Genomic DNA, 57,671 nt, shown 5'->3' with positions numbered 1-57,671 from the left:
TTTATTATTCATGCTATACCCCGTGTGCATCTATCCCCTGATGATATACATCCAGTTACATTGCTATCCTGTTTTTTCAGGGAGATTTATCATATTTATTGAACATTAATTATTTAGGTGTATTCACAAAAAATTAACAAAAGCATCGGTAAAAATATTAATAAGTTAATAGTTGTGTATCAAATCGCTGACAGTGAATTTCATCTCAAGGTGTATATGAATCACATGTACTTAAAATGCTCAAATTGTTTGTTGTTTTCATGTTAATCAAATCACAATTATTAAAATATTCATTAAAAAATGAGGGATTTTATGTTTTCATTTTGTGATAAATGGAAGAGGAATTTTTTTAATACTGAATTATTCTAAAAAAGATATTTGCATGTGTGCCTAATAAGTTTCGAGTTGTAACCAAAACAGCCGCCTGAAAGATGAAAGGCATAATCACTAAAAGGAACCAAAATGCTACCCAAGAAAATTATCCTTGATTGCGATCCCGGGCATGATGACGCTATTGCTCTCTTGCTTGCTCACGGAAATCCAAACATTGAACTATTGGCTGTAACGACCGTGGTTGGCAACCAGACTCTGAATAAAGTAACCCATAATGCGCTGTGCGTTGCCCGAATTGCCAATATTCGCAATATTCCTTTCGCAGCAGGATGCCACCGACCACTCGTCCGGGAGATCAAAACAGCACCGGATATTCATGGCGAGACAGGTCTGGATGGCCCTATTCTGCCTGAACCAGCAATGAGGTTGGATTCCCGTCATGCAGTAGATTTAATCATTGATGTGATTATGGAAAATCCGCCTAAAAGCGTCACTCTGGTTCCTACTGCCGGTCTGACGAATATCGCCATGGCTGCACGCAAAGCCCCGCAGATTGTCGAACGTGTAAAGGAAGTGGTATTGATGGGAGGTGGTTACCACAAAGGTAACAGAAGCGCTGTTGCTGAATTTAATATTTTGATCGATCCGGAAGCTGCACACATTGTTTTTAATGAAAAATGGCCCCTGACAATGGTGGGTTTAGATCTCACTCATCAGGCTCAAGCGACGCCTGAAGTGATTGAGAAGATTGCCCAGATTAAAACGCATTCTGCTCAATTCGTTTTGGATGCACTCCAATTTTATGGGGACAGGTATCGTGAGAGCCAAGGATTTGGCTATCCTCCGGTACACGATCCTTGTGCGGTAGCCTATGTGATCGACCCTACTGTCATAACAACCCAAAAAGTCCCCGTTAATATTGAGCTAACCGGAGCTTTAACAACAGGCATGACAGTCGCAGATTTCCGTTTTCCACCGCCTGAAGATTGTCATACACAAGTTGCCGTCAAATTGGATCAAGATAAATTTTGGCAATTAGTGATCGATGCGTTGAAAAACATTGGCGAAACAACCTATTGAACTTAAAAGTCATAAGTTTGTTCGGGAAGGGCCAGCTTAATAATCATGCGAATATATCCTTTGACCATTGAGGTGGTCCCTTGATTCAGTGGTTAAAGGAAATTCTATTCAACAAGTCTTATCCCCATCAGCACAGCACTGCATAAGATCAAAAACAGGGTGGCATATTGAAATACCTTGTCAGGCATCTGTTTCATCAGATATTTAGCTAAAGGGATAGACAACAGGGAACCAACAAATAACACCAGTGCCAGTTTCCAGTTTGTATGATCGCCATATGCGAAAGCAAAAGCAGATGAACCAGATAATATCATTGTGACGAAAAGGGAGACACCAATTGCTTATTTTATATTCACCCGCCCGTAACGCAGCAACAATGGCAGCACGACAACTCCACCACCAACGCCAGTAGTGCTGATAACCAAACCAACAGCCGCTCCGATTGCAAGTTCAGGGATCAATGACATTATCTCGTTTCCAATAGGAATTTAATTAAAATTCATTCATCAAATGTTACCAAACGCTCCCTGCATAATATGACAAAAACACATATCATATTCAAAAAAAGAATATAAGTAACAAACAAACGATCATGATTAAAATTGAGGATCGCCTTCATCATTCAGGTCGTAGTCAATAAATTAAATGATGAAGGAGAAGAAAGAATGACGTTTTTTATTGCAGAGAAGTGATATTGGTAATTAGCCCTAATGAGGCGGAAACATTGTTTTAAAATCAAACAGATCAGTCAGTTCAATTTGTAATCCATTGGCAATCACATAAATAATTTCTAAGGTAGGATTTCTGACGCCGCGTTCAATGCCGCTGACATAAGTTCGATCCAATCCACATTTATCGGCAAAAGCCTCCTGCGACATCCCTGCTTCTTTTCTGAGATATCTAATTCTTTGCCCAAAAAGGGATCTGATGTTGTTCGATGTTTTCATCCGATAAGTATCGATTCGTGTTACTTATCCGACCACGGACTATGAGTCACTATTCAATTTGAGTTATGCTATGATGTGTGACTTATAGTCTACTGTTTAATAACTTACTTTTTAATTGAAAAAACGATAGCTAACTGGAGATCTTAAGGATGGAAAAAAAAGACTGGCATTCCGCTGATATCATTGCTGAATTGAAAAAACGCGGGACAACATTATCAGAAGTATCACGAGAGGCAGGGCTTGCATCATCAACCCTTGCCAACGCCCTACAACGACATTGGCCGAAAGGCGAACGTCTTATCGCGACAGCATTGGAGCGCACGCCAGAAGAAATATGGCCTTCGCGCTATGAAAGAAAATAATCAAAAATAGAACCCAGCGCAGTGCTGGGTTCATTTATAAGCCGATCCATTTACAAATCGATCTATTTATAAAACATCAACTCGCTAGCTTTAAACCGACAATACCCACAACGATCAAGCCAAGGCTCAAAATTCTGGCAAAATTCGCTGATTCTCCCAGTATCATAATGCCAAAAATTGCCGTTCCCACTGCACCAATGCCTGTCCATACTGCATATGCGGTTCCTGCTGGCAGATTTTTCATGGCATAGGCCAGTAGCCCCATACTAACAATCATCGCACTGATCGTAATTAGGCTCGGAATCAAACGTGAAAAACCATGCGTATATTTCAGGCCTACCGCCCACACCACTTCTAACAAACCCGCAATAAGAAGGATCAACCAAGACATGTTTTTCCCTTTTTATATGATGACAAGTGGGGTCGTCCCCAATGAGATGACGTTTATCCGAGTCGTCCCGAATAACGATAAGAAATGAAGCTGAATTATAGCTACCCGATCTGACTGCTGCAATAATAGCGACGAACGGCTGATAACAAAAAACCGCAACCTCTGGACGAAGAGGTTGCGGTTTTTTTAGAATAACGGACTCGATTATTTAACGCGAGAAACGTATTCGTTAGAACGGGTATCAACTTTAATGACTTCACCGATCTGCACAAACAGAGGCACTTTTACCACAGCACCCGTGCTCAGGGTTGCTGGTTTACCACCAGTACCAGCGGTATCGCCTTTCAGACCTGGATCGGTTTCCACCACTTCCAGTTCAACGAAGTTTGGTGGAGTTACAGCGATAGGACGGCCATTCCACAGAGTCAGAATACATTCTGCCTGATCGATCAGCCATTTTGCATTGTCACCAACAGCTTTCTCATCCGCAGCTAATTGCTCGAAAGTCTCGTTGTTCATGAAATGCCAGAATTCACCGTCGTTGTACAAATAAGTCAGGTTGGCATCCATGACATCTGCGCTTTCAACAGAATCTGTTGATTTAAAAGTTTTTTCCAGCAGTTTACCAGAAATCAATTTACGAAGACGGACACGGGCAAATGCCTGTCCTTTACCTGGTTTAACAAATTCGCTGTCAAGAATAGCGCACGGCTCGCCATCTAACATGATTTTAAGACCTGAACGGAATTCATTGGTACTATAAGTAGCCATGGAGATCCTCTAATTTTTAACAAAATGGCTTAGCCAAAAAATGGCACACATTATAACCCATATTCACCCTGTCAGAGAAGTCTGGCTAAAACAACTTGCGGATGTTATTACTGATCCGAATGAATTGTTGCAACTATTGTCTTTAAACACGCATGCCATATTGAAAGAAGGTAATGAGGCGAAGCGTTTATTTCCCCTGCGTGTGCCAAGAGCGTTTGTAGCACGAATGAAAAAGGGCGATCCCCGCGATCCTCTGTTATTGCAAGTCCTGACTTCCCGGGAAGAGTTTGCTACGCCTTCTGGTTTCTCCACCGATCCATTAGATGAACAATGCAGTGTTGTACCCGGCTTATTGCATAAGTACCACAATCGCGCCTTATTATTGGTCAAAGGGGGATGTGCGGTAAATTGTCGTTATTGCTTCCGCCGCCATTTCCCTTATGAAGATAACAAGGGCAATAAAAACAATTGGCAACTTGCTCTGGATTATATCGCTCAACACCCTGAGCTTGATGAAATTATCTTTTCCGGTGGTGATCCTCTGATGGCAAAAGATCATGAGCTGGATTGGTTAATCAGTCACATCGAATCTATCCCACATATTAAGCGGCTGCGGATCCACACGCGCTTGCCAGTTGTTATCCCTGACAGAATCACGCTTTCACTGTGTAATCGCTTAGCACAGGCCCATTTGCAAGTGATCATGGTCACCCATATCAACCATGCCAATGAAATTGATGATGCCTTCCGGGAAAGTATGATGAGGCTAAAACAAGCTGGTGTGACTCTGTTAAATCAAAGTGTGATGCTGCGTGATGTCAATGATAACGCAGATACTCTGGCTGATTTAAGTAATGCGTTATTTGATGCAGGTATTTTGCCTTACTACATCCACGTTCTGGATAAAGTTCAAGGCGCTGCCCATTTTCTTGTGAGTGATGGAGAAGCGAAAGCCATCATGCGGGAATTATTGTCAAAGGTATCCGGTTATTTAGTGCCTTGTCTGACAAGGGAAATTGGGGGAGAACCAAGCAAGACACCACTGGATTTAGAGTTAAAACAAAATTAATTTTTTCCAGAATGGGCAGCGCCAGAAACCAAACGTATATGTCATTCTCGCTATTCCGAAACGTTTTTTCTGAGCATTGCCCAAACTTATTTCTCACTAACCCCATCGATTTTTACATCCACATCGGATAGACAACACCACCTCATCTACGGGGCTATCTGTTTTATTTTTCTGCCATTAATACCTAAGGGCACTTATAGACCTGACCAACCATTTTGCTATCAAGGGGTACAAAGCTACCCAGCAAATTCTCTGATGGACTGTTTACGCCATAGATGACGTTTCCACCAATTTCAGCCGCTTTATTGCGTAAATCATTGGCTGCACTGCGCATAGAGCTGCTCTCGCCGCTAACACCATTGAGCCAGTTGCTTTGTGTACCGGTAATTTCGCCTAACCGCTGGCATTCACTGCCCGGTTGAATCTCCACAAATTGCACATTAGCACCAGCGGAGGTTAACTGATGATTCGTTGTACATCCTGCCAATAATAACACTGACGCACCAAGCAAAATTTTAATTCGCATAACTTCCCTCATTGGTTATAGGAATTTCTACCATGATGATAAATATACCCTTTTGTTTTCAATTAAGACAAAAAAATAAAAAGGCGAGCAAGTTTTTCCTGCTCGCCTTCAAAGTTTTGTCCTAACGGATGGGCAATTCCATCATCAGGATGAACAGCATTACATCATGCCGCCCATTCCACCCATGCCACCCATGCCGCCGGCTGCACCTAAGTCAGCTTTGTCATCTTTAGGCAGTTCAGTCACCATCGCTTCGGTGGTGATCATCAGGCCAGCGATAGAAGCTGCGAATTGCAGTGCAGAACGGGTTACTTTAGTTGGATCCAAGATACCCATTTCGATCATGTCGCCGTACTGTTCAGTTGCAGCGTTATAACCGTAGTTGTCTTTACCTGCTTTCACGTTGTTCACAACAACAGAAGGTTCTTCACCTGCGTTGTCTACGATCTGACGCATTGGCGCTTCCATGGCACGCATTGCAACACGGATACCCACGTTCTGATCTTCGTTGTCACCAGTCAGACCAGCGATAGCGCCAGCAACACGAACCAGAGCAACACCACCACCAGCAACAACACCTTCTTCTACAGCCGCGCGAGTTGCGTGCAGAGCATCGTCAACGCGAGCGCGTTTTTCTTTCATTTCAACTTCAGTCGCTGCACCCACTTTGATGACAGCAACACCGCCTGCCAGTTTAGCTACGCGCTCTTGCAGTTTTTCACGGTCATAGTCAGAAGTGGATTCTTCGATTTGCTGGCGGATTTGAGTAACACGTGCAGCAATTGCACCTTCCTCACCTACGCCATCAATGATAGTAGTAGTGTCTTTGTTGATAACAATACGTTTTGCCTGACCCAGATCTTCCAGAGTCGCTTTTTCCAGCTCCAGACCGATCTCTTCAGAGATAACAGTACCGTTAGTCAGAGTTGCGATATCTTGCAGCATCGCTTTACGGCGATCACCGAAGCCTGGTGCTTTAACCGCAGCAACTTTCACAATACCACGCATGTTGTTAACAACCAGCGTTGCCAACGCTTCACCTTCAACATCTTCAGCGATGATAACCAGAGGCTTGCTTGCCTTGGCTACGCCTTCCAGAACTGGCAACAGTTCACGGATGTTGGAGATTTTTTTGTCAACCAACAGGATGTATGGGTTTTCCAGTTCAACAGCACCTGATTCTGGTTTGTTGATGAAATAAGGAGACAGGTAACCGCGGTCGAACTGCATACCTTCAACAACATCCAGTTCGTCTTCCAGACCAGTACCTTCTTCAACGGTGATTACACCTTCTTTACCGACTTTGTCCATCGCTTCAGCGATCAGTTTACCTACAGTTTCGTCGGAGTTTGCAGAGATTGTACCAACCTGAGCAATAGCAGTGGAATCAGAGCAAGGTACGGACAGTTTTTTCAGCTCCTCAACGGCAGAAATAACTGCTTTGTCGATACCACGTTTCAGATCCATTGGGTTCATGCCAGCAGCAACAGCTTTCAGACCTTCGGTGACAATAGCTTGAGCCAGTACTGTTGCAGTAGTAGTACCATCGCCTGCCGCATCATTGGCTTTAGAAGCAACTTCTTTAACCATCTGCGCACCCATGTTCTCGAATTTGTCTTCCAATTCGATTTCACGTGCTACAGATACACCGTCTTTAGTGATAACCGGTGCACCGAAAGATTTATCCAAAACTACGTTACGGCCTTTAGGACCCAGAGTAACTTTAACTGCGTCAGCCAGTACATTCACACCGCGTAACATTTTGCTACGAGCATCATTACCAAATTTTACGTCTTTAGCTGCCATTGTGTCTTTCCTTTAAATTCGTTCAATTAAGAAGATCTAAGCGCAAGAGATTAAATTACGCTTCAACAATTGCCAGAATGTCGCTTTCAGACATGATCAATACTTCTTCATTATCGATCTTCTCTGTTTTAACGCCGTAACCTTCATTAAAAATGACGGTATCACCCACTTTTACATCCAGCGCTTTCACTTCCCCGTTTTCAAGGATGCGACCATTGCCAACTGCCAAAATTTCTCCACGGGTGGATTTGCCCGCAGCAGAACCAGTCAGAACAATCCCGCCAGCGGATTTTGATTCAACTTCTGTACGCTTGACGATAACGCGGTCGTGTAATGGACGAATTTTCATTGATAGATCTCCTATAAATAAAGTCCATATCAGGTAAGAGGATTGATACCAGAACCCAACAGAACCAGTACCATGAAGCTACAAGTTGGGGCTTAAGATCGGTACTTCAAGGGTGTCGCCAAAAAATATTTTACTTTTTTATTACCCATTGAAATTTCAATCTAAGCAGACACCATTATTTTTTATTATGTTCACTGCCAGATTCATCATGATTTTTTTGATCATCTGGTTTCTGATCGCCCAATGTGTAGGAAGCGTCATCTTGCCTACGCTCATACTCTCCCTCAAAGGTCTGCCCGTTCTGGTGGCTCGAGCTATGATTATTCGAACCATAAAAGGCATTGGGGCGGTAAAAATTGATATGGGGCAATAGCTTTGCCGTCAGAAGTTTCTGTACAGGAGGCAGCAGCAACAGCAACCCGAGAAAATCAGTGAAAAAACCGGGCACAATCAGTAAAAAGCCCGCAATGACCAAAGAAACACTTTTGATGGCTTCTTCGGCAGGGCTTTCACCCGCCGCAATTTTTTGCTGCATGGACATGAAATTCTTAATGCCCTGATTACGTACAAGAGATACACCAAGACAAGAAGTAAGAATAACCAGCAGCAGAGTCAGCAAAACCCCGACTTCAGAGGCAATCCGGACAAACAGGACAGACTCGATGTAAACCAGCAGGCATATAAGAATAAGTGGGAGCCAGCGCACGTGGTTCTCCTTTCATTATTTATTTGTCGTTCACATTATTTATTGTTCATCGCAGTAAATATCGCTCATCGCAATATTTATCATTCATATTGCGCCAAATACACACAATATGGCGTTAGATCACATAATGTGGGGATGATAGTAACAGTTTTCAATACTTCAGGGAGTTGACTTTCCATCTCTGTAATCGTGACTTCAATCACACATATGTGATTTCATTAATAAAATAGCACTATAAAGTGATCCAGGTTCAAGGCATTTATAATAAATCCACATATGATCGCGCACACAATTCCATGATAAGTGATTAATATCAAGGCAATTGTCGCCGGCAACATTATTCTAAACAAACACGTAATAGAACAGTAAAAAAACGTATCCAATTTTAAGAAGGTTCTCATGTCAAACAACATTCGTATCGAAGAAGACCTGTTAGGTAAACGAGAAGTCCCTGCTGATGCCTATTATGGTATTCACACTCTGCGTGCGATTGAAAACTTTTATATCAGTGACCGTACTATCAACGATGTCCCAGAGTTCATTCGTGGCATGGTCATGGTGAAAAAAGCTGCGGCACTGGCAAACAAAGAACTCCATACTATTTCAGGAAAAGTTGCAGATATTATTGTCAAAGCTTGTGATGAAGTCCTCAATACTGGCAAATGTATGGACCAATTCCCTGTTGATGTCTTCCAAGGCGGCGCAGGTACTTCTCTGAACATGAATACCAATGAGGTACTGGCGAATATCGGTCTGGAATTGATGGGACATAAAAAAGGCGAATATGAGTACCTGAATCCGAATGATCACCTGAACAGAAGCCAGTCAACCAATGATGCTTACCCTACTGGTTTCCGTATTGCTGTCTATAACTCATTGATGCAACTAATTGAATCCATTGAGTTGCTGAAAGCAGGATTCGACAGAAAAGGCGCTGAATTCGACGATATCCTGAAGATGGGCCGTACCCAGTTGCAAGACGCTGTTCCAATGACACTGGGCCAAGAATTCCGTGCTTTCTCTATTTTGTTGAAAGAAGAAATCAAAAACATCGCCCGCACGGCAGAACTGCTGCTGGAAGTGAATCTCGGCGCGACTGCGATCGGTACTGGCTTGAACACTGCGCCAGGTTACCAACAGTTGGTCATTGAAAAATTGGCCGAAGTCACAGGATTACCTTGCCAACCAGCAGAAGATTTGATCGAAGCGACTTCCGACTGCGGTGCTTACGTGATGGTTCACAGCGCGTTGAAACGTTTGGCTGTTAAGATGTCCAAGATTTGTAATGACTTGCGCCTGCTCTCTTCCGGCCCTCGCGCTGGCCTGAACGAAATAAATCTGCCAGAATTGCAGGCAGGTTCTTCAATCATGCCAGCTAAAGTTAACCCGGTTGTGCCAGAAGTTGTTAACCAGGTTTGCTTTAAAGTCATTGGTAACGATACCTGTATCACTATGGCAGCAGAAGCCGGTCAGTTGCAGCTTAACGTCATGGAACCCGCGATTGGTCAGGCCATGTTTGAATCTATGTCTATCCTGAGCAGCGCTTGCCGTAATCTGGTTGAAAAGTGTATCGACGGTATTACAGCCAATAAAGAAGTGTGCGAAAGCTTCGTATTCAACTCTATTGGTATCGTCACTTATCTGAACCCATTCATTGGTCACCACAATGGCGATATCGTGGGCAAGATCTGTGCTGAAACCGGTAAGAGCGTTCGTGAAGTTGTGCTGGAGCGCGGCTTGCTGACCGAAGCTCAGTTAGATGATATTTTCTCCGTTGAGAACCTAAAACATCCAACTTATAAAGCAAAACGTTTTGATGACTGATTAAATGTTTATAATAACGAGTTCGTCTTAATTATTAAGGCACGCCATTCCAACCGGAAGCGTGCCTTTTTAATTGTCTGCAAACACAAAGTATTAACCATAAGTTTTCATAAGATCAAATAAATTAAGGAGTACGTAACATGTTAGCCGTAGAATTGGTTATTGTTCTGCTGGCCATTTTACTGGGGGCACGATTAGGGGGAATAGGTATTGGTTTTGCAGGAGGTATTGGTGTATTAATCCTTGCAGCCATTGGTGTTAAACCTGGCCATATTCCATTTGATGTTATCTCAATTATCATGGCTGTTATCGCAGCAATATCTGCCATGCAAGTGGCGGGAGGGCTGGACTATTTAGTTCAGCAGACTGAAAAATTACTGCGAAGGAATCCGAAATACATCACCATCCTGGCACCTATCGTCACTTATTTTCTGACTTTATTTGCCGGCACGGGGAACATTTCATTGGCAACGTTGCCCGTTATTGCAGAAGTCGCCAAAGAGCAGGGTATCAAGCCTTGCCGGCCACTTTCCACCGCTGTTGTCTCTGCTCAAATCGGGATCACGGCTTCCCCTATTTCTGCGGCAGTCGTTTACATGGCATCAGTTATGGAAGAGCAAGGCATCAGTTATATTCACTTGCTGATGGTGTTACTACCCGCAACGTTTTGTGCCATCATTCTGATGTCATTCATTATTTCATGGCTTTTTGATTCCAGGCTGTCTAATGATCCAATTTATCAAAAGCGCCTTGCGGATAATCTGATAGAAATGCGCGGTGCCAGCCAAATTCAAATCAAGCCCAAAGCAAAATTGTCTGTTTTCCTGTTCTTGCTGGGAGTCATTAGTGTTGTCATCTATGCCATTATCAACAGCCCGAGCGTTGGTCTGGTTGAAAAACCGCTGATGAACACCACCAATGCCATTCTCATCATCATGCTCAGTGTTGCCACCCTCACCACCGTCATTTGCTCAGTTGATACCGATGCCATCCTGAACTCAAGTACCTTTAAAGCGGGCATGAGTGCATGTATCTGTATCTTGGGTGTTGCATGGTTGGGAGATACTTTTGTACAGGCTAATATTGACTGGATCAAAGAGACGGCGGGCAGCCTGATTCACGCCCAACCGTGGCTGCTGGCAGTCATTTTCTTCTTCTGTTCAGCGTTGCTCTATTCACAAGCAGCCACAGCGAAGGCTCTGATGCCAATGGCACTGGCGCTGCATGTTACGCCATTAACCGCGATTGCTTCTTTCTCTGCGGTTTCCGGTCTCTTTATCCTGCCAACATATCCGACATTAGTTGCGGCGGTGCAGATGGATGATACAGGAACCACGCGTATTGGGCGTTTTGTCTTCAATCACCCATTCTTTATTCCGGGAACCATTGCCGTTGTCTTGGCTGTCGCATTCGGCTTTCTGTTTGGCGGCATGATCTTGTAGTTTTATTAATCGAACATTGGAAAATATTATTTCAGGGGCAAGTAACGCCCCTGAAATATCTCCATCGTAAAAATCTTTTTTCTCCCCCCAGAACAGCATTGTATTAATATTAATCAAGTGGCTTTCTGCTATGAGCGTCATCGGTTATAGTGCTGACTAAATAAATTTAACGATACAGGCAGGCCAAAGATTACTTATGATGAAACGTATTCTCATGTTATTTCTGCTGTTCAGCGGTATCGCTTTTTCTCCTCTCAAAGCCAACGCACTGTTTGAACAACCGGGGCAAAGTCTCTACCTCCCCGCTGATCAGGCATTCATGTTTGATTTTCAGCAACAAGGAAATAAACTCACTCTGAACTGGGATATCAAACCCGGTTACTACCTCTATCGAAAACAATTCAGGATTATTCCCAAGCAAGCTTCATTGGGTGAAATGGTTTATGCCAAGGGAATAGATCATGAGGATGAGTTTTTTGGGAAGAGTGAAGTTTATTTCCAATCAGCGCGCATTGATGTTCCTATTTTATCCGCCACCAATGACGCTTCTCTTGAGATAATTTATCAGGGATGTGCAGAGGCGGGTTATTGTTATCCTCCTGAAACATTAAGCGTACCATTACAAGCGGTGGTTGCTTCAGACCAATCAAATAATGAAACCGCAGTATTGCAACAGGAAAGTCCCCCAACCAAAGAACATAATGTTCCATTTTCCCCATTATGGGCGTTGTTGATTGGCATTGGCATCGCTTTTACGCCTTGTGTATTACCCATGTATCCGCTGATTTCCGGCATTATCTTAGGACAGAAACGCCCCGAAAGCCTGAAACGAATATTTTGGCTCGCCATGAGCTACGTTCAGGGAATGGCGCTTACTTATACCTTGCTTGGACTAATCGTCGCGGCTGCGGGTCTGCAATTTCAGATTGCCCTGCAAAGCCCTTACATTTTGATCGGACTGTCAGTGCTATTTATTTTGCTCGCCCTATCAATGTTCGGGCTATATAACCTGCAACTTCCTTCTTCTATCCAAACTCGTTTGGTGGATTGGAGCAACAAACAGCAAAGTGGCTCTTATATTGGCGTATTTAGTATGGGTGCCTTAGCCGGGTTGATTGCCTCTCCCTGCACTACTGCACCACTCAGCGCCATTTTGCTCTATATCGCCCAAAGCGGTAATACGCTGGTTGGCGGCCTGACTCTTTATCTTTACGCACTGGGTATGGGGTTACCGCTTATCGCTGTCACATTATTCGGCCACAAACTCCTGCCTCGCAGCGGCCCGTGGATGCAATACGTTAAAGAAGCCTTCGGGTTCATTATTCTGGCTCTGCCAGTATTCTTACTGGAGCGCGTTCTTGGTGACACATGGGGCATCAGATTGTGGAGTATGCTGGCGGTTGCGTTCTTAGGATGGGCTTTCGCATTAACATTAAACAGCAAAAACGGCTGGCTGCGTGTTTTACAAATTCTCTTGCTGGCTCTGGCACTTATCGCTTCACGCCCCTTGCAAGATTGGATGTGGGGAATGCCTACGGCAGAACAGCAAAAGACAGCAATAAAATTCCAACAAATTAGTGACTGGCAAGAATTAAGCCAAATTTTAGCCGCAAATCGCCATCAGCCGATTATGTTGGATTTGTATGCTGACTGGTGTGTGGCCTGCAAGGAGTTCGAAAAATATACTTTCCGTGATCCACAAGTACAGGCACAATTGAGTCAATTCCTCCTGTTACAGGCAGATGTCACAGATAACGGGCCAAAACAGAAAGAATTACTACACAAATTGCAGGTAAGAGGACTGCCCACTATCTTGTTCTTTGATATTCAAGGAAAAGAGTTAATCGATTCACGAATCAATGGATTTATGAATGCAGAACGTTTTAACCAGCATGTGCAGCAACTACAACACTTACAACAAAAATAATCTGGAAGGAGAGCCACCGTGCAACGTGAATATGTGCTTAGCCATGCCCTGAACTTATTGGAGCAACATGGCCTGTCAGCAACACTGGAGACACTTTTAACTCCCCTGAATATTGATATTGACCATATAAAACATTTTTGGCCTGATCGTGAAGCCCTGCTCTACGACTGCTTACGCTACCACAGCCAACAGATTGAAATCTGGCAACGCCAAATCCTGCTGGATGAAGATTTGAACCCTGAACAAAAGTTATTGGCACGTTTTGATGCTCTCAAGGAAAAAGTACAGGAACAGCGTTATCCGGGTTGCCTGTTCATCGCGGCTTGCAGCACTTTCCCTAATGCAGACCATCCGATCCATCAATTGGCAGAATTGCAAAAACAAAACTCCTTTCATTACTCAACGGAGTTATTGCAGCAACTCGATATTGAAGATGTTCAACAAGTCGCCAAACAGATGGAGCTTATCCTTGAAGGATGTCTAAGTAAGCTACTCGTGAAAAGAGATCTTGAAGATGTCCTGACGGCAAAACTGCTGGCTGAAGATATTCTAACCATCGCAAAATGCCGAAAAAATGGGGCGTTAAGTTAATAAAAAGCGGCCCAAGCTGAATAACCACACTAAGTTGGTATAAAAATACAGCGAACAATCAATTTTAATGATTTTTTCGCAGAAAGTGTTTGACGGATTGGGCTGAATACGGTTTAATGCGCCCCGTTAGCCCGGATAGCTCAGTCGGTAGAGCAGGGGATTGAAAATCCCCGTGTCGGTGGTTCGATTCCGCCTCCGGGCACCACTTCAACTTCCAGTGAAGTCCAGCCCAGTCAAACAATTTCTCTCAAACCCAGCAAAATCAACACCCTTTCTTATTTTTAGGTCTAGTTTCGTCTGTTGCAATCAAGATGCAGCGAAGGGCATAATTCGGGGCACTTACCGTTCGATTACAAGGATGCCCTTAATAATGAAACTAAACGCACGACAAATCGAAACTGCAAACCCATTGTTATACCAGTGAGGACGAAGCTGGCTGTAATAACCTGTTATGTATTGGATAATAGAATGGTAAGCTTCTCTAAAATTTGCATATCCCGCCAAAGGAACCCATTCGCTTTTTAAGCTCCGGAAAAAACGTTCCATCGGGCTGTTATCCCAGCAATTTCCACGCCGGCTCAGGCTTTGTTTAATACCATAACACTGCAATAATCGTCTGAACGCTTTGCTGGTATAGTGGCTAACCCGAATATCATGCCCAAGCTAAGCAACAAAGCTAATTTTTTTGTTTCTCATTATGAAATATCCTTGCCATTATTATCAAAAATAGTCCTACGCCAATCGCTATTAGGACGATTCGCATAAGCAATTTCCGCCGGAAAAATATCCCCTTGCATGTTATTATCTTTTGTTTTCGTGTTGTTCCAATTTGCTGAAAAATGAGTATATTTAGACCATATCAATAAAAAATTAGGGGGAAATGAGAATTGAACGATGCAAAGCGGGTGATTTCATGTCTAAATACCCCGCTGCTTGCGGCGGGGGTGTTTATTTAAATGGCGATTACACAAATTTAGAAACAGCGTCCACAAAATACTAAACAAGGTTTGTCTTTATTTCCAAATGCAATCTTTTTTTTCTGCGTCATAAGCCTCCAAATTCTCCTCAAAATCCACTTGTTTCCCTTTTTTATTTATATATGTGAAACCATAGATTCTTGCTCCCTGTGAAGTAATAGTATAGGTTCCATTTACTTTACCTTGAATCATTTCATTCCATACCGTTGTGTTCATATATGGTCGATCCTTACTTAATATTTCAGACTCTTCTTTAACGAGAAGAATCGGTATAGAAACATTCGACTTCTCATACTTAACATAGCTAAGGCTGGCATTATCTTTCTTTGAATAAACATTAACCAATTTTATATTGGTTGGTTTTTTATTATCGGAAGTCAAACATCTAAATTCACTAGACAATTCAGAAGAAAACGCATTAAAAGATAATAGTGTTAAAATAGAAAAAATAACTTTTTTATTCATTTTAATTTCCTCTTCCTTCTCTTCCTCCTCTTTCTCTTCCTCCTCTTTCTCCTCTTTCTCCTCTTTCTCTTCCTCCTCCTTCTCCTCTTTCTCCTCTTTCTCTTCCTCCTCCTTCTCTTCCTTCTCCTCTTAAGGCTGCAATTCTCCTGTTTATATAATCGGGGATTTCACGTCTTGCTATTCTATATGTTTCGCCACCTAACTCACGAGCTGTGAAAGGGTTTGCAGTGAGCAATTCTCGTGCTCTTTCATATCCATTCAAAGCCTTATCCCTGTCCTTCGCCGGTCCTCGTTGTCTTGTATCAGGATCATGCCAAAGTCCCCATGCAAAAGAATAAATCTTTTGATTGTAGATAGAACTACGAGTAAATTCGAATTCATTGTTATTTAACAATTGATTCAGATGGCCTGCTCTCAATACCCTAATTGCATTTTTAAAATGATTCAATCTATCGTCATAACCATTGAATCCCCCATTGATAACAGCAGTCACATTATTAAAATCATCAGCTTGAGAAGAGTTAAAGACATTGTTCCTCCATATTTTATAGTACCAAAATGCGGATAGCACGCTATGTGGTGAAGACAGTAATTTATCCCGGTTTTCATCAGAAGAAGTTACATCTTCGTTAATATATTCACCATAACGAGTATATTTCACTCTGTGTGTTAGTTGAATTAAACCCCGCCCATACCAAGGATTATATGATGCATTTTCTCCTCCGATTTCTTTCGTGTATCGTAATTGACCACTTTCATGGAATACTTGTGCTAAAAAGTGGGCTTTTTCTCGGCATGTAGTAAAACCAAATTGATTAAACCCATCATTAAATGCAGCCAAATTGTTTTGAAGTCTTACCCTTGGTACACGAGGTAATATGTTTTGCAGTTCAGCTAGAGTAATATCTCTATCACATGCACATCCGTGAATTACCCGCACTTCCAGCACATGTCGTCGCTTAAGTTGATGGATTGACAATCCCTGTAAGGTAGAACCACGGAAATGTTCTGAATTTTGTAATTCCTGCGCTTCCCACCCTTGAATTGTAGGATACCCATCACTAAGCATACCCAATGTGATGTATTGGTACTCATGCCTGTCCAATATAGCAGTTGACTTAACATGGGAATTGGCTTCTCCAGTTTCCTGACGAGGAGTTCGTTTGACGATTTCATCCGCTAATGGTTGTGCTGATATGGATAAGATGACTGGCATTGGTGGAAGGTCTGTTTCTCGTAACAAACCAGTTCCATCCGTAATCCCCGTTCGTTCAAGACTTGGATTCCCCCGGCTTTTCAATTTATAAGGCACACCTGTTAATGGTTCACCCTCTTCATCTACAAGCTGCAATTCAATCCATTGCTTCAATATACTTAGGCAGTTAATGCAATCCGATTGTTCTAACTGACTCATTTTTTCTTCCTCAATGATAAATAATGGCGAGCTAGCCTTAAATTTCTTTTCTAAGCGCAGCCTGTGGGTTATCGGTAATAAAGTGTTCAACGGTGAGTTTGTTCAGGTTCTGTTTTTCACCTCTCACCTGTTTTAACCACTCCACAAGACTTTTTTGCAATTGCCCTTCTGGTTCATCCAGTTGCAATGCCAATTCAGGGTTTTCTTCCCAAAGCTGGCAACTTAACGTGTAAGCCAGATTCTTGAGCGTTGTATCGGTTGAGTAACGTGCTTCAATCAGATGATCGCCCAGCACAAATAAATTCTTATTCAGTTCCTGAGGGCAATTTTCTGGGCGGTAGTAGCAAACTGGAACGGGCGTATCGATCATCAGCTCATTCACCGGTGTTAACAGTTCACGCCAATCCCTCGGTTTCAAAGCAGGCAGCAATGGGGTGAAAATACGGTTATCCATCAACCGCAACACTACAACCTGACCACGCAGCAACACCTGCTGATGCAACCGCCAGTGTTCTAACTGAAATGACCACGGTAGCGTGCTGCGATATCCCCAGCCCCAACTGGCATCACTGAATGCGTGTTTATCCAGCAATTGCGCCAGTTCCGGCAGGCACTTGGCTTTGGGTTGAATCAGCCACGGACTTTGCTCCAGCATGGCATTCATCGGTGTACCGCTGTAGAGCGGAAATGCCTGCTCTGTCCAGTCATTGAGGTAAAAGAGCTGGACGGGATTCGGTTTCGCCAGACTGTTGACCAGAAAATAACACTCGCCTCTGTCCTGCTGTGATAACCAGCTTTTCCAATTAGTCGATTCCATCATGCTTCCTCTGCTCCGGTGATAACCCAGTTTTCCTCTTGCTGTGCGAGAATGGCGCAGGGAGGCTTAGCCGGAAACTCGGTTATCGGGAGTGCTTCCGCCATCGGGAGCTGCCCCACTTGTGCCAGTGGTGCCACGCCTTCCGGTAATTGCAGTGAAACCCCGCGACCGCTGCCGCCTGAACCTTGCCCGACATTAATCATTGAAGACAAAATGCCAGCCGGTGTGACTTTCAGAAAACTGCCGCCGACTTTCAGCGTGATTTCGGCTGCCGCTTCCAGCACCACTTTGCCGCCGCTTTTCAGGTGGATTTCCTGTCCGCTGTCAATCACGGTGGCATCTCCGGTCTGAATATGCTGGCTACCGGCAATTCGATGAGAAACATCGCCTTCGGTAGTGATTTTGCGCGAACCGGCGACCTGATGATGGTCATCGGCGCGGATATCGTGGTAACGGTTGTTATCGATGCGTTGTTTCTGGTCATGCTTGATATGCCAGTAGGCATTATTTTCGATATGCGCAGTCAGATCTTTCTGACCGTGGAGATAGATTTCTTCGCTGTCTTTGGCATCCTCGAAACGCAGCTCGTTAAAGCCTTTACCCTTATGTGTCTTGGTCTTAAAGGTAGTACGGGTTTTTTGGGCCGGTAAATCCAGTGGCGGACGGTTCAGGCCGTTGTAAACACAGCCGGTGACGATGGGGCGGTCGATATCTCCGTTGAGGTAAGAGATAATCACTTCCTGCCCAATACGCGGTATCGCCATAAAACCGAAACCGTTACCGTTCCAGCCCTGAGCCACACGTACCCAGCACGAAGCACCATCATCCGGCTGATCGTAGCGGTTCCAGTGGAAATGCACTTTAATCGCTCCATCTTTATTGACGAAAATTTCTTCCCCTTTTGGGCCAACCACGATGGCGGTTTCATCGCCATCCGCCAGCGGTTTGTAGTGGAAAGGCGGACGATAATCATCCAGACCGGAAATAAAACTGAAATGATTGGAAAGTGTGGTGCCTTCGCCACTGTTGTCGCCTAGTGCCTGCGGGCAACGCCCGTGGTGGCTAATACCTACCACCTGCCAGCGCACATTCAGCAGCTTATGGGGATGATTTTTTATCTCAAAGATTTTGCCCGGCATCAGTTTGATGCAGTTACTGCTGCCACTGCCGGTCTGCTTCTGATTATCCAGCGCTTCCTGACGGTATTTCAAAAACGGGATGGCGGCAGCATCTTTCTGAAAACGCCCGTAACTTTCAAATACGGTATAGGGGGTCTGGCTGCCGAAATCGCAGAAACCTTCACTGCTGTGCATATGAGAGAGATGATAGCGCGGATTCTCCGGGTTAAAGTCTTTGTGCAAGCTGCGCTGCGGACTCATACCGACACCCAGTCGCACCTGATAAATGGTATCGGTTCCGTAGGCTGTTTCCGGCTGAGGTTGGTATTGCAGCGGCAACCCTGCGGTCATGCCAAGGTGACTATCGCTGAAAAACAGCGTTTCATCCTCAAACCAGAAACTGAATCCTTCTTCCGCCGCTAATCGGCAGAAAAACGCATAATCGGATTCACGTTTCTGGGTGACATATTCTCTGTCCTGATGGGTGTCGTAGAGTTTCGAATCGGCTTTTACCCGGTGTTTTTTCAGCAGGCTGTTTAAAATCGTTGGCACATTTTGCTGATGATAAATCCGGCTGTCCTGATTGAGCGTCAGCCGCCAGCAGGCAGGCCGCACGGTCACGGTATAGAGCGTCTTATTACCATCCGTACCTGCCCAGTCCGCATGGGAGATGATGCCGGTGACTTTGCGTTGCTCGGTTGCCCCGTGAAAGATTTGCAGTACCGCTTCCTGCATCAGCAATGAGGCCAAATCAATCTCCGCCTGTGGTTTAAACGGGTTCGAGTTGTCGGTTCTGACCAGTGTCATGTTCAGGGTAAACAGTTCTGATAATCCCTCTTGCAGGGAAAATTCCCCCACAGCAAAAGTGTCTTCCGGCACACCGGCGATGTGGCAGACAAAGCGTAATCCACTTTTCATGTTAATGTTTTCCTTATGGTTGACGTCATGCGTTCCTTAATCCATTACATTTCCGGACGTAACCCGTCGACATGCCAGAACTGCCATAGCACCTTGTGACTATCCGGGGTGAAAATCTCGAGCATGACAAACGCAGACCGGGTGATAAAACAGGCCAGCGCCTGATTGATTAACCGGCAGAAGCGATACATTTCTCCCAGATTACGATAACAATCAGGGTTCAGCGTAAGTGAGAGTAAATGCCCGCGAATGGGACGGCCTCGCCGCATCCGGTCGGTCAGACGCTCTTCCACCTGCACAATGCCGTCAATGTGTTGGCGGAACTGGCGGCTCAGTGGGCGATGTGTGTCGGCATACGGGTCAAACAACCGGAGAAACTGTTTCAGGCTTTCGGTGGCAAACAGCATCATCGGCGGACTGGAGAGGCAGGACAGCAGCGGCCAGCCGCTATTTTCCTGCAACAGTGGCGGGTAATCGGTGGTGACCGGCGTGATATTGTGTATGCTGAGATGAGACGGTGAGCCTTCTTGCGTCACGGTAATGGTCTCTTGCGTTAATCCCGGCGCCTGTTCATGGTAGCCAGTGAAATAACACGAAACCTCAATGGCAGGTAAGTTGTTTGCCGGTTTGCCCGTCAAATCAAAAAAGTGCAACCGATGCTGTATTCTGCCCAGAAAATCCTGCTCAGTCTGAAGTTGGTAGTAAAACGTGTCGGGTTGCCGGTCGTCATCCAGAAAATGCCCGGCGGGGGTAAACTGTTCAATCGGCAGCCAGTGATAAGGTGTACCACGTTGCTGACTGTCATCAGGCTGTTGCACGACCTCAATATCACCCAGCCGGAACAACCTCACCGACTCCCCCAATAGCAGGGGATAACAGTGGTTGCCTGCCTCCAGCACAATGGTTGAGCTTACCCGGTTTTCCAGATGAATGGCCGGAACACAGCCCAGTCTGAAAGCATCATCGACATTATCCAGCGGCAATTCGCCCTCGAAACGAAAAATCAGCTCAAACGTGCCGTCCGCATTCAGTGGTACTTTTGTGCAACTTTTGCTGATATCCAGCGTGACAAAGTTATACTGTTGGGACAGTGCATAATACTCCACCAGAGGTTGCAAGCCGGAATACGTATTCTTTGGCATAGGCAGCACCGGATTATCAAACAGATCATGCCAGCCATAAGGGAAACCGCCCAGTTTTCGCTGCTCTCCCTGTGTTCTCAGGCTGACATCACAAAAGTGTTGATCCAGCCACAGGCTAAGCTGTGCGGCTTTTTCCGTGTCAGTGCCGAGGAAAAAAGTTAATGCACCACTTTGCCAGACCGGGGACGCTGTGCCGGTTTGACACAGGATCAGTATGATTTCACTGTGGGTGCCGGTTTTTTTCACCGTGCGTTGTTGTACAACCAAGGGTTCGATATGCAGCGGACGACAGGTTTTAAAGGTCAGTAACTGCCCGTTCAGATGAGCAGAAACGGACGTGCTTGCCGGAATATCAGCGGTGCCCTGATGCTCACCATCGGCAGGATAGAACTGCACTATCGTGGTGGGAGGAAGGGGACACAACGCCAGCGGCCAAATACGGGACAGAATACCGTGCGTGATTTCGGGAAGATCGTCTTCCAGTTTATCCCGCAAGTTGGCAATCAACAGAGCAAAGGCTTCAAAAAGACTCGTAATATCGGGATCATGGGCAGTCTCCAGAAAATCGCTCAAATGCGGCGAGTCTTTCGCCACGCGCTGTGCCAGTTCCCGCAGATAGGCGCGTTCTCGCAGGTACAGCGATTCCTTGTTGTTTTTCATTGAATTTCACTTACGTTTTATCTGTCAGGGAGCGGTTTGTACTGAACGAAAACGGCTATCCAGTCTGTAAAGGTGGTTTATTGTACCTATTTATCAATAAAATTAATTAACCAATTAAATCCAAGTTTTGTCTGATTTTGGCCGAATATGAGGGTATTAGCGGAATTTGCACGGGAATTCAGGCAAAAGTAAGGATGACAGGATAGGTGATTTTTCCCCTCACGAGATCGTAAGATTTTGCATTTTTATTAAATTATTTCAATGAGTTACCTCCAACATACTCTCATGGTAAGCGCCTTTATGGACAAAATTAATATAGGTTCCGCAACCACGAATAAAGCGGTAGGAGTGGGCCACTCCAGCTGAGATAAAAACGCTGGCTGGGCTGTGCACACGGCGAGTATCTCCCCCAAGATCGACTTCTACTTCCAAGCCGATATAATCCTGACCATCCCCCAGAAACAGGAATACCAAGTCACAATTATGGATATGACTGTCAACATGACCGGTTTCTTCTGACTCATCAGCTCCCAACATCGAAAACTGGCGGGCAACATGTACAAAAGCGTTTTTACCCACTATAGATTGCATTGGGAACATTGGGATACGACTATAGGCTCCCACCAATTCAGAGAGCGCCAAAATCAGGGAGATATCAAAACGATTTTGGCCAAAACAGATGGCGAGCAGAGTGACCAATACCCAGAACGGGTGGCCAGCCGTTGGCAGATTTCATTATTTTTGAAACTTTCCTCCAGCATCGTATTGAGTTCATCAATCCACTCCTTCAATGCCGCCATTTGCTGTAGGTACATTTTCCCCAACCGTCGGAAAAATATAACCTTCTTCGGCAAACATGCTTCATATCTGATTTATCATGCCCGCAATGTCTCCCCCCAAGTCTGTGTCCCTAGCCATTCAAATATCATGCAATATGGTAAGAGTGGTGGTTTTCCCCAGCTTGTATTATTTTCACTGAAACAGCATTAAGGCAAAATAGTCATTTGTGAAGTTCTATAACCAGTATCGATTTTTTCTATTTTTGCTGATTAGTTGATGTCGAGAGACGATTTCCAGCAGGATCATAGTCATATTTATTTGTACTTACCTGATCTGTTGTATCTGAAATGAGACGCCCAAGGCTGTCATAGGTATATGTGATAGTACGCTGCATTTCAGTATCTTGTGTTTCAGTACCTTGTATTTCGATATCTTGTATTTCGATATTTTGTAGTTCAATACTCTGTATTTCAATCATATTGGCTTGAAGCGATGGAACAGTTATAAAATTTATCAAGGCAAATGTTATGATCGTTGTTATGGTTCTAATGAATGGTTTGCACCTGTTTTTTAACATTTTATGTCCCTCTATAAAAATTGTATTTTCTCAAAAAAATATAAAGTTAAAAATATCTCTTTAACGTAATATTTCACACTGTTTTAAATAATTCATGGAATAATAATAACATTTATCATAATAGTACTTTTCTAATTGTAATTTAATGATCTTTGATTTTTTTATCATTTATTTAAATTTCATTAAATGTCACTGGATATATGTATTTTGAACAACATATTGATTTACATTTCAGAAGCAAAATTCAATTCTTTAACAAAATATTTTTTATCTATTTTTAGAAAAATTTTTGGGGAGTATACCGATATGTTTCAAAAATTATATCTAATCCCATTTTTTGGAGGGATGTTCTTATTTACGAGCTTGGGGAATAGCGCTTTCGCTGAAACGTCCACAAACTCGGTTCCCCCCTCGGTCGGAATGCTGAATATGCCGCCTGTCACACCGCAAGAAGCGGCTGTATATCTTAATAAACGTGTTATTCCGCCTTCTTCTTTACCTTCATATGGATCACAACACGCCAAAGCACAGGAATATTCCGGGGAAAAAGGCAGGCTGAAGCTCAATGTCGATGCAGTGATAGGTCATGAACCACCTGTAGGGGCTATCACAAAGTATGGCTTCAAACGTGCTGATTTAGCTCCTAAATCTTCCTCTATGATAAAACGTTCAGAAAATACCGACGATCCAGGAACAGCCACAACAGTAATTATTCAAAAAAACCAAACCTCGCCTGCGCAGATTACAACTGTAGAAGTGCCTGAAATACGTGCAAATAAAGAAATTTTAACTAACTAAATCTAAATGTTGCCATGAAGTTATTTTATTCTGCACTCGGCAGTTTTTTAACAAGGATTGCTTATCATGAATAAACTTCTTAAATTCTTGTCTCAAATTTCATTAGCTTTACTCTTTTTTCTCGTCTCTTTTGCAAGTCTTGCTTCGACAAAAGCCCCATTTCAAGCAACATCAAATCTTACTAACGCATTAGCTTGTACGCCTCCGCCAACCGATCCAGAAATCAGGGATCTCGCGCGCGCACTTAATTACGATCTCGAACTAATTTATGAATATGTCTATTACGGTATTGATTATTCGCCGACATTCGGCCTGAAGAAAGGCCCGCTGGGTACTTTCCTTGATCGACGCGGCAATAACATGGATCAGAATGCCCTGTTTGTCACACTCTTGCGACAGTCTTGTATCAAGGCTGATTATCGCTATGGTGTCACAACGATCCCGGCTGAAATGATAGCCAATCTGCTTGGTGTCGAGAATAATGCCACTCTTTTGGTAAATAACCTTGCAAATAGTGGTATCCCTGCCTGTGTGAAGATAGAAAGTAATAACCAGTGTGTTACGACTGGCGGGCAGGCAAAAATAGTTAACCTTCAGCAAGTTTGGACGGAAGTCACACACGGTGGTAAAACCTACCAACTAGATCCATCATTTAAATCATACCAAAACTTTACACCCATCAATGCAGCATCAACTATGGGCTTCAACAGAGAGGAATTTTTAACTGCCGCAACAAAAGGCTCTTCTTCCATTTCCGGCGTACCTGTCAATATTAATTCGATCAGAAATCTGAATAGAGACAATATCCGGGCAAAACTCAATGCCTACGCAGAAACACTCGCCAATGAGATCCGTAAAAAACACGCCTCCAAATCCATGGCAGAGATTTTTGGCGGACGCAAGATCACAAACACAAACTATCTTACGTTTTTTTCTGCTCCCGGCACGCTTTGTACAGAAATAGAAAATTGTTCACCCGTACCGAATGCGCTTAAAAGTGCTTTTACAGTAAAAATTTCTGATACGTCATCATCTCCTGCCTCTATCAATATGACGTTTTACGCCGATCAGATATCGGGCAAGCGTCTGACTTTAAACTATAACAACGCCAATCAGCCTGTTCTGACATTGGATGGCACTGTTATTGCCACAGGAAGTGCAACAAAAACAGCAACGCAACTCATCACTACAGCACTATCAACCCCCTATGTCGCTAGCTATGATAACTATACAGGGCGAAATGTTGTCAAAACAGGAGGTACCTATTCCATTATTCTGGCTGCTGGTGAAATTGGTCGTGATACGCTCACCCACTATCAAAATGCAGCCGCCAGTGCACAGACTGCGGGAAAGGCCGATACTTCTGAAGCTGTACTGGGAGCAGGCCTTGCCGCTGTCGGGTATGCCTATTTAAGCCAGTCTATCAATTCGGATCAGCTTGCCGCCAACCTTAATGGTTTTAATGCAAAGCGCCATTTTTCCGTAGGGGTTGCCGGCTATAACGGGAGCGCCTATGTAGATTTTCCCATCCAACTTGCAAGTAATGCCGCTAAAAACCTCTCTTTTTCTCCGAATGATTTTGTTGGTGCTGCATTCAACAGCGCCATTCGTGAAAGTTCCCTTGAATCCAGCAGTGTTAAACAACTTCAGGAAATAGAGGCTGTTTCAACTTCGCGCATGTTTGACTACTCCAATATAAGCGGTATTGGTTTTCTTGAAGCAACACCGCAAAATTGGCCTTCAGCCAAACACCTCCTGGTTAATTGGGATGCTTCATCTCTTGCTGATATGGAAACCTATCTGACGGAAAAAGGAGGGGATAATCGTAAAGTATTTGTACCACAAAACGGCTCACGCGCCGTCAATGCCTGGAGTGGAAACGGCTATTATCTGCTGGAAAATGACAGAACAGAATTAACACACTTTATTTCATATAAAATCAGTGGCGGGTTTAAAGGGGGTTTTGCCTCTGAACAAAGATCCTGGATGAGCGATAAATGGAATATGGTCAAGGCAAGTGCTCAATCAGCCTATCAGGCTTTCAAAAGTGTTGACCCTATCGATCTTCGCAGTGGCTATTTTCTTTACGATCATGCGGATATCAGCACAGGATCTGCCTCCTATCCTTTCGGGCTTACACTGACCCGCAGCTATAACTCAGGTCAAAAAGACACAAAAACCGCACTTGGCTATGGATGGCGTCATAATTTCATGCTGAGCGCCAAACGTGACAGCGACCCTTATGAAGCCTTCGGGCAATACAACCCCTTAGCCGCCGTTACATCTATTGTTGCCACAAAAATCATACATGATCTGGAAACCGATCCGACACTGACTAATACGGCGATTTCCTCAATCATTGGCAGTTGGTTGATGGATCAATTGGTAGATAATGCCATCACCGTTCAAACGAATGAGGGAACACGAAAATTTATTAAAATTCCAACTTCCTCTGGAGGTGTTGCCTTTGTTCCCCCGCCCGGTGATGGCTCAACCTTGACCCTCGGAGAGGGAAATGCCGTTACCATCACGGATAAAACCGGCGTTGTAACACGCTTTGATAAAGAGGGGGATATTCAGTCCTGGGAGGATAAAAACAGAAATACGGTGACCTTTACCTATTTAGGTACAGGAAAAAATAAAAATTTAAAAACCGTTTCCAATGGCATGGGGCGGAATCTGGAGTTTTCCTATAATGGTAATAATCAGCTAATATCGGTTTCAGACGGTTTCCGTTCAGTAAGCTATGGTTATGACGGAAAAGATAACCTGCTAAACTTTAAAAACACGCTTAACGCCACCTATCGCTATGGCTATGAGGGTTTAGGTCTGATCACGACCATGTATAACCCCGCCTTCCCTGAAACAACCACTGTCCGAAACACCTATGACCACTCAGGACGCATTCAAACCCAGGCCGATCCTTTTGGCAATGTCTGGCATTACCTCTTTGCCAATGAGACCCGAACACAAGAAACCGATCCTCTCGGTAATAGTCGTGTTTTTTATTACGACAGAAATGGCAACCTGATAACTGACTTTAACCAAACAAGGGCTGCAACACGTTATACCTATAACGGTATAGGGCTGCGTACACAAGTTGTTGGTCCTCGTGGGTTATCAGAAAGTTTTACTTATGATGATAAAGCTAATATTTTAACAAAAACCATTTCCCCGACCCCACAATCTATTGATGCTCTAACCGGAAAACCTGCCGAGCCGATTACTGAAAGATGGACCTATTCCGCTCTTTCCCTGCCACTCACTCATACTGATTTTTTAGGCAGAGTGACAAAATATGACTATGATGGACAAGGCAACCTTACCCGAATAACGCAGCCTGAGGTCTCAAAACCCGGCGTAGCTGACGCACATACCCCCATCACCCTTACCACCTATAACGCCCAGGGTTTGCCTTTAACGACAACCGATCCAGAAGGACGCGTAATCCAAAATACCTATGACACGCGAACGCTTGATCTCATCTCAACAATAATAGATCCGGGGGCAGGGCATTTAAACCTGGCTACAACCTATGTTTATGATGCTATTGGCAATAAAACAGCACAAAAAGATCCAAAAGGTTTTATAACCAACTCTCTTTACGATACTGAGCGACGTTTGGTGCAAGTAACCGCTCCACAGGGACTTGGCATTACCCAATATGTTTACGATGCTAATGGCAATCTGAGTGAGACAAAAATTGCAACCGGTGATGCCGCATCGCCCTTTCTTGTCACAAAAACACAATATAATGTGGCCAATAACCCGCTTATCGTCACTGAGCCGGATGGCAAAACAACGACGACAGCTTATGATCTCTTAAACCGTGTTGATACAGTAACATCATCATCGGGGCGGCTTACCCGCACAACCTATGATGCTGCTTCACGCCCCATCAAGATCACTGATGAAATTGCGAACCATCATGATGCCTCGATCACGAAAAATCTTGGCGCTATTGTACGGGAAACCCGCAGTTATACCCCGGGAGGTCTCCTCGTAACACTGACTGATGCCAACAACAACACAACCAACTATAAATATGACGCGTTTGAACGCCACTCTGAACTCCATTACCCTGATGGTTCTTATGATATGCACGTGTTCAATGCAGTGGGGAAAGACATTGTTTTCCAGCGCCGCGATAGAAGCCAAATCTGGTATGAATACGATAATCTTGACCGGATCATAAGAAAAAAACCGGATAATCAGTCTGTTATCAGTTATGAATATGATTATAGCGGGCGAATTCTCTCCCTGACCCCCAGTGCCAATCCGGAGTTTGCCGTTTCTTACGCGTATGATACGGCAGGGAGAACCACCTCTGAAACAACGGCAATATTCGGCACTACGCAATTCACGCTTGATAATAATGGCAATCGTTTTTCTATGGCCCTGCCTTCCCTTGCGGGTGGGCTTAATGTCTCCAATGTTTATGATGCCTTGAACCGCATGACTGGGGTTTATCAAGGCCCGCCAACAGCCGCAACCCCCCTTGTTCACTATGGCTATGATCCGGCAGGCAGGCGTACTGTTGCGGTTTATGGTGATCTTCAACAGCCTCTTGCAAAAAAGAACCTGACATATAATCAGGCAAACCTGCCTACAACTATATCCCATCAGTGGAACGGCTCGCAGCTCAACATAGGTTATCAGTACAACGCTGATCGCCAGAAAACCCGCGTAAGCCTTTCAGATAAAAGCTTTGCACCCGCAGCGCTACCCGACTCAAGTCAAACCTATAAGAGTAACAATCTTAACCAGTATATGACCGTCAATGGCTCGGTTCTTGAATATGATAAGCGTGGCAACCTGATCAACGATGCGGTTTGGACTTACCGATATGATACGGAAAACAGGCTTGTTAGCGCTGAAAAAGCCGATATAAAGATTGGGTTTGGTTATGATGCGCTGAGTCGGCGTGTGACTAAAAAGGTCATCAAAGATAATGTAGTAACCACTTATGCCTATCTCAGTATCGGTGATCAGGAAATGGCGGTGTTTAGTGGTACTGGCACAGCCAATTTTAGCGGCGCCTATATCTATGGAGCCGACCTTGATGAAGTGGTTACTGATATTACAGCGCGTGGCCATAATTTCTATTTTCAGGATGCCTTAGGCTCGACCATTGCCCTCACAAATGCGAAAGGTGAGGTCATAGAAAAACATGGCTATACAGCCTATGGGTTAGAGAGTGGCTCAGGCCATGATAATGCGGCTTTCCGCTTTGCCGGTCGGCGTATTGACCCTGAAACCAGCCTGTCATACAACCGGGCACGCTATTACTCTCCTTCTCTTGGTCGCTTTTTGCAGACGGACCCCGCGGGAACAGAGGGTGGCCTGAATCTCTATGCCTATACCGGCAACGATCCCGTCAACCTTATCGACCCGACAGGACAATGGGGGGAAGTGGCAAGCACGGTTGCGGATTACACGCCTATCGTTGGTGGAATTAAAGGGATCTACGAAGCCTACCAAGACCCGGCATGGACAAACATTGCTGCTGCGGGAGTGGGGATTTTCGGGCCTGTCGGAAAGGCGGCTGGAAAAGGTGGGAAGGCGGCTGTAAAAGCCATTCACGGCAACTCAAAACATTCACCAAAACCGGCCTATCTTTATGAGTTATCAACGGATAAAGACGAATTTTTAAAATACGGGATTTCGCAAAATCCAAGTAATCGATATACAAAGAAATATATGGAAGATAAAGAAATCAGAGAAATTGATTCTGGTACTCGTGCTGATATGCTAAAAAAGGAACGTGATCTGGTTACCCAAAATCCGGGCCCCCTGAATAAAGAACCTTGGGCTAAAGCCACCAGAAGAGCAAAAGGTGAAAAATGATAACGATTGGAAGCCATTACAAAGGGCCAGAACTTGATGGTTCCTCAATTCAACTGGCATTGCGCACTACATCAGGTGTTGCAAGAGAAGAAAGGGATAAAGATTATAATAGCGGGAAAGAGGCTTTTATCAATCCTGTCTTTATCGTACCTGGTTCAATATCAAAACCGGACTTTAAGGGTTTTAAATATGGCTATTTTTCCAAAAAAGAAAAAGGTGTGGTAATACAAATCGCCGTGCCACAAAGTGTGACCGATGGTGAAGGTATCCGCGAGTTTATTGTGGGTGCATTGCGCGAAGCTGTGCGTATGGCTGCGGAGAAATTTGCCAAACATGCTATTCCTTTTTCATCTCTCAAGGCTGAAAAAATTATCCTAGCGATTGAGGAAAGGCTGCAAGATTTTTGATAAATTTTAAAAACAAATTTAGCTCGCTTACCAGCGAGCTTTTTTATAGGAATTTTGCGTCTTCGTTTACACTTTGTTCCTCTAAGGGATAAAAAGATATAGAGAAAATAAGATCATGTAAACATAAACAAACTAAAATATTAACAAAGGTCTCTTTGAGGAAAATAAATCTCAATTCCTCACCTGTTTTTTCAGTGAGGAAAATAAATCTCAATTCCTCACCTGTTTTTTCAGTGAGGAAAATAAAAAGTGAGGAGAAAAAATATTTTCTGGCTAGTAATCAGTTTTTCCCCACAAGCTGTGCTCATGCCCTCCAAGGCAATCTGTTTGCCCTGATACTTTAAAGTTTCACTTCCTTCCACTATCGGAAATGTATCTTCACATTTTGGGCAAACAACTAAATCACCTTTGCCTGCAACAGGAACGCCTTGATAAACATAACCATCAATAGCGGTGATCACTTTTCCTCCGTGATCAGTTGTATCATTTAACCGGATAACGGCTTTATTTGACATATTTATTTCTCCGCAATTTGCTACAATATTTCTATGTTATTGAAGCAATGTTTTCAAATAATCTTTGGCTTGTCTTTCCATTTCTATGATTAGTGAATCAGTATCAGAATAATATTGTTTGAATAACCTTGTGTTTAAGTGAGGAAAGAAAATATCCTGATCGAATTTATGGCCTAATAAAAACATTATTAGTGTTAAAAATGCTGAGTGATTGGCACTTTTTATGTCATACTGATTCTATTTTTCAACACTAAATTGGATAAGTTTCTTGATATTATCCTGTTTTATATATTGATATTTTAAAATTTAATGATACTGGTTTTCAAATGTTCATCTTGTTCGCCATGTACTTCATTCAAATATCGAGTGACTTCATAATAAAGCAGACTTGTCTTTTCTAATTGTCCAAGGTAGGAGTGATTATCAAGGATTGTTTTTATCCATGTGTATTGCGGGTCAGTCTGAAATTCTGTACCAAACAAAATAAGCAGATCAATATAAAACTGAACGGCACCGCGTTGATCAAAACCCTCATTTTTTGCTTTTTCTACAGCATCTTCCAGTGCTTTTCTTGAGCCATCTTTACCTAATTTTATATCAAGATAGGGATAGGATTCATTACAATGCACTACCAATTCATCAATATAAGCATTGAATGAATGTTTTTTTAGCCTATTCCATTGGTCTTCATTAAGTTATATTGTCATATTTATGATATCTCCGATCATAATAGATAACACTATAGCTGCTGGTGAAATATATTTTTCATCACATTGAAAATCCAGTAACTATAGTTTTTGAAATTTATTATTTATATGAATCAATCTTTCCTTCAAGATAATTTCTGTATGTCATGATGTTTTTGTATTTCAAGAACCTCATAACTTCCACTCTATTGGTTTATAATTTTGCAGACCTTTTTTAATCCTTCCGGTGTATTTCCTGTGCCCGGCAATATCCAAGAACCATTTGGCGCGATAGGGCCGCTGGCATTTTTTCTTGCATCCTTTCCTGTAAAATTGATGGAAAGGGTAGCAAGAATGAATAACGTTGGAAAGGACTGGCATCAGGCCGATATTATTGCTGCATTATGTAAACGTGGTACAACCTTAGTGTCAGTTTTTCGTGAAGCGGGACTTAGTTCATCAACATTAGCGAATGCACTTAGTAGGCAGTGGCCTAATACACATTTAATAAAAATGATTGTTCATTTAAAAAACACTGAAAACCACAAAACAAGTTTGCAAACTTTCAACTCAGTTTTGAGTGCCTTAAGGGGAGTTTGGGATTAAAATCGATTCCAGATATTCTGATCATGGCTAACGGGCGGTTTTAGTGGGTAAACTCGCCCGTTTAATATAATGGGTATTATTTTTTACCTAAAATGTAACAGTGTCGCAAAGTTGAAGCATCATTCTCTATCTCTATCAAATAAAAACGGATGAAAGACGCTACTTAGCACAATCAAATAAGTCCGTGTACCAAAATCACTCCGATACATAAAGGTCCGACATATCTCCATACAAACAGTAAACACTGACGGTTCCGCGATGACATATTATCCGGTATTAGTGCATTGACCTTACGTGACCAGCCAAATACGAGGCAAATGATAATCCCGAATAATGGCATCAGAACATTGGAAGTAATAAAGTCCAGCATGTCGAAGATGGATTTTCCGCCTAATGTGACGTGACTTAGAGGACCAAAAGATAAGGAAACAGGGATCCCCATTAACATAATCGATGCCGTGACTATTAAGCTTGTTTTACGACGCGTCCATTGAAAACGCCTCTGAACATAAGCAACAATGTGCTCAAGTAATGAAATCGATGAGGTCAGTGCGGCCATTAATAACAATAAAAAGAAAGTGACTGCTAAGATTGAGCCACCAGGAATACTGGCGAAATAAATTGGCATCGTCATAAACGTTAATCCGGGTCCCGCATTTGGTTTTAAGCCAGCAGCGGCCAAAGCAGGAAAAATCATCAGGCCAGCCAATATACAAACCAAACAGGAGAGGATTACAACCCAGATACTCGATTTACCAATACCTTTGTTATTAGGCAAATAGGAGCTGTACGTAATGTGGATACCCAAACCGATAGACAGTGAAAAAAATGCCAACCCTAACGCATCTAAAACACCTTTTCCGGTCAAGCTACTGAAGTCTGGGTATAAGAATAATTTCAGCCCTTCTGATGAGCCAGGTAAACGGATGCCGACAATAATTAACGCTATCATGATCAAGAATAACAGTGGCATCATGACCTTAACTGATTTTTCTAAACCTTTTTGCACACCAGATAATACTACGAAACAGGTTAGCCCTGAAAATGCCAGATGTGCAATTATCGGCCACCATGGATTGCTGATGAAATTGGTGAAAATAGATGTCAGTTGAGAGATGTCTGTAATATTCAGCTTCCCTGTACTCGCCATCACCGTGTAACCTATGGTCCAACCACCGACGACACTGTAAAAGCTATAGATACACCATGAACTGAATATACCTATAAAGCCAACCCACCCCCAGTGTTTACCAAGTAATTTTTTAAACGCATCAACGGCCACTTCACCCGTACTGCTTCCCAGTATGTTTTCAGCTAACAGAACCGCTAATCCAATCACAAAGCTAAACAATAAAAATACAACCAGAAATGCACCGCCACCATTTGTTGCTGAAACATACGAGAATTTCCAGATGGCACCAATGCCAACGGCAGATCCAGTTGCTGCTAATATGTGCCCCAGACGGGATGTCCATTGTTGACTCATGCTAACCCCCGAATAAATACAGTGTCAGCACATGTATCCAGGCCCAATGCCCAAATATTTTTAGATAATAAACGGTATGTCATAATAATTGTTAACTTATTGTTGTAAAAATAATTGTACATGTAATAGTAACTATCACAACTACTTGAGTTTCCACTGGCGAAACTGGATTCTGATTTAACAGTCAATGATAAGCATCATATTCACTGATACTCGCAAGATACAGAATGATAGTGGTAATAACAGCTAGAATCGCCAACAACTGCCCCCAAGTAAAACTGTTAAGTGCTAAAAGGTATGCACCAACGCTTCCCCGGTTACTTCACATGAACCTTTTGGGTAAGTGCAACAAGCGAACCTGATCCCATCAAGTACGCTCTGAGGATCTAAGGTGCCAGGTGCTGTTGACGTTTTGTGAGGAGTTATTGCACAGCATGATGATTTGGTATAATCGTTTTCGCCAAAAAATAACCAGACCTCACCATCATGCCGCGAACTATGTTAACAGATACACAATGGAAATTGCAGAGCCAGCTTAACCAGCTCTGCTTGTTTTTATACCCTATGAATCATCAGAATTGCCATTTAAAGCCCACGTTCATGCTATTGTCCTGATGGCTGCCGGACAACAACCCGCTATAGCCGAGCGTGAATGAGACATTATCACTTGCACTCATCTCTGCATTCGCTTTCAACACCACACCGTCACGGGAAACAGGAACACTACGGGTTACAAAAGTCGTGTTACTACCACGGAATGCCAGGCCCGTAGCGCGTTCACGTTCACCGTATTGATGCTGCCAGCCTAATTCCCCATTCAGGGCAATTGAAGAACCCCATGAAGTCTGCCAGTTATGGTTAGCACGCAATCCCAGTGTAGAGATTGTCGCTTCGGTATGTTGTTTATCACCGTGGAGTGCGGCAGCACCGCCGTTTTCGTTAATACCTTCATTGCGGAAATTGACATAAGCCAGATTAACGAAAGGTTCCAAATTCACCGCACCCGCTGGCAGATGATAAGCCAATTCCGCAGATAGTTGCGCTGTCCGGCCATTGTATTTCGTTTCTTCACGGTCATATTGACTGTCGTAGCTAACAGAACGTTGGGTGTCAATACGGTGCCAAGTGAACCCACCATTGGTACGCAGAACTAAATCACCAAACTGGCGATCACCGTAAAGCGCAAGGTGATAGTTATTGCTGTCAGCAGTGGCACTGTTACCACCATCCAGCGAAGTACGGGTGTAACCTGTCGCGATACCAAGACGGCTGTATTCATCCATGAGAGCATCCGCGCCCAGGAATACACCATAGTTGGATGCCTGATAGCCCGTCGCATTCTGTGTACCGGAAGCATGGCTCCATGCACCAAGCAATCTTACCCATGCGCCATTATCGTCTCCATGAATATCGGGCGATGATGAACGACCTTCAGCCTGACTCAACCGAGTATTCAACGTATCACGCAGATAGCGGCTATCATTAACCAACAAGGAAGCGATATCAGCATGAACTTGCCCATCGAGCTGACGAATGGCATGTCTGGCTTGTTCCGCAGAAGTACTGGTCAGAAGACTTTCGTAAACCGGGTTGCCAGCGCCGAGGGTATCAGCAGCCACAGCTATTGCACGTTCATTCTGTGTCTCAGTCACTGCCGCGAAAGCGGTGTCATTGCGTCCGACATGGAGAGTGACGTCACTGGGTTGATAAGACAAGCTCGTACCAAGGAACAAGTAATTCGGAACAACATGATCAAATCGACCGTTGATGTCCTGCTTCGCACTAAGAATAGTGTATTGCTGACCGGCTAAGCTTTGCACTTCGTTAAGGGAGAGCAAGTTATCCTTATTTTCAAGGAAAACAGAAACCTTGCCGCCATTGAGTTGTACATTTTTTTCAGCCTGAATGCGGTCACTGCGTCCATTGGAAGCGATTTCAACAGCATAATGAGAGCCGGGTTCAAAGGTCACTTTTTCAGTAGCCTTCAGCGTACCAATAGCCTCTTTACGCGGATCAATAGCCTTAAGCGGATCAATAGCCGTAAGCGGATTAATAGCGTTACCCGGTGCAACAGTACCGCCACTCTGGACATTAAGCATACCAACAGTACCATTTCCGCCAAGAATTCCGCTTTCCTGTACTGAAACAGTCGAGGAAATACTACCGCTGACGTTCAGTAACCCCTGTTTGACCAAGGTTGGGCCGGAATAGGTATTATTACCGCTAAGGATAAGCTTACCGCTCCCCTGTTTAGTCAACCCGCCATGACCGCTGATATCGTTGCTCCATATATCCCATTCACACAAACCACCATTACAGACGCGCTCGGTGGGTTTTCCTTTATCAAGCACAGCACCAGCCCCCGGGATATCAGCAATAAACTGGCCGTTACCGTAAGCGACTCCGTCAGGATCGGGAATGCGGAATTTTTCAGGAATATCTTCTGCGGTATAGAACATACCGGGGCCATTGATTGCCTTACCGAGGTTGATCAATCCCCAACCGTAAAGCTCATCAATCCCCTTTTCTCCCATATCTGTCGCTGTAGTACGAAGCACAGAAGCGACTTGAGCACCCGTCATATAGGGGAAACGCTCCATCAATACCGCAATACTGCCGCCAGCATATGGGGCCGCCATTGAAGTACCTCTGTAACTGGCGTAGTCGTTTTTCAAATCGTCCACCCCTGTTCCTGTGATAATTGAACTATATATATAACTGCCGGGTGCACTGACACAAAAGCTGGCGGTATAACCACAACGGGAAGCAAAATCACTGATGGTATAAGGTTCGCTATTGGTACTATTGGGATCTTTCTGCAAGCTGGTAACCGTTAACCAGTTTGGGGCGATGTCAGGGACAAACCATGCCAAGCCTGCGATGGCATCTGGATGCGTGTAGTTATAGCTATTACCGGCAGCAAAAATGGTCACAATCCCACTGCGTGCCGCATCAATGGCTCCCTGATATGCACCGCCCGGTTTTGTACCCAAAATGGGTTTGATTTCATCAAACTGCCTCTGGGCTTCTGCCAAGGTAAAATGAGGTCCATTCGGATATTTACCGTTATCCTCAAGCTTCTCATCAATACCAATACCCCAACTGTTGTTAATGATGCGAGCCCCACTGTTTATCAACGCATTCCAGCCCGCCTGATAAACACCGCCATCATTACCTAAGATGATGCCATCTTCCGGGCCGGGATCACCATTATCCGCACTGATTATTTGGGCGTTATAGGCCACGCCATGCATTTCTTTGCCATCTCGATTGGCTGCCGCAATACCCGCAACATGAACACCATGTGCCCCTAGTTTGCCGTATTTATCTTTGGTCGGGGTGCCATCATAAGTGAACTCGTCACCTCTCTTAACGTTAATATAGGGATCGGTATACTCGCGTATTCCAGAAGTAGTCAGGTTGATAACCTTATCTTTTCCTGCGAATTCAGGGTGGTTGGCATAAACCACCTGATCAAATATCCCCAGTTTGATTCCCTTACCGGTATAGCCTCTGGCATAAGCTTCGTCGGCATGAATAGCACCAAGCCCCCAGCTCTTCAAGAACTCACTGGTACGCCAACTAGCCGGATCACCTATTTTTCCCTTTTCAACATAGTCTTCCGCATAAGCTCCTGCACTGGCAGCAGCCAGACAGCAGGCGATAGCGTAGTGAAGTATACGGGGTTGGGTTTTGATGGATAAACGTGCGGTAGTCAGAGCACTTCGAGGTATTCTATATCGCTTCTTCATTTCAGTTACCATCCATTGTTGATTTGCCAAAATTACCAGTTCTTATGTTTTTTTATTGTGTAAGCGGGCAGGAACCATCAAAGATATAGTTTCCTAAGAACAGGGAAGGATTAAAAAGACATGCTGATTTTCAGGTTCTCATTAAAAAAATGTGTTTAATCAACGCCATCACCTGCACCCCCTAAACACCCATAAAATGCCATATTTTATTAACGTTTATTTATATATATTTTAAATGAAACATAACAAATAATATTATTTCGGAAAAAATAGCACAGTTATGTTTATGTTTCAGGGAGATGGCGTGATATTGATAGAGAGCATAAAAATGTGTAGGGCACTCGATTCAATTGGCGATAGAATGAGCAATCAAACGTACTTATCCGGCATCTCACCATGAAATCCTATATCGTGAAAATGGCTCTTCGGGGTATCAGTCCTATGGTTTGGCGGCGATTCAGGCTATCAGGCGAGACTTCTTTAGCGGCTTTTCATTATATCATCCAGATTGCTCAGGGATGGGGATATTGTTGTTGATGGTGGGACAACTTTGGGTAATTGAGTAAACATGCGGGCCATTCAAGGAGCACGACCGAATGCGAAGCAAATAGTGAATTGCAAACAAGCTGACACAATAGGTAGAAGCTATTAAACAAATCGAATATGGAATTAATTTGTGGGATTGATTCTAAACCCGCTGTATCTGACTTTAATGAGAGCGATAATCATTGGTTGTTTATAACTCCAAGTTCAGCCAAAATAAGCGCCAATCACGATTAACACGACGGATTTGACGGCGAAGTGCCAGCAGGAGGTGCTTCCCAAATGATATTAATCCGCATATAGACTAGAAGATCCCAATTGATGGCAAACTCCCCATTTCTGCAAGAAGTTGCGAAACGGCGCACCTTTGCAATAATTTCCCACCCCGATGCGGGTAAGACGACTATTACCGAAAAAGTATTACTGTTCGGACAGGCTATCCAGAAAGCGGGGACGGTAAAGGGCCGAGGTTCTAACCAACACGCAAAATCAGACTGGATGGAAATGGAAAAACAGCGTGGTATCTCCATTACTACTTCTGTGATGCAGTTTCCTTATAGCGATTGTCTGGTTAACTTGCTGGATACCCCGGGCCACGAAGACTTCTCCGAAGATACTTACCGTACTTTGACCGCCGTTGACTGTTGTTTAATGGTGATTGATGCTGCGAAAGGGGTTGAAGATCGTACCCGCAAGTTGATGGAAGTGACCCGTCTGCGTGATACGCCAATCCTGACATTCATGAACAAGCTCGACCGTGATATTCGTGATCCGATGGAGCTGATGGATGAAGTGGAAAATGAGCTGAACATCGCATGTAGCCCGATTACATGGCCGATCGGCTGTGGTAAGTCTTTCAAAGGGGTCTATCATCTTTACCTTGATGAAACTTATCTGTACCAATCTGGTCAGGGCCACACTATTCAGGAAGTCCGTGCTATCAAGGGATTGGACAATCCTGATCTGGATGCTGCGGTAGGTGAAGAGCTGGCGAATCAATTGCGCGAAGAGCTGGAACTGGTCAAAGGTGCATCTCATGAGTTTGATCAGGATGCCTTTTTACAAGGTGAACTCACGCCGGTCTTTTTTGGTACTGCGTTGGGTAACTTTGGTGTTGATCATATGTTGGATGGCCTTGTTGAATGGGCGCCGACTCCGATGCCTCGTCGGTCTGATGCACGTGAAGTGACAGCCAGTGAAGAGAAATTCACCGGTTTTGTCTTCAAAATTCAGGCTAACATGGACCCTAAACACCGCGACCGCGTGGCATTTTTGCGGGTTGTTTCCGGTAAATATGAAAAGGGAATGAAACTGCGTCAAGTCCGTATCAAGAAAGATGTCGTCATCTCTGATGCACTGACTTTTATGGCAGGAGATCGCTCTCATGTTGAGCATGCTTACCCGGGAGATATTATCGGCTTGCACAATCATGGCACAATCCAGATTGGTGATACCTTTACTCAGGGTGAAGAACTGAAATTTACCGGTATTCCTAACTTTGCGCCAGAATTGTTCCGTCGTATCCGTCTGCGTGATCCGTTAAAACAGAAGCAATTACTGAAAGGTCTGGTGCAATTATCAGAAGAAGGAGCGGTTCAGGTTTTCCGCCCACTGGGCAATAACGATTTGATCGTTGGGGCGGTAGGTGTGCTCCAGTTTGATGTTGTTGTTGCTCGTTTGAAGAGTGAATACAACGTTGAAGCACTGTATGAACCGGTTAACGTTTCTACGGCTCGTTGGGTCGAATGCAATGATGTGAAGAAATTAGAAGAGTTCAAACGTAAAAATGAAATGAACTTGGCACTCGATGGCGGTGATAACTTAACTTACATTGCGCCAACAATGGTTAACTTAAACCTGACCAGTGAACGCTATCCTGATGTCTCTTTCCGTAAGACACGGGAACACTAATATTTCTTTTGAGCCAACTATCCTGTTGGCTCTTTCTATTTTACTCATATTCCCTGCCTTTTTCTTAAGTTAAAGAATAATTCTCTGATTTAGTGAAAATATACGTTATTTTTTGTAAATCCCATTTTATCAGCACAGCCTAATTGACATACTGTTGGCAACGATTCTAGCTTAAATTAAAAAGGTGGTAGGATGAAAAATATCAAGTTTGTACATTCACTACTGGCTGTTGTTCTAGGCTCGGTATTGATCAGTGGTAGTGCTCTGGCTGCCGAAACCTCTCCGGGAAAAACTGTAGAGAGTACAGGGCAGAAAATTGATCGCTCAATAGAAAACACAGGGAAGAAAATAGATACTTCCATGCAGCACGCCGATGTTTATTTGGACGATAGCGCCATTACGGCAAAAGTGAAAGGGAAGTTGCTGGAACATAAAGGTATAAACAGTAATGACATTTCGGTGAAAACGGAAAAAGGTGTTGTTTACCTTTCGGGTTTTGTCAAAAACAAACATCAGGCAGCCAAAATAGCCAAAATTGCTCATGGAGTGAAAGGAGTTAAATCCGTGAAAAGCACGATAGAGATCAAAGAATAACGGATATATACCCAATGGATTTCAAGGTGAAGGGTATGAAACAGTAACTGAAATTATGAATAGAGTGGTGGTAATAAGCCACTCTTTTTACTTCTTTTCCTCAAATAAGATCCTATTAAATTGCGAGATTATCTCATAAGAATACTATTCACTGGCTGTATTTAGGTAACTTGCTAAGCTAATATTTATTTATCTATTGATGCGTTATTCTTAATCTTTTAACGAAACCATTACAAGTTGAGTTGTTTAAGCAACAATATCTTGATAGATATTTAGCATAAATGTGTTAGTCCATAGGGTTCATTGTTTTTAGAGGAGGAGAAGAGTGGGGAAACATATTCCAATAACGCTAGGTAATATAGAACCTTTAGCTTATAACTCCCAGATTAAGCCAGGGAAAATTGCCCTTGTTTGTGAAGGTGGTGGTCAACGAGGTATTTTTACCGCAGGTGTTTTGGATGAATTTCTCCGGCTTAATTTTAATCCCTTTGAATTATTTCTTGGGACATCTGCGGGAGCACAAAACCTCTCTGCCTATATTTGTGGTCAACCGGGTTATGCCCGTAGAGTGATCAATCGTTATACTACAGATCCCGCCTTTTTTAACCCTTTGCGTTTTGTTCGCGGTGGGCACTTGATCGATCTCGATTGGTATATTGATACTATCTCTGAGCAGTTACCACTTAATATTTCTACGGCAATGCGTCAATTTGATGCCGGACGCGAATTCTATATGTGTGCCTGTCGCGCTGATGATTTTAAAGCAGATTATTTGCATCCTGATGATAAAAACTGGATGAACATTGTGAAAGCCTCCAGTGCTATTCCCGGTTTTTATCGTAATGGTGTGACACTTGGTGATGTTATTTATCAAGATGGTGGTATTAGCGATGCGATACCTGTGCAAGAAGCCTATCGCCGTGGTGCAGATACGATTGTTGTTATCCGGACAGTGCCTTCACAACTGTATTATACGCCTCAATGGCTCAAGCGTATGGAGCGTTGGCTGGAAACCAGCAGCTTGCAAAAAATGGTGAAAATGCTCAATCTCCATGCACAGAGTTACCACCGGACACAGAAATTTATCGAGAATCCACCGGATGATGTACAAATTTTTGAAATTTATCCACCTGCCCCCCTGTCTGCTATGGCATTGGGAAGCCGAATCAGCGCACTAAATCAGGATTATCATTTAGGAAGGCGCTGTGGGCGGTATTTTTTGGCAACGATCGGGCATACCTTTGTGGGTGGAAAATTTGGCCACGCAGAACGTAAGAGTTATGGCGTGTGCCGCAGTGGTTTAAACAGTGATGGCATCAATCGTAATTGCTTCCGGCGAAACCATTTTCTGAATCATGCCAATCACTCAATAGTAGAGAATCTTGTACCTGATGTGATTGATAATGCACAGGCAACAGAGTCGATCATTGTGGATAGTCTGGATAAGTAGATGTTTATTGATACACATTGCCATTTTGATTTTCCTCCTTTTGCGGGTAATGAAACAACAAGTCTGGAACAAGCCAAACAAGTGGGCGTGGGAAAAATTATCGTGCCTTCGGTGAGCCAAATGAATTTCCAGAGAATTGCCACGCTGGCAGAGAATTATCCCTCAATCTATGCCGCTTTTGGCTTACATCCACTCTATATCCGTGAACATCAAAACGTGCATCTGGATGAGCTGGAGCGACAGCTACAGAAGAAAAGTGCCAAATGTGTGGCGGTAGGTGAGATTGGTCTGGATCTTCATATGCCGGAGCCACAGTTTGAAAAACAAAAAAATGTGTTGGAAGAACAAATAAAGCTAGCTAAGCAATATGATTTGCCTGTGATACTTCATTCCAGAAAAAGCCACGACCAATTAGCGGCAATCTTGCGGAAGCAGAATTTGCCACGCACCGGCGTGATTCATGGTTTTGCAGGGAGCCTGTCCCAGGCTCAGGCTTTTATTCGTTTGGGGTTTTACATTGGTGTTGGAGGAACGATTACTTACGAAAGGGCACAAAAGACACGTAATACCATTTCGCAATTACCGCTGTCATCTCTGGTATTGGAAACAGATGCACCTGACATGCCATTATCAGGATTTCAGGGACAGCCAAATCGGCCAGAAAGAGTCGCACAGGTTTTTTCAATATTGTGTGAATTGCGTCAAGAATCTCCAGATGAAATTGTCAACCAAATTTATCAGAATAGTGTAGCATTATTTACATTGAGTTAACTTTAATCAACAAAATGATAAAGATTCTTCAATCGTAGAAGTATACAATGCGTTTCAAATAAACATTAATAATGTTTAACTTATATTCCCTGCCTATTTATTCTTTATTTTAGCCTTTTCTCCATAAAATTATCTAATCCCACCGAAATTAGGTGGTTTTATGTGATGAATCTCTCATTTTGAGTTTTTATATTACTTTTTGCGGTATTAATTTGTGATGTTAGTTGCTTGTTCCTTTTGGGGACTAGGTATAATCGGCGCACACACTGTGTCAGTAGGAATTTAAGAATAGCTGACATATTTTTTTATTATTCATTCAGTGAACAGGGATTCTTCCAATGCAACTCCTTATGAGCCTGATCGGGATGGTAGTGCTGATTTTTATCGCAGTACTCTTTTCCAGTAACTATCGAGCCATTAAAATCCGTACCGTCCTAGGCGCCTTTTTGATTCAGGTTGCTATTGGGGCGTTTGTACTTTACGTACCGGCTGGCAAAGACATTCTGCAAGGAGTATCACAAGGCGTTTCCAACGTGATTGGATACGGTCAGAAAGGAACAGATTTTATTTTTGGCGGCCTGGTTTCCGACAAAATGTTTGAACTGTTCGGCGGCGGCGGCTTTGTTTTTGCTCTGCGTGTTCTGCCTGTCATCGTGTTCTTCTCCTCACTCATCGCGGTTCTGTATTACATGGGCATTATGCAGCTCATCATCAAAATATTGGGCGGTGGTTTGCAGAAAGTGTTGGGAACATCACGGACTGAATCTCTGTCTGCAACTGCGAATATTTTCGTAGGTCAAACGGAAGCGCCTTTGGTTGTTCGCCCTTATATTGCGACCATGACTCAATCTGAGTTGTTTGCTGTTATGTGCGGTGGCTTGGCTTCTGTAGCGGGTTCAGTATTGGCAGGATACGCATCCATGGGCGTTCCGCTGGAATACTTGATTGCCGCTTCATTCATGGCTGCGCCGGGCGGATTGCTGTTTGCAAAACTGATGGTGCCGGAAACAGAACAAACTCACGATACGGCTGATGCGATGTCACTGGTATCGGCGGAAGATCGCCCTGCAAATATCATTGATGCCGCCGCATCAGGTGCAGCATCAGGTATGCAACTGGCTCTGAACGTCGGCGCAATGTTGCTGGCATTCACCGCATTGATTGCTTTGCTGAATGGTATCTTAGGTGGCGTCGGCGGTTGGTTTGATTATCCTCAATTATCCATGGAACTGATTCTGGGTTGGGTTTTTGCTCCAATTGCCTATCTGATTGGTATTCCGTGGCATGAAGCGACTATCGCGGGTTCTTTCATTGGACAGAAGATAGTCGTCAATGAATTCGTCGCATTCATGAACTTTGGTGAATACCTGAAGGCAGATGATGTGGTTCAGGCAGCAGGTCTGCAAGTGCTTTCTGACCATACTAAAGCCATTATTGCCTTTGCTCTGTGCGGATTCGCGAACTTGTCTTCTGTTGCTATTCTGTTGGGTGGCTTGGGCGGTATGGCACCAAACCGTCGCGGTGATATTGCCCGTTTCGGCCTGAAAGCGGTACTGGCTGGTTCACTCTCTAACTTAATGAGTGCAACAATTGCCGGATTCTTCCTCGCATTATAAGACGCAGGAAATGGTAAGACGCTGAAAATGGTAAGACGCTAAAAATAGTAAGACGCAGGGAAACGCGTATCAAATTGAATGCAGGTGAGATATCTCACCTGCTTTTGTTTTTCCTGGGATTATTAAATGTGATCAAATTCACATTAAAATGTTTGTGATTGCAAATTGTATTTTGTTAATGTGATTTTCAGCACTAATTATTGATCATTTACATGTTCAAATAATGATACGCAAAAACTTTATGGATGAAGCTGATACCCGTAAGGTTATGCAGGCTGAAGAGAGCTAAGTGCAGAAAGATTGCACAAAAAATAGTGCGGAGAGAAGGAACTCTATTGTTGTTGTCGTCTATTATTATGATAGCAACATCTTCAAGGAACCAAGTCCGCTCGCCAACAAACGAATGTGTTAATGGTTAACAATAACCGTTCGTTCAAAATAATCGTACAAAAGAATATGTGAACTGATTCAGTCACGATAATAATACCGTTGGAGAGTTTTATGACCGATTTAACCGCCGCCGCTCAGCATGCGCTGAGTCTGATGGATTTAACGACACTTAATGATGATGATACAGATGAAAAAGTGACGGCACTTTGTCGTCAGGCAAACAGCCCTGCCGGACATACGGCTGCCGTCTGTATCTACCCACGTTTTATTCCCGTGGCGCGCAAAGTATTGCGTGAGCAGGGAACTCCCGACATTCGCATTGCCACGGTGACCAACTTCCCACACGGCAATGATGATATTGATATTGCACAGGCCGAAACCCGCGCAGCCATCGCTTATGGTGCTGATGAAGTGGATGTTGTTTTCCCTTACCGTGCATTGATGGCAGGTAATGAACAGATTGGTTTTGATCTGGTGAAAGCCTGTAAAACAGCCTGTGCAGAATCAGGCGTCTGGCTGAAAGTCATTATTGAAACCGGTGAATTAAAAGAAGCGGATCTGATTCGTAAGGCATCTGAAATTTCAATTAAAGCAGGTGCGGATTTTATCAAAACCTCAACAGGTAAAGTTCCCGTTAATGCGACACTGGAAAGTGCTGAAATTATGCTGAGTGTGATCCGTGATATGGGCGTCGGCGATACCGTTGGCTTTAAACCTGCGGGTGGTGTGCGTACTGCTGAAGAAGCGGCGCAGTATCTGGCACTGGCCGAACGTATTATGGGAGACAAATGGGTTGATTCCCGCCATTTCCGTTTTGGTGCTTCCAGCTTGTTGGGTAATTTGCTGACCACACTTGGGCATCAGGGACACAAGCAGAGCAGTGGTTATTGAGAGCAATAATGACTCATTAAATACACGTTAAGATTAAAGTGATGTGTATTACTGCCATTCTTTTCAGATAATAATGATTGGGAGGTAGCTTTGTTTCTGGCACAGGAAATTATTCGCAAAAAACGTGATGGTCATCCATTGAGTGAAGAAGAAATACGTTTCTTCATTAATGGCGTTCGTGATAACACGGTTTCTGAAGGGCAGATTGCTGCTCTGGCAATGACCATCTATTTCCATGATATGACAATGGAAGAACGTGTTGCTTTGACATTGGCAATGCGTGATTCTGGTACAGTTTTAGATTGGAAAACCCTGAACTTACCCGGGCCGATTGTCGATAAACATTCGACGGGCGGTGTGGGCGATGTTACTTCCCTGATGCTTGGCCCTATGGTGGCAGCTTGTGGAGGATATGTGCCGATGATCTCCGGGCGGGGTTTGGGGCATACCGGAGGAACGCTGGATAAATTAGAATCTATCCCCGGCTTTGACATCTTTCCAGATGAACAACGTTTCCGTAGCATTATTCAGGATGTTGGCGTCGCTATTATAGGGCAGACCAGCTCATTGGCACCTGCGGATAAACGTTTTTATGCGACGCGTGATATCACAGCGACCGTTGATTCTATTCCTTTGATTACTGCCTCGATCTTGGGTAAAAAGCTGGCCGAAGGATTGGATGCGTTGGTTATTGATGTGAAAGTTGGTTCCGGGGCACTTATGCCGACTTATGAACAATCAGAACGTCTGGCAGAGTCTATCGTCGAGGTAGCCAATGGTGCGGGGTGCAAAACAACCGCATTATTGACGGATATGAATCAGGTTCTGGCATCCAGTGCCGGTAATGCGTTGGAAGTTCGTGAAGCGGTCCGGTTTCTGACAGGCGAGTACCGTAATCCCCGGCTATTTGAGGTCACGATGGCGCTGTCTGCCGAAATGCTGGTGTCAGGCAATTTGGCAGCCGATCGTGAAGATGCGCGTCGTAAGTTACAAGCAGCATTGGACAGTGGCAAAGCGGCTGAAATATTCGGTCGCATGGTAGCAGCACAGAAAGGGCCAACGGATTTTGTTGAAAATTACGCCCGTTACCTGCCGACTGCGGAATTCAGCAAGCCAGTACTGGCCGGGCAGAATGGAATCATTGCAAAAATGGATGCCCGGGCGTTGGGAATGTCTGTTGTTGCATTGGGAGGAGGCCGTCGTAAGGCGACCGACCCTATAAATTACAGTGTGGGGTTAAGTGATATCGTTGCGCGGGGGACAAAAGTCAATGCAGATACCCCCTTGGCGATGATTCATGCCAATAGCGAAAATGCCTGGCATGAAGCCGCAGAAGCCGTGCGTAATGCCTTTGTTTTTGAAAAAACTGAAACAAAAGCCGCCACACCGATGGTTTACCGTCATATTGGTGGATAAACCACATAAGATTGAAAATCGATTTTAATAGCTGGCAGTTTCCGCATTGATAGCGTGAATTGACGCAGGAGAAAATTATGAAACGTACATTCATCATGGTATTAGATTCCTTTGGCATCGGTGCAAGTGCTGACGCTGAAAAGTTTGGTGACAAAGGATCTAATACTTTAGGCCATATCGCAGAACAATGTGCTCGTGGTGAGGCTGATATTGGTCGTAAAGGGCCATTACACCTGCCGAACCTCAGTCGTCTGGGATTGGGTAAGGCGACGGAAGAATCCTGTGGAACCTTTCCGATTGGTCTGGATAAAGATGCCGAAATTATTGGTGCTTATGGTTACGCGAGTGAACTTTCTTCTGGTAAAGACACGCCATCAGGCCACTGGGAAATTGCAGGCGTTCCGGTTCTGTTTGACTGGGGTTACTTCCATGACCAAGAAAACAGTTTCCCACCGGAATTACTGGATAAGCTGGTTGAGCGCGCTAACTTGCCGGGTTATCTGGGGAACTGTCACTCTTCCGGTACCGTGATTCTGGATAATCTGGGTGAAGAGCACATGAAAACCGGTAAGCCGATTTTCTATACCTCTGCGGATTCTGTTTTCCAGATTGCTTGCCATGAAGAGACCTTTGGTTTGGATCGCCTGTATGAGTTGTGTGAAATTGCCCGTGAAGAGCTGAATATTGGCGAATATAATATCGGGCGCGTTATTGCCCGCCCATTTGTGGGTGATAAAACAGGGAATTTCCAGCGTACCGGCAATCGCCATGACTTGGCGGTCGAACCACCAGCGCCAACCATCCTGAAAAAACTGGTTGATGAAAAGCAGGGTGAAGTGGTTTCCATCGGTAAAATTGCCGATATTTACGCGAATGTGGGTATCACTAAAAAGGTTAAAGCAACAGGCATTGATGCCCTGTTTGATGCTTCACTGATTGAAATGGAGCAGGCAGGGAATAACACCATCGTATTTACCAACTTTGTTGATTTTGACTCTTCTTACGGCCACCGCCGTGATGTTGCTGGTTATGCGGCTGCATTGGAATTGTTTGATCGTCGTCTGCCAGAAATGCTGAAATTGGTTAAAGAAGATGACATTCTGATTTTTACTGCCGACCACGGTTGTGACCCGACCTGGGCGGGAACTGATCACACTCGTGAACATATCCCGGTTCTGGTTTACGGACCTAACGTTAAAACAGGTTCATTAGGGCATCGTGAAACATTTGCCGACATTGGTCAGACAGTGGCGAAATATTTCGACCTGACGCCAATGGATTACGGTAAAGCGATGTTTTAATTTTTTTGGAGGCCATGGGCCTCCTCATTTTCACTTATTTTGATACGTAATAAAAACAAGGAAATAAACTTATGGCTACCCCACATATTAATGCTGAGATGGGCGATTTTGCTGATGTTGTTTTGATGCCAGGTGATCCACTGCGTGCAAAATACATCGCTGAAACTTTTCTGGAAGATGCTCGTCAGGTTAATAACGTTCGCGGTATGCTTGGCTTCACCGGAACTTATAAAGGCCGCCGCATCTCTGTTATGGGCCACGGCATGGGCATCCCATCTTGCTCTATCTATGCCAAAGAACTGATCACTGAATTCGGTGTTAAAAAAATCATCCGTATCGGCTCCTGTGGTGCTGTCAGTGAAGATGTCAAAATCCGTGATATTGTGATTGGCATGGGGGCATGTACCGATTCCAAAGTTAACCGCCTGCGTTTTAAAGATCACGATTTCGCAGCGATTGCTGATTTTGATCTGGTTCGCAATGCTGTTGATGCAGCCAAGGCGAAGAATATCAATGCTCGTGTAGGTAACATTTTCTCTGCTGATCTGTTTTATACGCCAGACCCTCAGATGTTTGATGTCATGGAAAAATACGGCATTCTGGGTGTTGAAATGGAAGCAGCAGGTATTTACGGTGTTGCTGCTGAGTTTGGTGCAAAAGCGCTGGCGATCTGTACTGTTTCTGACCATATTCGTACAGGCGAACAAACAACGGCTGAAGAGCGTCAAAATACATTTAACGACATGATTGAGATTGCACTTGAATCCATTTTGTTAGGTGATAATTAAAAAAACGTAAATAATTTTACCGTCTTATTAGAAAAAAATAAGCCCTTTCCATTATTGGAAAGGGCTTTTTATTTATAAAATATATTTTCCCTTTCCTATTTTGTTAATGATGGGTTAGGCAGATTTATTTAATAGTTATTTTATTCCGCAATAAATTGATTAAAAAATGGATAAAGCGAATAAATTTAACCAATTTAAAGTGGCATTTTTTTAAATTATACTGTTGATTGATAATTAGCTTGGTAATTATACTTACCAGATAAATGTTTTGTGTTTATTTTGGCTTAAACAATAAGATTGATAATAAAAACTAAATATTATGGTTATGACGAGATAATAAAACACCCCTGCTTTTCAGAAAGATAAAATAGAGCAATAAAGCAACACCAATTAAGATACTAAATTACTAAACATTGCTCGATATAACTCAGGGGAATAATCCAAAATAAAAAAATTATTAGTAAAATATTCTACTCATTATGCGTACTTTTTTATAAAAACTCATATTTCATATGATGTTAAGGCACATAACCAGTTTTATCGGCTGAAATTTGACTTAAGACTTATTCTGTAGAATGATATTGTCAGTTTGGTTTATTTTGACCGGTTATGATTTCTGTCAAAAAACTAAATAATCATTCGCCTAAGTGTCAGAAATTAATTTCTGTGCTTCGGCTTCCTTTTGGCTATCAGAATCTATTTTACAATTAAAGGCATAAGTTAAATTATGAAACTTAACAAATTGGCGATGGTTTTAGGTTTGGGTGTGGCTTTAACTGCTGGCGCGGCAAATGCAGCACCTACTCAAGGTAACGGCACAGTCAAATTCAATGGTTCTATTATTAATTCAGTGTGTTCAATCAAAAATAATAATATTGAAGTTGAAATGGGCCAAGTGAGCAACATTGTTCTGAAAGATGGTGGTCACTCAGCTTCTGTGCCTTTCAAGATTGAACTACAAGGTTGTGAGCTTGGCGTTAAAAAAGGCGTAACCACAACGTTCACCGGCCCAGAAGCTGACGGTAATATCAAAGGCTTGTTGGCTATTGAAGGTGGTGCAGAAGGTGCTGGTATCATGATTACTAATCATGGTAACAAGCATATTCCTCTGGGCCAGGCATCTGAATTGATGTCTCTGCAAGATGGCGACAATAACCTGAATTTCGCTGCACGCCTGAAAGGTTTGCAGGGTGGTACTGAAGGTAAAGACATTACAGTGAAAACAGGTAACTTTACTGCTATCGCAAACTTCACTTTGAACTACCTGTAATATTCCGAACTGACAGGTAGTTTTTATTAGTTGAATATCAGGAAACCAATCGCGATTTCTATTATGAGTTTCCTGATGATACTTTCAGGGTATTTCTTGAATATCACGTGTTAGCAGTATGGTATTACAATATTCTGTAATGAAATCGGCTTTATTGATATAAATCAATATTACGATCCATTGAGTAGGCAGAATGTGCCATTAACGAAATGAACCCTATATGAGGTAAATTGAAATACCCTGTTTTATTTAATCTACGGTGTTCTCTATTGGCTGTATTAGGAAAATAAAATTTTTTGCCATTCGAAATTAATTTTTGATGGCATACCGGTGGTGACATGTTTTCTCTATTCCCCGCAGTACGGTTAAGCCAGTAAAGCATAAACAGAGAACGTAACTATTACGGATACAAGCAGGACATGTGGCTACCTCTGCAACCTCAGTATTGGTCATATTCCTCAATTTAGAACGATGAATTTTAATGATGCCATGTAGTTGGTGAGAACGCCTACACACTGACAGACTTGGCAGTATCAAACAGCGGCTAGATTCAAATTGGATTATTAACGATTCATTGTTTAGAGGATGCTATGGCTTTGTTTTCAGTTTCTATGAATCATGTTTCTTCATCTTTTAATAAAAAAACGAACAGTAATAGAAAAAACACCTTTAATAAAAACAGATTGGTTAATAAAAAGAAGATAGTTAATAAAATAAAAACAGGCCATTTACTCTACGGAATCAAACCGCTTTCTGCTCTGATACTGTTTGCAGTATCGGGTATTCAGGCAGGTTATTCTAAGCCAGCAATTGAATTCAATACCGATGCGCTGGATATCGGTGAACGTGCCAATATTGATTTGGATAAGTTCGCACGCGCAGGTTATATCATGCCGGGTAACTATATAATGGGTGTCCGGGTGAATAAAAATGAATTTCCGGAGATGTATTCTGTCAATTTTATTGCACCACCTGATGATCCGAAAGGCAGTGAAGCCTGTATATCCCCCGAATTAGTGAAACAAATCGCACTGAAACCGGAGTGGGTAGAAAAATTGGGTTGGCAGAATGAGGGGAAATGTCTCGACCTCAATACCTTGCCGGGCGTATCGGCCAGGGGTGATTTAGCCACTTACACGCTGTATTTAATCATCCCTAAAATCTATTTGGAATATGACTTGCAGGACTGGGATCCACCTTCCCGTTGGGATAATGGAATCCCCGGATTGCTATTTGACTATAACCTTAATGCACAAACATCCAAACCTAACCACGGTAGCAGTAACCAACAGGTAAGCGCTATCGGAACCGCGGGTATGAATGCCGGCGCGTGGCGTTTTCGCGCTGATTGGCAGGCCAGATATAATCGTTTTAAAACCGAGGATGATAAATCAAATAACTTGGGTAGGAATAGCTCTGGCCGGAATAATTCTACGGGAAGAGAGCGTGAGTGGGACTGGAGCCGTTATTACGCGTATCGTGCACTCCCTCGTTTGGAAGCGAAATTAACATTGGGTGAGGATTATCTCAATTCCAACATTTTCGATAGCTTCCGCTATACCGGTGTCAGTTTGGTGACAGATGAAAATATGCTGCCACCGAATTTGCGCGGATATGCGCCTGAAGTCACAGGTGTGGCGCGGACTAATGCCAAGGTGACGATTAGCCAACTGGGAAGAGTATTATATGAAACTCAGGTCGCTTCTGGCCCATTCCGTATTCAGGATCTGCGTGATGCTGTGTCAGGAACGCTGGATGTCAGAGTTGAAGAGCAGGACGGCAGCATCCAGCAATTTCAGGTCAACACAGCAACTATTCCCTACCTGACACGTCCCGGACGTGTGCAGTACAAATTAGTTGGTGGTCAATCGACTAATGATAAGCACCGTCGTGAAGGGCCAGCGTTTGGTTTGGGGGAATTCTCTTGGGGAATTAATAACGGTTGGTCACTGTATGGCGGTCTTTTGGCGGCGGGAGACTATAACGCCTTGTCATTGGGGGTCGGCCGTGACTTGATGATGTTTGGTGCGCTGTCTTTTGACGTAACAGAATCAAGGGCAAGATTACCGGGAGAGCATAAAACGCTGGCAGGTGGCTCTTATCGTCTCAGTTATTCGAAACGTTTTGATCAATACAACAGCCAAGTGACATTTGCCGGATATCGTTTCTCTGAACGTAATTTCATGAATATGGGGCAGTATATTGATCGTCGCTATCGGAATGTTTCTTCTGATAGTGGCAAAGAGCTGTATACCATCATTTTCAATAAACAATTTATAGATATCGGTTTGAGTGCTCACCTTAACTATAGCCATCAAACCTACTGGAATCGGCCAACAAATGATCGTTATAACGTCTCCTTATCCAAATACGTAGATATTGGACGTTATAAAAATATCAGTGTCAGCCTATCAGCCTACCGCAACAATTTTGACAATAAAAAAGATGACGGCATGTACCTGAATCTTTCCGTTCCGTGGGGAGATAGTGGCACTTTCAGTTATAGCGGAATGCTTAACCGTCAAGGCAACTCTCATATGGTTGGCTACTATGGCCGCATTGATGATCGCAATAACTACCGTATTTCGGCGGGTACCAATATGAGCGGCAGGGCATTAGCGGATGGTTATTACACTCACTATGGTGACAAGGCACTGTTGACTGCCAGCGCCAGTTATCAGGATGGCGGCAATACCACGGCTGCACTTGGCCTACAAGGTGGCGTGACTGTAACCGCAAATGGGGCCGCACTGCACCGTATTAACATGCCGGGTGCAACACGTCTGATGGTAGATGCAGAAGGTATCAGCAATGTACCTATCCGAGGATTCGGTTCGGCCGTTTATACCAACTATTTTGGTAAAGCAGTGCTGGTTGATGTGAACAACTATTACCGTAATACGGCAAATATTGACTTAGATAACTTGCCAGATGATGTAGAGGCACTGCGCTCTGTCCAGCAGGCAACATTGACAGAAGGTGCGATTGGTTATCGCAAATTCCAGGTTGTGTCTGGGATTAAAGCGATGACGATTATCCAGCAGCCTGACGGTTCATTCCCACCGTTTGGTGCCTCTGTCTTGAATGCCGCTCAGCGTGAAATCGGCATTGTCAGTGATGATGGATACGCTTACCTGAGCGGAATTAATCAGGGTGAAAAATTGACAGTACATTGGAATGGGCGTGCCCAGTGTGAGATTACCGTACCAGATGATATTGCCGCAGAATCTTTGTCTGCAATTTTGTTGCCTTGTCAGTTTTTAAAAGGCGAGGATAAGTAAAATGTAATGAAACGGTCCGTAAAATCTGTCTTAAATAGCGTATTATATTGCTTTTTTGACGCGGGAAGTGCTGCCTTTGGTTAGCACAGCAGTATAAACCTGAGCTTCTTTTGAGCATGAGCAAATAACACTATGAAACTGAAAAAAATGCTAATGATAACTGCCATGACACTGATTGGTTTGATGTCAGTTCATCAGGCAATGGCAGCAATAACGTTGGATCGTACCCGAGTCATTTTTAATGGGGATGTGAAGTCCGTTAGCCTTAACGTCGAAAATCAACATCTTGATTTGCCTTATTTGGCACAGTCATGGATTGAAGATGAAAAGGGAAATAAGATCAATGGCCCACTTATCGTTGTTCCGCCTGTACAGCGTATTGAAGCGGGATCAAAGAGTCAGGTTAAGATTCAAACATTGCCGACAATCGCTCAACTGCCACAAGATAGAGAGAGCTTGTTCTATTTCAATGTTCGCGAAATTCCACCACGCAGTGAGAAGCCTAATGTATTGCAGCTAGCTGTACAGACGCGCATCAAATTGTTCTACCGTCCTGAAGCTGTCATCGCACGTCGTATTGATATTGATAACCCGTGGCAGGAAAAACTCACTCTAACCCGTGAAGGAAATCAGTATCTAGTGAATAACCCAACACCTTATTACGTCACTATTTCAGAAGCATCGAACAAATTGGATGGTAAGAGTGTAGAGGGTTTTCAGCCTGTTATGTTAGCGCCCAGAAGCAGCGAAAAACTGGGTGGAACAATCAGTTCATTGGGGAATACGCCGATACTGACCTATGTCAATGATTATGGTGGTCATCCACAGTTAACATTTAATTGTAGTGGCAATACCTGTACGGTGAAAAAAATCGTCACTGAAGGAAGCTGATTAAATTAAGTTGCATAGGTGATGTCCCATCAATAGTAAATAGCGACGACATTGGTGGGCATTAATACAGAACTAGCCGGAACGAGATGAGTTTCTTTCGATAAATAATTGGATAAATGTAGGGTAATAATAATGAGTCCGTTAAGCATCAAATTATCCAAATATGTACTGACAGGGTTGTTTCTTTTGGGCATTAACAGCCAGCCAATTGCGTATGCACAAGATAACCTGCGTCAAGATGTCAAAATTACGTTCACTGTACTTGCTCCGACTTGTTCGATTAAGACAGAAGATCAAAATATAGAAGTAAATTTCGGAACTATTTCTAACAGGGATCTTTATCAGAAACATCGTACAGAAAACCAACGGTTTAATCTTCGTCTGGAGAATTGTGATCCTCGTGTCACAAAACGCCTAAAAATTAAGTTCGCAGGAGAATCCAGCAAAGAATTGCCGGGATTATTAGCGATTAGATCTACCGCTGGTAAGGGGGGAGTAGCTATTGGAATGGAAACAACCGATGGTACACCGATACCATTTAATAAAACCAGTGAATTCCCGTTATTAGCTGATAGCAGAAATAATGTGATCCCATTCCGGGCATATATACAAGCCGAACCTAGCGCTCTTCAGGAGAAAAAGATTGGTATTGGTCGATTTACTGCAATCGCGGCTTTTGAAGTTAACTACGACTAGTCATGCTGACTGGTTTTTCATCCACGATCTTTAGTCAGAATCAGATGCTATTTGGAAAATAAGCTATGCGCCATATTAAAAAATCGTTGTTGAAACTAGCGGCCTTGCTGTTTTTATTAAGCGCCACACAGGCCTATGGTGGGGCTTATGTGATGCCGGTGAATACGGTACCAAAGGGTGATCAAGCTACCACAACCATGGAAATTATTGAATGGACAGAGGAAGAGGGGATCCCGAATCCTTGTTATCAATGGGGAAGATGTCTTGTTGGCCCTGATGTGCAATATAAGAATAATCAGCCGGGTATGTACGGTTCTTGCGACATTGCCGGAGTATGCCTGACAGATGCACAAAAATACCCGACAACGGCAGACGTTATGCGGGCTTATAAAAAGACATTTGGAATTCCTAATCGGGTTACATTCGACATTATGACCGCAGATTCAGAATGTGTAGGTTTGTTTTATGTGAGGCAGACATCCCCTGGATATGGCCATGCTGAAAAATTCCCGAATTCCACTTGCAATAAAATGCCGCCTCCGCGTCAATTTTGTGAAATTTATCTACCTTCTGAAATTGCATACGGAGAATTAATTGCTTCAGAAGTGAATAATGCCAGCCGAACAATTAATGGTTACCTTCAATGTGCTCTGCCTAGCAGCAAAATACAATTGCACGCTAAATCAATTGATGGTGAGTCTAAAGTTTATTTTGATTCCAATAGACAAATGTATGCGACATTGCAAATTAATGACCAAGACGCAGAAAATGGGGTCAGGGTCACTGCCAGAAAAAATCATGAAAGGTCGCCTTTCACACTAAAATCAACACTGCACACAATCACCCCACCAAAAGCCGGTAAATATGAAGGCACCGCAGTCGTTTATTTAACTTATTTATAAATTGAGAGCAAAGATATCATGCACGTCAGTATGCTGGTAGGAAAAAGAATCCAAATGAAAAGGAAAGAAATTGGAGTGACAGCAGCAGAGCTGGCAGACAAAATTGGAGTTAGTCATCAGCAATTGTCACGTTATGAGCGAGGAACCAATAAAATCAGTCTGGAGCATCTGGTCGCTATTGCTATTGCTCTGGAAACGCCAGCAGACTGGTTTTTGGAAGATTGTTTTACTCCCCCTAAAGTGAATATGAATAATCAATATGCCTGTGTAGCGGAAACAATATTGGGATTATAAGGCAAGGTTTATATTGTTAATAAATAGAAAAAGATTAAGGCTTCAAAAAACTAAGCCATTCCTGAACAGGAATGGCTTTTTTCATTATCATCCTTCAACTACGTCTTTGGCAGGTAGTGATTGTTTAAATATTCATCGGAAAATATAAGGCAAGAAACTGCCAAATGGTTAACATTTAGTACCAAACTGTTAACTTCAATGGCTTCTTCTCTTTTAAACTCACGATCATTTTTAAGACATGAAAAATATTTTTCAACTCTATGATGAAGAACGTTAATTCTTGACGTTGAACTTCCATAAAATTACAAAAAATTCTATAGCTCCCTCCTATAATATTATCTAAAAAACTCACCCTGTATGAAAATTTCGCTATCGAAAGTATGAAAAACCATTTTGTATGATATTAAAGATATAATATATAAGATAAATTGGCTTTCATGGTTTAGTCTGTATGAGTTAACAGTTTGGTACTAAATGTAACCCTTTTTCTCTTCCCTCTCTGCCTCCAAATTCCATCAAAGCGACCCGCATTACTCGCGGTATACCTGACGGTATGGCGAATATTACGATGACCTAAATAGTCTTGAATCAATCGAGTATCGACTCCGTTATCCGCTAACGCATAACCACACGAATGACGCAACATGTGCGGATTCGCGCAAATCGCAATTTCTGCCTTGATACTTGTGTTCCTGATGATTTTATAGAACTGCTGCCGCGATAAAGGCTCGCCAGTGCGGGAGATAAACAGCCATTCACTCTTGCCGAATTTTTCATATTTCTTACGTATATTCATCCATTTACGTAACAATTGAATTTCACGTGAGACCATGGGATGGATTGTGGAAAAACCATTTTTCAAGCGATTAACACTCAAACTCCGGTCACGCAGGTCCACGTCAGACATACGTAGCCCAAGCAATTCAGAAACGCGAAAGCCATGGAGAAACCCCATAAAAAGCATACAGATATTACGCTCTGCATTTGCCCCTTTTTCTAATTCAGCCAGCAATTGCTCAATTTCGGATTGAGTTAAATATTTACGTTTTAGCATAATGTATTACTCACTGTGGTAGAAGGAATCATTGACCTAAAAAATAAAAAACCATTATATATAACTCGATAAAACACAATCATGAATGCAGGTATTAAAAATACATAGTAAACCATATGGTTATTTTTATATAAATCCAGTTTCATTTTCTCTTCCATAACAAACAAATATAAAATCGTTATCTATAACAAACATTTCATAAAGACAATTTATCTTTTTTATTATCAGCCACTCAGGAACTATCTCAATAAAGGCTAAGCTAATACATTAAAAAAACATCCCACCTGATACCGCTATTTATTTACAGACCACTATTTATTTCCAGACCACTATTTATTTTCAGACCACAATTTGAAGAGATAACCTCCTGTTTCCGGCCTTCATTCATGGCCTTCATTCATATTAACATGTAAAAAATGTAACGGGAGAAAAATCGCAAATGACAATGATATGAAAAATTTATTTCATAAATATGACAATCACATCAGAATGATTGTGTGGTTGAATTCTAACAAAACATTTG

Annotated in this window: 49 protein-coding genes, 1 tRNA gene and 2 pseudogenes (1 of these 52 only partly in view); 29 read left to right on the top strand and 23 right to left on the bottom strand. The window is 43.3% G+C overall.

The window, feature by feature from the left end; genetic code table 11:
• Positions 1-12, bottom strand: partial view of an FAD-binding oxidoreductase gene (locus Xenpb_RS00740; RefSeq protein ID WP_187652643.1) — the start only. It extends 1,293 nt beyond the left edge of the window; only the first 12 of its 1,305 coding nucleotides appear in the window; its start codon is at positions 10-12; the stop codon falls past the left edge of the window.
• A gap of 450 nt (positions 13-462) precedes the next feature.
• On the opposite strand from Xenpb_RS00740, the gene Xenpb_RS00735 reads away from it, so the two are divergent.
• On the top strand, positions 463-1,413 hold the full coding sequence (locus Xenpb_RS00735) for a nucleoside hydrolase (protein ID WP_187652642.1): 951 nt from the start codon (positions 463-465) through the stop codon (positions 1,411-1,413).
• A 104-nt stretch (positions 1,414-1,517) separates the two neighbouring features.
• On the opposite strand, the gene Xenpb_RS19810 is transcribed toward Xenpb_RS00735, so the two are convergent.
• From Xenpb_RS19810 to Xenpb_RS00725, 3 genes are all read right to left on the bottom strand, one after another.
• Complete coding sequence (locus Xenpb_RS19810) at positions 1,518-1,751, bottom strand: TSUP family transporter (protein ID WP_368666791.1); 234 nt, start codon at positions 1,749-1,751, stop codon at positions 1,518-1,520.
• Positions 1,752-1,754: 3 nt separating this feature from the next.
• Complete coding sequence (locus Xenpb_RS19805; protein WP_255522981.1) at positions 1,755-1,880, bottom strand: hypothetical protein; 126 nt, start codon at positions 1,878-1,880, stop codon at positions 1,755-1,757.
• A gap of 240 nt (positions 1,881-2,120) precedes the next feature.
• A complete protein-coding gene (locus Xenpb_RS00725) occupies positions 2,121-2,360 on the bottom strand; it encodes a helix-turn-helix domain-containing protein (protein WP_099115057.1) in 240 nt (79 codons plus the stop codon).
• 149 nt (positions 2,361-2,509) lie between these two features.
• Here Xenpb_RS00725 and Xenpb_RS00720 point away from each other — a divergent pair, with 149 nt between their 5' ends.
• Positions 2,510-2,722: a helix-turn-helix transcriptional regulator gene (locus Xenpb_RS00720; RefSeq protein ID WP_047963844.1), complete on the top strand. Its 213-nt coding sequence runs from the start codon at positions 2,510-2,512 to the stop codon at positions 2,720-2,722.
• 76 nt (positions 2,723-2,798) lie between these two features.
• Here Xenpb_RS00720 and sugE read toward each other — a convergent pair whose 3' ends face one another.
• Positions 2,799-3,113: a quaternary ammonium compound efflux SMR transporter SugE gene (gene sugE / locus Xenpb_RS00715; protein ID WP_187652641.1), complete on the bottom strand. Its 315-nt coding sequence runs from the start codon at positions 3,111-3,113 to the stop codon at positions 2,799-2,801.
• A 204-nt stretch (positions 3,114-3,317) separates the two neighbouring features.
• Positions 3,318-3,884 (bottom strand): elongation factor P, encoded by a 567-nt coding sequence (efp, locus tag Xenpb_RS00710; protein ID WP_099115677.1) that lies wholly within the window; start codon positions 3,882-3,884, stop codon positions 3,318-3,320.
• 40 nt (positions 3,885-3,924) lie between these two features.
• Between efp and epmB the strand changes: the two genes are divergently transcribed.
• A complete protein-coding gene (gene epmB, locus Xenpb_RS00705) occupies positions 3,925-4,953 on the top strand; it encodes an EF-P beta-lysylation protein EpmB (RefSeq protein ID WP_187652640.1) in 1,029 nt (342 codons plus the stop codon).
• 184 nt (positions 4,954-5,137) lie between these two features.
• Here the strand turns inward: epmB and Xenpb_RS00700 are convergent, their stop codons facing one another.
• The 4 genes from Xenpb_RS00700 to Xenpb_RS00685 form a co-directional block, all read right to left on the bottom strand.
• Entirely contained in the window at positions 5,138-5,479 is a 342-nt protein-coding gene (locus Xenpb_RS00700) for a DUF4156 domain-containing protein (protein WP_187652639.1), read from the bottom strand.
• 159 nt (positions 5,480-5,638) lie between these two features.
• On the bottom strand, positions 5,639-7,285 hold the full coding sequence (groL, locus tag Xenpb_RS00695; RefSeq protein ID WP_099115674.1) for a chaperonin GroEL: 1,647 nt from the start codon (positions 7,283-7,285) through the stop codon (positions 5,639-5,641).
• Between the two features lie 55 nt (positions 7,286-7,340).
• Complete coding sequence (locus Xenpb_RS00690) at positions 7,341-7,634, bottom strand: co-chaperone GroES (protein WP_010846340.1); 294 nt, start codon at positions 7,632-7,634, stop codon at positions 7,341-7,343.
• Between the two features lie 175 nt (positions 7,635-7,809).
• On the bottom strand, positions 7,810-8,340 hold the full coding sequence (locus tag Xenpb_RS00685; protein WP_187652638.1) for an FxsA family protein: 531 nt from the start codon (positions 8,338-8,340) through the stop codon (positions 7,810-7,812).
• 399 nt (positions 8,341-8,739) lie between these two features.
• Between Xenpb_RS00685 and aspA the strand changes: the two genes are divergently transcribed.
• From aspA to Xenpb_RS00660, 5 genes are all read left to right on the top strand, one after another.
• On the top strand, positions 8,740-10,164 hold the full coding sequence (gene aspA, locus Xenpb_RS00680; RefSeq protein ID WP_187652637.1) for an aspartate ammonia-lyase: 1,425 nt from the start codon (positions 8,740-8,742) through the stop codon (positions 10,162-10,164).
• Between the two features lie 140 nt (positions 10,165-10,304).
• Entirely contained in the window at positions 10,305-11,606 is a 1,302-nt protein-coding gene (locus Xenpb_RS00675; RefSeq protein ID WP_187652636.1) for an anaerobic C4-dicarboxylate transporter, read from the top strand.
• Positions 11,607-11,802: 196 nt separating this feature from the next.
• Positions 11,803-13,533 carry a protein-disulfide reductase DsbD gene (locus Xenpb_RS00670; protein WP_187652635.1) on the top strand — a complete coding sequence of 577 codons (1,731 nt, stop codon included), beginning with the start codon at positions 11,803-11,805 and terminating at the stop codon, positions 13,531-13,533.
• An 18-nt stretch (positions 13,534-13,551) separates the two neighbouring features.
• A complete protein-coding gene (locus Xenpb_RS00665) occupies positions 13,552-14,124 on the top strand; it encodes a transcriptional regulator (RefSeq protein ID WP_187652634.1) in 573 nt (190 codons plus the stop codon).
• Between the two features lie 129 nt (positions 14,125-14,253).
• Positions 14,254-14,329, top strand: a tRNA-Phe gene (locus Xenpb_RS00660).
• A 134-nt stretch (positions 14,330-14,463) separates the two neighbouring features.
• Here Xenpb_RS00660 and Xenpb_RS00655 read toward each other — a convergent pair.
• The 7 genes and pseudogenes from Xenpb_RS00655 to Xenpb_RS00625 all read right to left on the bottom strand — a co-directional run.
• Positions 14,464-14,772: pseudogene (locus tag Xenpb_RS00655) on the bottom strand (integrase core domain-containing protein); the annotation flags it as partial.
• 365 nt (positions 14,773-15,137) lie between these two features.
• The gene (locus tag Xenpb_RS00650; RefSeq protein ID WP_187652633.1) at positions 15,138-15,566 is read right to left on the bottom strand and encodes a hypothetical protein; all 429 of its coding nucleotides are present in this window, start codon (positions 15,564-15,566) and stop codon (positions 15,138-15,140) included.
• A 1-nt stretch (position 15,567) separates the two neighbouring features.
• Positions 15,568-16,980, bottom strand: coding sequence for a hypothetical protein (locus Xenpb_RS00645; protein ID WP_187652632.1), 1,413 nt, complete (start codon positions 16,978-16,980; stop codon positions 15,568-15,570).
• A gap of 37 nt (positions 16,981-17,017) precedes the next feature.
• Positions 17,018-17,797 (bottom strand): DUF4123 domain-containing protein, encoded by a 780-nt coding sequence (locus Xenpb_RS00640; RefSeq protein WP_255522980.1) that lies wholly within the window; start codon positions 17,795-17,797, stop codon positions 17,018-17,020.
• Positions 17,797-19,833 (bottom strand): type VI secretion system Vgr family protein, encoded by a 2,037-nt coding sequence (locus Xenpb_RS00635; RefSeq protein WP_187652630.1) that lies wholly within the window; start codon positions 19,831-19,833, stop codon positions 17,797-17,799. Before Xenpb_RS00635 ends, Xenpb_RS00640 begins: the two co-directional genes overlap by 1 nt.
• A gap of 44 nt (positions 19,834-19,877) precedes the next feature.
• The gene (locus tag Xenpb_RS00630) at positions 19,878-21,635 is read right to left on the bottom strand and encodes a type VI secretion system baseplate subunit TssF (RefSeq protein WP_187652629.1); all 1,758 of its coding nucleotides are present in this window, start codon (positions 21,633-21,635) and stop codon (positions 19,878-19,880) included.
• Positions 21,636-21,893: 258 nt separating this feature from the next.
• On the bottom strand, positions 21,894-22,214 hold the full coding sequence (locus Xenpb_RS00625; RefSeq protein ID WP_187652628.1) for a hypothetical protein: 321 nt from the start codon (positions 22,212-22,214) through the stop codon (positions 21,894-21,896).
• Between Xenpb_RS00625 and Xenpb_RS00620 the strand changes: the two genes are divergently transcribed.
• The gene (locus Xenpb_RS00620) at positions 22,191-22,625 is read left to right on the top strand and encodes a hypothetical protein (protein WP_187652627.1); all 435 of its coding nucleotides are present in this window, start codon (positions 22,191-22,193) and stop codon (positions 22,623-22,625) included. The genes Xenpb_RS00625 and Xenpb_RS00620 overlap by 24 nt on opposite strands.
• A gap of 46 nt (positions 22,626-22,671) precedes the next feature.
• On the opposite strand, the gene Xenpb_RS00615 is transcribed toward Xenpb_RS00620, so the two are convergent.
• Positions 22,672-22,992, bottom strand: coding sequence for an RHS repeat protein (locus Xenpb_RS00615; RefSeq protein ID WP_187652626.1), 321 nt, complete (start codon positions 22,990-22,992; stop codon positions 22,672-22,674).
• Positions 22,993-23,199: 207 nt separating this feature from the next.
• On the opposite strand from Xenpb_RS00615, the gene Xenpb_RS00610 reads away from it, so the two are divergent.
• From Xenpb_RS00610 to Xenpb_RS00600, 3 genes are all read left to right on the top strand, one after another.
• Entirely contained in the window at positions 23,200-23,790 is a 591-nt protein-coding gene (locus tag Xenpb_RS00610; RefSeq protein ID WP_255522979.1) for a hypothetical protein, read from the top strand.
• 66 nt (positions 23,791-23,856) lie between these two features.
• Positions 23,857-29,637: an RHS repeat-associated core domain-containing protein gene (locus Xenpb_RS00605; RefSeq protein ID WP_255522978.1), complete on the top strand. Its 5,781-nt coding sequence runs from the start codon at positions 23,857-23,859 to the stop codon at positions 29,635-29,637.
• On the top strand, positions 29,634-30,044 hold the full coding sequence (locus Xenpb_RS00600; RefSeq protein ID WP_187652625.1) for a hypothetical protein: 411 nt from the start codon (positions 29,634-29,636) through the stop codon (positions 30,042-30,044). Before Xenpb_RS00605 ends, Xenpb_RS00600 begins: the two co-directional genes overlap by 4 nt.
• 230 nt (positions 30,045-30,274) lie before the next feature.
• Here Xenpb_RS00600 and Xenpb_RS00595 read toward each other — a convergent pair whose 3' ends face one another.
• Complete coding sequence (locus Xenpb_RS00595; RefSeq protein ID WP_187652624.1) at positions 30,275-30,559, bottom strand: PAAR domain-containing protein; 285 nt, start codon at positions 30,557-30,559, stop codon at positions 30,275-30,277.
• A 299-nt stretch (positions 30,560-30,858) separates the two neighbouring features.
• Positions 30,859-31,188: a hypothetical protein gene (locus Xenpb_RS19800; RefSeq protein WP_255522977.1), complete on the bottom strand. Its 330-nt coding sequence runs from the start codon at positions 31,186-31,188 to the stop codon at positions 30,859-30,861.
• Between the two features lie 411 nt (positions 31,189-31,599).
• On the opposite strand from Xenpb_RS19800, the pseudogene Xenpb_RS19795 reads away from it, so the two are divergent.
• Positions 31,600-31,740, top strand: a pseudogene (locus Xenpb_RS19795) (helix-turn-helix domain-containing protein); the annotation flags it as partial.
• A 283-nt stretch (positions 31,741-32,023) separates the two neighbouring features.
• On the opposite strand, the gene Xenpb_RS00580 reads toward Xenpb_RS19795, so the two are convergent.
• Both Xenpb_RS00580 and Xenpb_RS00575 read right to left on the bottom strand, forming a co-directional pair.
• Positions 32,024-33,337: a sodium-dependent transporter gene (locus Xenpb_RS00580; RefSeq protein WP_187652623.1), complete on the bottom strand. Its 1,314-nt coding sequence runs from the start codon at positions 33,335-33,337 to the stop codon at positions 32,024-32,026.
• Between the two features lie 572 nt (positions 33,338-33,909).
• A complete protein-coding gene (locus Xenpb_RS00575; RefSeq protein ID WP_187652622.1) occupies positions 33,910-37,089 on the bottom strand; it encodes an autotransporter outer membrane beta-barrel domain-containing protein in 3,180 nt (1,059 codons plus the stop codon).
• Between the two features lie 396 nt (positions 37,090-37,485).
• On the opposite strand from Xenpb_RS00575, the gene Xenpb_RS00570 reads away from it, so the two are divergent.
• From Xenpb_RS00570 to Xenpb_RS00495, 16 genes are all read left to right on the top strand, one after another.
• Positions 37,486-37,626 (top strand): hypothetical protein, encoded by a 141-nt coding sequence (locus Xenpb_RS00570; protein ID WP_187652621.1) that lies wholly within the window; start codon positions 37,486-37,488, stop codon positions 37,624-37,626.
• A gap of 327 nt (positions 37,627-37,953) precedes the next feature.
• Positions 37,954-39,543 carry a peptide chain release factor 3 gene (prfC, locus tag Xenpb_RS00565; RefSeq protein WP_187652620.1) on the top strand — a complete coding sequence of 530 codons (1,590 nt, stop codon included), beginning with the start codon at positions 37,954-37,956 and terminating at the stop codon, positions 39,541-39,543.
• A gap of 192 nt (positions 39,544-39,735) precedes the next feature.
• A complete protein-coding gene (locus tag Xenpb_RS00560) occupies positions 39,736-40,137 on the top strand; it encodes a BON domain-containing protein (RefSeq protein ID WP_187652619.1) in 402 nt (133 codons plus the stop codon).
• Positions 40,138-40,462: 325 nt separating this feature from the next.
• On the top strand, positions 40,463-41,587 hold the full coding sequence (locus Xenpb_RS00555; protein ID WP_187652618.1) for a DUF6363 domain-containing protein: 1,125 nt from the start codon (positions 40,463-40,465) through the stop codon (positions 41,585-41,587).
• The gene (locus Xenpb_RS00550; RefSeq protein WP_187652617.1) at positions 41,588-42,358 is read left to right on the top strand and encodes a TatD family hydrolase; all 771 of its coding nucleotides are present in this window, start codon (positions 41,588-41,590) and stop codon (positions 42,356-42,358) included.
• Positions 42,359-42,708: 350 nt separating this feature from the next.
• The gene (locus Xenpb_RS00545) at positions 42,709-43,974 is read left to right on the top strand and encodes a NupC/NupG family nucleoside CNT transporter (protein ID WP_187652835.1); all 1,266 of its coding nucleotides are present in this window, start codon (positions 42,709-42,711) and stop codon (positions 43,972-43,974) included.
• 501 nt (positions 43,975-44,475) lie between these two features.
• Positions 44,476-45,255 carry a deoxyribose-phosphate aldolase gene (gene deoC, locus Xenpb_RS00540; RefSeq protein WP_187652616.1) on the top strand — a complete coding sequence of 260 codons (780 nt, stop codon included), beginning with the start codon at positions 44,476-44,478 and terminating at the stop codon, positions 45,253-45,255.
• Between the two features lie 90 nt (positions 45,256-45,345).
• Positions 45,346-46,671 (top strand): thymidine phosphorylase, encoded by a 1,326-nt coding sequence (gene deoA / locus Xenpb_RS00535; protein ID WP_187652615.1) that lies wholly within the window; start codon positions 45,346-45,348, stop codon positions 46,669-46,671.
• Positions 46,672-46,748: 77 nt separating this feature from the next.
• Positions 46,749-47,972 carry a phosphopentomutase gene (deoB, locus tag Xenpb_RS00530; RefSeq protein WP_187652614.1) on the top strand — a complete coding sequence of 408 codons (1,224 nt, stop codon included), beginning with the start codon at positions 46,749-46,751 and terminating at the stop codon, positions 47,970-47,972.
• 71 nt (positions 47,973-48,043) lie between these two features.
• The gene (deoD, locus tag Xenpb_RS00525) at positions 48,044-48,760 is read left to right on the top strand and encodes a purine-nucleoside phosphorylase (RefSeq protein ID WP_187652613.1); all 717 of its coding nucleotides are present in this window, start codon (positions 48,044-48,046) and stop codon (positions 48,758-48,760) included.
• Between the two features lie 727 nt (positions 48,761-49,487).
• Positions 49,488-50,030 carry a fimbrial protein gene (locus tag Xenpb_RS00520; RefSeq protein ID WP_187652612.1) on the top strand — a complete coding sequence of 181 codons (543 nt, stop codon included), beginning with the start codon at positions 49,488-49,490 and terminating at the stop codon, positions 50,028-50,030.
• A gap of 590 nt (positions 50,031-50,620) precedes the next feature.
• Positions 50,621-53,311 carry an outer membrane usher protein gene (locus Xenpb_RS00515; RefSeq protein WP_222942829.1) on the top strand — a complete coding sequence of 897 codons (2,691 nt, stop codon included), beginning with the start codon at positions 50,621-50,623 and terminating at the stop codon, positions 53,309-53,311.
• A gap of 132 nt (positions 53,312-53,443) precedes the next feature.
• Positions 53,444-54,202: a fimbria/pilus periplasmic chaperone gene (locus Xenpb_RS00510; RefSeq protein WP_187652611.1), complete on the top strand. Its 759-nt coding sequence runs from the start codon at positions 53,444-53,446 to the stop codon at positions 54,200-54,202.
• Between the two features lie 132 nt (positions 54,203-54,334).
• The gene (locus Xenpb_RS00505; RefSeq protein WP_187652610.1) at positions 54,335-54,898 is read left to right on the top strand and encodes a fimbrial protein; all 564 of its coding nucleotides are present in this window, start codon (positions 54,335-54,337) and stop codon (positions 54,896-54,898) included.
• Positions 54,899-54,963: 65 nt separating this feature from the next.
• A complete protein-coding gene (locus Xenpb_RS00500; protein WP_187652609.1) occupies positions 54,964-55,800 on the top strand; it encodes a pilus assembly protein in 837 nt (278 codons plus the stop codon).
• An 18-nt stretch (positions 55,801-55,818) separates the two neighbouring features.
• Positions 55,819-56,094 carry a helix-turn-helix domain-containing protein gene (locus tag Xenpb_RS00495; RefSeq protein ID WP_099112492.1) on the top strand — a complete coding sequence of 92 codons (276 nt, stop codon included), beginning with the start codon at positions 55,819-55,821 and terminating at the stop codon, positions 56,092-56,094.
• A gap of 442 nt (positions 56,095-56,536) precedes the next feature.
• Here Xenpb_RS00495 and Xenpb_RS00490 read toward each other — a convergent pair whose 3' ends face one another.
• The gene (locus Xenpb_RS00490; RefSeq protein ID WP_187652608.1) at positions 56,537-57,148 is read right to left on the bottom strand and encodes a tyrosine-type DNA invertase; all 612 of its coding nucleotides are present in this window, start codon (positions 57,146-57,148) and stop codon (positions 56,537-56,539) included.
• Positions 57,149-57,671 lie beyond the last annotated feature (523 nt).

Origin of the sequence: Xenorhabdus sp. PB62.4 (genome assembly GCF_014467285.1) — a bacterium.
Lineage (GTDB): Bacteria > Pseudomonadota > Gammaproteobacteria > Enterobacterales > Enterobacteriaceae > Xenorhabdus.
Note: the sequence above shows the minus strand (reverse complement) of the source record. Positions and strands in the feature narration are given on the sequence as shown.

What these genes read in the sequence shown, in the direction of transcription:
- deoC (WP_187652616.1), top strand. Translation starts at nt 44,476, where the DNA reads ATGACCGATTTAACCGCCGCCGCTCAGCATGCGCTGAGTCTGATGGAT.
- Xenpb_RS00500 (WP_187652609.1), top strand. Translation starts at nt 54,964, where the DNA reads ATGCGCCATATTAAAAAATCGTTGTTGAAACTAGCGGCCTTGCTGTTT.
- Xenpb_RS00550 (WP_187652617.1), top strand. Translation starts at nt 41,588, where the DNA reads ATGTTTATTGATACACATTGCCATTTTGATTTTCCTCCTTTTGCGGGT.
- Xenpb_RS00495 (WP_099112492.1), top strand. Translation starts at nt 55,819, where the DNA reads ATGCACGTCAGTATGCTGGTAGGAAAAAGAATCCAAATGAAAAGGAAA.
- Xenpb_RS00490 (WP_187652608.1), bottom strand. Translation starts at nt 57,148, where the DNA reads ATGCTAAAACGTAAATATTTAACTCAATCCGAAATTGAGCAATTGCTG.
- prfC (WP_187652620.1), top strand. Translation starts at nt 37,954, where the DNA reads ATGGCAAACTCCCCATTTCTGCAAGAAGTTGCGAAACGGCGCACCTTT.
- Xenpb_RS00635 (WP_187652630.1), bottom strand. Translation starts at nt 19,833, where the DNA reads ATGAAAAGTGGATTACGCTTTGTCTGCCACATCGCCGGTGTGCCGGAA.
- Xenpb_RS00545 (WP_187652835.1), top strand. Translation starts at nt 42,709, where the DNA reads ATGAGCCTGATCGGGATGGTAGTGCTGATTTTTATCGCAGTACTCTTT.
- Xenpb_RS00620 (WP_187652627.1), top strand. Translation starts at nt 22,191, where the DNA reads ATGTACAAAAGCGTTTTTACCCACTATAGATTGCATTGGGAACATTGG.
- Xenpb_RS00605 (WP_255522978.1), top strand. Translation starts at nt 23,857, where the DNA reads ATGAATAAACTTCTTAAATTCTTGTCTCAAATTTCATTAGCTTTACTC.
- Xenpb_RS00560 (WP_187652619.1), top strand. Translation starts at nt 39,736, where the DNA reads ATGAAAAATATCAAGTTTGTACATTCACTACTGGCTGTTGTTCTAGGC.
- Xenpb_RS00650 (WP_187652633.1), bottom strand. Translation starts at nt 15,566, where the DNA reads ATGAATAAAAAAGTTATTTTTTCTATTTTAACACTATTATCTTTTAAT.
- Xenpb_RS00510 (WP_187652611.1), top strand. Translation starts at nt 53,444, where the DNA reads ATGAAACTGAAAAAAATGCTAATGATAACTGCCATGACACTGATTGGT.
- Xenpb_RS00700 (WP_187652639.1), bottom strand. Translation starts at nt 5,479, where the DNA reads ATGCGAATTAAAATTTTGCTTGGTGCGTCAGTGTTATTATTGGCAGGA.
- Xenpb_RS00725 (WP_099115057.1), bottom strand. Translation starts at nt 2,360, where the DNA reads ATGAAAACATCGAACAACATCAGATCCCTTTTTGGGCAAAGAATTAGA.
- Xenpb_RS00575 (WP_187652622.1), bottom strand. Translation starts at nt 37,089, where the DNA reads ATGAAGAAGCGATATAGAATACCTCGAAGTGCTCTGACTACCGCACGT.
- Xenpb_RS00595 (WP_187652624.1), bottom strand. Translation starts at nt 30,559, where the DNA reads ATGTCAAATAAAGCCGTTATCCGGTTAAATGATACAACTGATCACGGA.
- Xenpb_RS00645 (WP_187652632.1), bottom strand. Translation starts at nt 16,980, where the DNA reads ATGAGTCAGTTAGAACAATCGGATTGCATTAACTGCCTAAGTATATTG.
- Xenpb_RS00615 (WP_187652626.1), bottom strand. Translation starts at nt 22,992, where the DNA reads ATGTTAAAAAACAGGTGCAAACCATTCATTAGAACCATAACAACGATC.
- efp (WP_099115677.1), bottom strand. Translation starts at nt 3,884, where the DNA reads ATGGCTACTTATAGTACCAATGAATTCCGTTCAGGTCTTAAAATCATG.
- Xenpb_RS00630 (WP_187652629.1), bottom strand. Translation starts at nt 21,635, where the DNA reads ATGAAAAACAACAAGGAATCGCTGTACCTGCGAGAACGCGCCTATCTG.
- Xenpb_RS00515 (WP_222942829.1), top strand. Translation starts at nt 50,621, where the DNA reads ATGGCTTTGTTTTCAGTTTCTATGAATCATGTTTCTTCATCTTTTAAT.
- deoD (WP_187652613.1), top strand. Translation starts at nt 48,044, where the DNA reads ATGGCTACCCCACATATTAATGCTGAGATGGGCGATTTTGCTGATGTT.
- Xenpb_RS00580 (WP_187652623.1), bottom strand. Translation starts at nt 33,337, where the DNA reads ATGAGTCAACAATGGACATCCCGTCTGGGGCACATATTAGCAGCAACT.
- Xenpb_RS00505 (WP_187652610.1), top strand. Translation starts at nt 54,335, where the DNA reads ATGAGTCCGTTAAGCATCAAATTATCCAAATATGTACTGACAGGGTTG.
- groL (WP_099115674.1), bottom strand. Translation starts at nt 7,285, where the DNA reads ATGGCAGCTAAAGACGTAAAATTTGGTAATGATGCTCGTAGCAAAATG.
- Xenpb_RS00720 (WP_047963844.1), top strand. Translation starts at nt 2,510, where the DNA reads ATGGAAAAAAAAGACTGGCATTCCGCTGATATCATTGCTGAATTGAAA.
- Xenpb_RS00690 (WP_010846340.1), bottom strand. Translation starts at nt 7,634, where the DNA reads ATGAAAATTCGTCCATTACACGACCGCGTTATCGTCAAGCGTACAGAA.
- Xenpb_RS19805 (WP_255522981.1), bottom strand. Translation starts at nt 1,880, where the DNA reads ATGTCATTGATCCCTGAACTTGCAATCGGAGCGGCTGTTGGTTTGGTT.
- Xenpb_RS00640 (WP_255522980.1), bottom strand. Translation starts at nt 17,797, where the DNA reads ATGGAATCGACTAATTGGAAAAGCTGGTTATCACAGCAGGACAGAGGC.
- Xenpb_RS00520 (WP_187652612.1), top strand. Translation starts at nt 49,488, where the DNA reads ATGAAACTTAACAAATTGGCGATGGTTTTAGGTTTGGGTGTGGCTTTA.
- Xenpb_RS00570 (WP_187652621.1), top strand. Translation starts at nt 37,486, where the DNA reads ATGAAATCCTATATCGTGAAAATGGCTCTTCGGGGTATCAGTCCTATG.
- Xenpb_RS00670 (WP_187652635.1), top strand. Translation starts at nt 11,803, where the DNA reads ATGATGAAACGTATTCTCATGTTATTTCTGCTGTTCAGCGGTATCGCT.
- aspA (WP_187652637.1), top strand. Translation starts at nt 8,740, where the DNA reads ATGTCAAACAACATTCGTATCGAAGAAGACCTGTTAGGTAAACGAGAA.
- sugE (WP_187652641.1), bottom strand. Translation starts at nt 3,113, where the DNA reads ATGTCTTGGTTGATCCTTCTTATTGCGGGTTTGTTAGAAGTGGTGTGG.
- deoB (WP_187652614.1), top strand. Translation starts at nt 46,749, where the DNA reads ATGAAACGTACATTCATCATGGTATTAGATTCCTTTGGCATCGGTGCA.
- Xenpb_RS00600 (WP_187652625.1), top strand. Translation starts at nt 29,634, where the DNA reads ATGATAACGATTGGAAGCCATTACAAAGGGCCAGAACTTGATGGTTCC.
- epmB (WP_187652640.1), top strand. Translation starts at nt 3,925, where the DNA reads ATGGCACACATTATAACCCATATTCACCCTGTCAGAGAAGTCTGGCTA.
- Xenpb_RS00675 (WP_187652636.1), top strand. Translation starts at nt 10,305, where the DNA reads ATGTTAGCCGTAGAATTGGTTATTGTTCTGCTGGCCATTTTACTGGGG.
- Xenpb_RS00735 (WP_187652642.1), top strand. Translation starts at nt 463, where the DNA reads ATGCTACCCAAGAAAATTATCCTTGATTGCGATCCCGGGCATGATGAC.